Raw genomic sequence first — 56,611 nt, forward strand, 5'->3', positions numbered from 1 at the left:
GCCCGGCGGCAAGGCGACGTCGTTCCTGTTCGACCGGCTCGAGCCGGGCGACCCGGTGACGCTCGACGGCCCGTACGGCCACGCCTACCTGCGCCCCGACGATCCGGGACGGAAGATCGTCTGCGTCGGCGGGGGGTCGGGGCTCGGCGCGATGATCAGCGTGCTGCTGGGGGTCGCCGCCCTGCCCGACGCCGGCGGCTGGACGGTGCACCTGTTCTGCGCCGGGCGGGAGCCACGGGACATCCACATCCCGGAATCGGTCGGGCTCGTGCAGTACCGGCTCGGCCGGCTCCATGTGCACACCGCGGTGTCGGCCGCCTCGGCCGGGAACGAGCCGGTCGACGAAGCCGTGTTCCGCGGGTTCGCCCACGACGCCGTCCTGGACCGGCTGGCCGGGGAGATCACCGACTACACCTACTACGCCGCCGGACCGCTCGCGATGACCGACGCCCTCGCTCGCGCCCTCGTCATCGACAACGGGCTCGCGGCCGACCGGCTGCACTTCGACCGCTTCTGCTGAAAGGACACACGCGATGGGATTCGTTCGGGTGTGCGGCCTGGATGACGTCTGGGAAGGCGAGATGGAGTCGTTCGAGGTGGACGGCAGGGAGATCCTGGTCGCCCATCTCGACGGCGGCGAGGTCGTCGCGACGCAGGCCATCTGCCCGCACCAGCAGGTCGAGCTCGTCGAAGGCGAGCTGGACAAGACGACGCTGACCTGCAAGAGCCACCTGTGGACGTTCGACCTGACCAGCTGCAAGGGAATCAACCCGGGGCACGCCGAGCTGGCCCGGTACCCCGTCAAGCTCGACGGCGACGACATCTACATCGACCCCGACGGCGACACCCCGAAGGTCGCCCACTCCTGATTGGAACGAAGGACTGACGATGGTTGCGATCAACTGCGACATGGGCGAGGCCTACAGCATCTACCGGTGCGGTGACGACGAAGGCATCATGCCCTACATCACCATCGCGAACGTGGCCTGCGGCTTCCACGCGGCCGACCCGGTCGTGATGCGGAAGACGGTCGCGCTCGCCAAGGAGCACGGGGTCAAGGTCGGCGCCCACCCCTCGTTCCCCGACCGCGACGGCTTCGGCCGGCGCGAAATGAAGCTGGACCCGGCCGAGCTGACCGCCGCGGTCATCTACCAGGTCGCCGCGCTGACCGGTTTCCTGAAGGAACAGGGCATGCCGCTCAACCACATCAAGCCGCACGGCGCGCTCTACGGTCTCGCCTCGCGCGACGAGTCCGTGGCCGCCGCGATCGCCGCCGCCGCGGACGTCTTCGACGTGCCGCTGATGGGCATGGCGAACACCGTGCACGAGCAGGTGTGGGGCCAGCGCTCGCAGGGGTTCATCGCCGAGTACTACACCGATCTGGACTACCGGTCCGACGGCTCGCTGATCATCACCCGCGAGCACGCCGCGTACGACCCCGCGGAGGCCGCCCGCCGCTCGGTGCGCGCGGTGACCGACGGCGTCGCCACGGCCGTGGACGGCACCGACATCCCGATGCGCGCAGACTGCATCTGCGTGCACTCCGACACGCCCGGTGCCGTGGACCTGGCGAAGAGCGTGCACGAGGCGCTCGTGCCGTACCTGAACTAGCCCGACTTTTCCCGCAACCGCAACCAGCCGAGACAGCGAGGTGCCGTGATGACCCGTCACGAGGTGGTGTCGCCCATCCCGGGAGTCTTCTACCGCAGGCCCGAACCCGACAGCCCGGAGTACGTGACCGCCGGCCAGCAGGTCGCGGCCGGCGACACCGTCGGCCTGGTGGAAGTCATGAAATCCTTCCATCCGGTCGAAGCCGACGTGGCGGGCACGGTCGTCGAGTACGCCGTCGAAGCGGACGACCTCGTCGACGCCGGGCAGGCCGTGGTCATCCTCGAGGTCGGGTCATGAAGCGGCTGCTGATCGCCAACCGGGGCGAGATCGCGGTCCGGATCATCCGCGCGGCGAAGGACCTCGGCATCGAGACGGTCGCCGTGGCGAGCGATGCGGACACCACGGCCCGGCACGCCGTCCTCGCCGACGCCGTGGTGCACATCGGGCCCGCGCCGGCGACGAAGAGCTACCTCGTGCCGGAGCTGATCGTCGACGCGGCGAAGCAGTCCGGTGCGGACGCCGTCCACCCGGGCTACGGCTTCCTGTCCGAGCGGGCCGCGTTCGCCGCCGCGGTCGCCGGCGCCGGGCTGACGTTCGTCGGGCCGGACGCCGGGGTCATCGAGCAGATGGGCGACAAGGTCCGGGCGCGCCAGGTCGCGATGGCCGCGGGCGTGCCCACCGTCCCCGGCACGACCGATGGCGTCGACGACGTGGCCGCGGCGGTCGCCGCCGCCCGCGAGATCGGGTATCCCGTCATGCTCAAGGCCGCCGCGGGCGGCGGGGGCCGGGGTATCCGGGTCGTCGGCGACGAACCCGAGCTGCGCAAGGCCTTCCCGCAGGCTTCCGGGGAAGCGGCCAAAGCCTTCGGTGACGGCCGGATGTACCTGGAGCGGTTCGTCCGCCACGCCCGGCACGTCGAGGTGCAGGTGCTCGGGGACGGAGCGGACGCCATCCACGTCTTCGAGCGCGAGTGCTCGCTGCAGCGACGCCGGCAGAAGGTCGTCGAGGAGGCGCCTTCGCCGGGGATCGACGAGCGCATCCGCGCGGAGATGACCAGCGCGGCCGTCCGGTTGTGCAAGCAGGTCGGCTACCGCAGCGCCGGCACGTGCGAGTTCCTGGTGGACGACGAGACCGGAGAGTTCTTCTTCATCGAGATGAACACCCGCATCCAGGTCGAGCACCCCGTCTCCGAGTGGATCAGCGGGATCGACCTCGTCGCCTGGCAGCTGCGGATCGCGGCGGGCGAGCCGCTGGGCTTGCGGCAGGAGGACGTCCAGCCGCGCGGCCACGCCATCGAGTTCCGCGTGTGCGCCGAGGACCCGGACCGGAACTTCCTGCCGGGCCCCGGCAAGATCGGGCACGTCGAGCTGCCCGGTGGTCCCTGGGTGCGCACGGACACGTGGCTCACGCCCGGCAGCCAGGTCCCGCCGTACTACGACTCGCTCGTCGCGAAGGTCGTGGTGTGGGGCGACGACCGGGCCACGGCGCTGGCCCGGTCCCGGCGGGCGCTGGGCGAGCTCGTCATCGACGGCGTGCCCACCACCACGCGGTTGCTCCTCGAGCTGCTCGACCAGCCGTGGTTCGCCGAAGGCCGGTTCGACACCGGGACCCTCGAGGTGTGGCTGGCCGGGCGAGCGGCGGGAGGGAAGGCATGACCGGACAGGACACCGCCGCCCGTTACAGCTGGGGCGGTGACGAGCACATCTTCGTCGAGCTCGCCGAATCGATGAGCCTGCAGGCGAACTTCCGCGCGATGGCCATCACGACACTGCTCAAGCAGGAGCGGCCGGACGGAATACTGGAGATCTGCCCCGCGAACGCGTCGTACCAGGTTCGCTACGACCCGGACGTGCTCGAGCCGCGGACGCTGCTCGCTCAGCTGCAGGACATCGAGAAGCGGGTCGGCGACGCCTCGGACTTCCAGCTGTCCACCCGCGTCGTGGAGATCCCGGTCCTTTACCAGGACCCGTGGACCACCGAGACGCTGATGCGCTTCCGCGACCGCCACCAGGACCCGGACGCGACCGACATCGAGTACGCGGCCCGCATCAACGGCCTGTCCGGCGTGGACGAGTTCATCGAGACGCACTCGTCGTCACCCTGGTTCACCTCGATGGTGGGCTTCGTGGCCGGGCTGCCGTTCATGTTCCAGATGGTGCCCCGGGAACGGCAGCTGGTCGTGCCCAAGTACCTGCGCCCCCGCACCGACACCCCGAAACAGACAGTCGGGCACGGCGGGTGCTTCGGGTGCATCTACTCCGTGCGCGGCGCCGGCGGTTACCAGATGTTCGGCGTCACCCCCGCGCCGATCTACGACCCCTCGCAGGAACTGCCGGACTTCGGCGACTTCATGGTCTTCTGCCGCCCGGGCGACATCGTCAAGTTCGCCCCGATCACCCGGGAGCAGTACGACGACCACGTCAAGGAAGTCGAGGCAGGCACGTTCCGCATCCGGACCAGGGAAGTCGACTTCGGGCTGAAGTCCTACCTCGACGACTCCGACGCGTTCAACGCTCGTCTGCTGGAGGTGCTCCGTGCCGATTGAGGTGCGCAAGCCGGGTCTCGCGACCACGGTCCAGGACGCCGGCCGAAGCGGCTACTACGACGTCGGCATCCCGCCGTCGGGTGCGCTCGACCAGTTCTCCTTCCGGGTCGCCAATCGCCTGGTGGGCAACGACGCGGGCGCGGGCGTGCTGGAATGCGTCTACCTGGGTCCGGATCTCGTGTTCACCGAGGACGCCGTGATCGCCGTCGCGGGCGCCGACATGCAGCCGAAGGTCAACGGCGACCCGCGGCCGCTGTGGGAGTCGTTCGAGGTCGAGGCGGGTGACGTGCTGACGTTCGGCTTCTGCAAGAACGGGGCTCGGGCCTACATCGCGGTCGGCGGCGGCTTCGACGTTCCGGTCGTGCTGGGCAGCCGCGCGACCTACGCCCTGGGCGGGCTCGGTGGCGTCGGCGGCCGTCCGCTCGCGGCGGGCGACGTGCTCCAGGTCGGTCCCGGCCACGGCTCCGCGGGCCGTTCGCTCCCGGAGGATCTGCGGCCGACGCTGTCCAAAGAGGTCGAGGTCCGCGTGGTCATGGGCCTGTACGACCACGTCCTGACGTCCGGCGGCCGAGCGGATTTCCTGGCCACCACCTGGACGCTGACGCCGGTCGCGGACCGCGTCGGCTTCCGCTACAAGGGCGCGGAACTCGCGACCGTCGACCGCGAGCCGCCCTTCGGCGCCGGGCAGGACCCGTCGAACATCGTCGACGCGCCGTACCCGATCGGCTCCATCCAGGTCCCCGGCGGGGTCGAGCCGATCATCCTGCACCGCGACGCGGTGTCCGGCGGCGGTTACCTGATGATCGCCACGGTGATCAGCGGCGACCTGGACGTCGTCGCCCAGTCCGCGCCGAACACGCGCACCAGGTTCGTCGCGGTCGGCCTCGACGAAGCACTCGCGGCCCGGCGCGACTACCGCAACCGCGGCCACCGCGTCGCCGAACTCCTGTCCTAGAAGGGAATTCCCGTGCCCCACATCCGCATCGACTGGTTCCCCGGCCGCACCACCCAGCAGAAGCGGGAACTCGCCGAAGTCCTGACCCGCGAGATCTGCCGGATCGGCAAGTGCGCGCCCGAATCGGTCGGGATCGTCTTCGCCGACGTCGACACCGAGAACTGGGCTCGCGCCGGCAAGCTCTTCGCCGACGACTGAGCCGGCGCCCCCATGGAGAAACGATGACGGCTATGCGCGAAGATGTGCTCGCCGCGGCGCGGGCCCAGGTGCTCGAGAGCGGCGAGGGCCTCGGCGAGCAGCAGGTCCTGGACGTGCTCCGCCTGCCCGATTCCGAGCTGGACGCCCTGCTCGAACTCGCCCACGAAGTCCGGATGCGCTGGTGCGGACCGGAAGTCGAGGTCGAGGGCATCATCTCGCTGAAGACCGGCGGCTGTCCCGAGGACTGTCACTTCTGTTCGCAGTCCGGGTTGTTCGAGTCGCCGGTGCGCTCTGCTTGGCTGGACATCCCGATGCTGGTGGAGGCGGCCAAGCAGACGGCGAAGACCGGGGCGACCGAGTTCTGCATCGTCGCGGCGGTGCGCGGGCCCAACGAGCGGCTCATGGCCCAGGTCGCGGCGGGGATCAGGGCGATCAAGGACGAGGTGGACATCAACGTCGCCTGCTCCCTGGGGATGCTGACCGGGGAGCAGGCGGTGCGGCTCGCCGAAATGGGCGTGCACCGGTACAACCACAACCTCGAGACCGCCCGGTCGTACTTCCCCCACGTGGTCACCACGCACACCTGGGAGGAACGCTGGGACACCCTCGGCTACGTCCGCGAAGCGGGCATGGAGGTGTGCTGCGGCGGAATCGTCGGGATGGGGGAGACGCTGGAACAGCGCGCCGAATTCGCGGCGCAGCTCGCCCTGCTCGACCCGCACGAGGTGCCGCTGAACTTCCTCAACCCGCGTCCGGGCACCCCGTTCGGCCACCTGGAGCTGATGCCGGGCGCCGACGCGCTGCGGACCGTCGCCGCCTACCGGCTGGCCATGCCCCGCACGGTGCTGCGGTTCGCCGGCGGCCGCGAGCTCACGCTCGGCGACCTCGGCGCCCGCCGGGGCCTGCTGGGCGGGATCAACGCCGTGATCGTCGGCAACTACCTCACGACCCTGGGGCGCCCGGCCGAGACCGACATCGATCTGCTCGGAGAGCTCAAGATGCCGCTCAAGGCCCTCAACGAAACGCTCTGACCCCCTGAACGGAGGACGTCGTGGTCACCCACGCCCTCGACTGGCTCGACGCCGTGGCGCAGGAGCGCGAAGCGGCCGGCCTGCGTCGTGTCCTGACACCGCGATCGGCGCACGGCGAGTTGCTGGACCTGGCGAGCAACGACTACCTGGGCCTGGCCACGGATCCGCGGGTCGTGTCGGCCGGTGTCGAGGCACTGCGGACCTGGGGAGCGGGCGCGACGGGGTCGCGCCTGGTCACCGGCACCACCGAGCTGCACGCCGAGCTGGAGGCGGCGCTGGCGTCGTTCGCCGGCACGGAGTCGGCCCTGGTGTTCTCGTCCGGGTACGCGGCGAACCTCGCGGTCGTCACGGCGTTGTGCCCGGCAGGCTCGCTGGTGGTCTCCGACTCGGCCAACCACGCGTCGCTGATCGACGCGTGCCGCCTGGCTCGCGGCCGGGTGCAGGTCGTGCCGCACAACGACCTCGCGGCCTTCGAGACGGCGCTGGCACAGCGCACCGAGCGACGAGCCGTCGTCGTCACCGAGAGCGTCGATTCGATCGATGGGGACGGCGCACCGCTGGCACGCCTCCACGAGATATGCCGGCGTCAAGGTGCCGTCTTGGTCGTCGACGAGGCGCACGGGTTCGGGATCGTCGGCCCGGGTGGGCGAGGGGCACTGGCCGAAGCGGGCCTCGCCGGGCAGGACGACGTGATCGTCACCGTCACGCTCTCCAAGGCGCTGGGCAGCCAGGGCGGCGCCGTGCTCGGCCCGCGCCGGGTGATCGGCCACCTGATCGGCTCGGCCCGGACGATGATCTTCGACACCGGCCTGGCTCCGGCGGCCGCCGGAGCCGCGCTGGCCGCGCTGCGGGTCCTGGAGCAGGAGCCGGCGCTCGGGCGTGCGGCGATCCGGGTCGCCGGCGCGCTCGCCGCCGCGGCGGGCGTGCGGGCCCCGCACTCGGCCATCGTGCCGGTGCTCATCGGCGATCCGGGGGAAGCCGTCGCAGCGGCCCGGCGGTGTGCGGTGCTCGGGCTGCGGGTCGGTTGCTTCCGGCCGCCGTCGGTGCCGGAAGGCACCAGCCGCCTGCGGCTGACCGCGCGGGCGAACCTGTCGCGCAACCACCTCCTGCACGCCTGCGACGTGCTGCGCGTGGTGCTCGGCCGGACAGACAACCACGCCATCGACAGCAGGGACGAGGACTCATGGCGACTCTCCGTTCGCACACCGTGATAGACGCCGACGCGGACGTCGTGTGGCGCGTGCTCAGCGACGGGGCGAACGTCGCGGACTGGTTCCCGGCAATGGCGGAGTCGACGGGCGACGCCGAAGGCCGCACGGTCACGTTGCGCGACGGCTCCAAGCTGGAAGAGGCGGTGGTGACGAAAGATGCGTATCTGAGGCGGTTCCAGTACCGCGTCGTGGGCGGCGACCTGGCGGTCGAGCACCACCTCGGCACGGTGGACGTCATCGACCTGGGCAACGGTTCGTGCCTGGTGGTCTACGGAACCGAAATCGAGCCGGAGTCCACCGCCGCGGCTTTCGACGGAGCGATCGGGGAAGCCGTCGCGAACCTCCCGGCGTTCTTCGCCCGGCGGCACGGCATCGGCGCTGCACCGACCGCATGACCGAGCTGTGGAGGTGCACGATTCACCACTTCCGAGACTCGATGCTCGACGACGCGTGTGCTCCCCGCGGATACTCGTCGGCACGACGTCGGTCAGAGCCTGACCGGGCTGCAGGACTCGGTGCCGGGCATGACCGGCAACCTCGCGACGCTGCTGAACCCTGCACGGCTCCCGGTCGATCCGCGGGCTGCCGTCCGTCCACCTGCGCGAATACCTGGAGGTTCAACACCGTCCTCGAGGCCGGAGATCGTCGACGGTCGCTCGGGTACCGGCGTGCAGGTCTGTTCACCCCGGAGATCAACAGCACCGGCCCAGCCGGTACCGGCGATGGACCACCGACAACGCCGCGACCCAGCAGTACGACGGCTACCCACCCGAGCGCCCGACGCTCGCAATGAGGGTTGAGGTGGTGAAATACAAACAACTCTCCGACGGAGAGGCCGGTTCTCGACCGGAGTCAGGCGGCCGCTCCGCTCGGCAGTGGAGGCGTACACACATCCGACCTATTCGCGCCCGACGGTGCGGGCGGGCCCAGAATCGGCGGCTGGAGCCGGACCAGTGGGCCGCGGTCGTCCGATACTGGCCGGTGCGAAACCCCACCGCGAGAACGACGCGATCACCCGGCGTACGCCTTCGTCGTCGACTCGGCTCGGTCCCGGCCGCAGTTCCCGCAGGAACCACGTGCACTTGGCTCGTCTTCAGCTGGGCATGATCCGACGGCTCCGCATGGGGACCGCCCTGTTCATGCGGGTTGCCGCTGTCATCGGCGAGCGCGCCGCGATCCGGCTCCTCGACGCCCACATCGGCAGTGCATTCGAGCTCGAACGAACCACCGTCACCAACTCCACCGGCCCCGCTCTGCACGCCGACCGCCTCCGTATTGAAAGTAGCCTGTCCATGCGGCATGCTGCACCCGCCCGCTGCAGTCGCTGTCGCTGTGCTCGCCGGGGGTGCGGTAACCAGTCCGCGGGCCCGCAGCCGTCCGCGGTGTCGCTGCACCAGGCGCAGATCACCGTCACCGGCGGGCCGGGCACGACGTACCAGGTGATCAAGAACCGAGCGGCCGGCGCGCCCATCGTCGTGTCCGCCTGACCTCGCGCCGGTGCCTGCTCGTCCGGTGTGCGGCTGCGCGAGATCGCCGCTCGATCGCGGCGAGCGTGACCTCGGTGGTCGGTGACCGGGCCGAGGTGTCCGGCGTCCGGCAGGGAAGTGCGTATCCCGCTGACCCCGGCACCGCTGGGCTACCCGATGCCCGCCACCGCGACCAGTGGCCGCGGTGCTGAGCGAGCCGCGCGTGGCCGATGCCGAAGACACGTCGTCGCTTCTGTTCAGGCGCCGGCCGAGGCCGTCCCTCGTCATGGTGGTCGCGGTGCTCACGGCTCGAGGTCCTGGGTCACCGCGGACGGGACGCGGCCGAGGTTGCGCTCGTCGGCAGGCTCGCCGCGGCCCGATCCGTATCTCCTCGGCGGGCCCGAGCTCAGCCACGCATGCAGCAGCCGAGTGGAGTGGGGCCACGCGCTGGTCCGCGGCGCCCGGTTCGCACTCACCGCAGAGTTCCCGGTCCCACGCGATGAGTGCCGGCTCGCGTCCGGCGTGGAGCGGCCGCCGCCCCTCGAGTGAGCGGGCGACGGCGGCCCGGCCCGTCACACGCTTTGCGGTCAGTCCAGGCAGAACTCGTTGCCTTCGGGATCGGCCATCACGATGAACCCGGCGCTGAGCGGAGGCTCGGGCTCGAAGCGGCGCACCCGGGTGGCACCGAGTGCGATCAGCCGTTCGCACTCCGCTTCGAGCGCCGCCATCCGCTCGTCGCCCTGCAGGCCCGGTGCACTCCTGACGTCGAGATGGACGCGGTTTTTCGCGATCTTCTCCTCGGGCACCTGCTGGAAGAACAGACGGGGACCCCGACCATCGGGGTCTTCGACGGCGGAGCTGCTGTTGCGCTGGTCTTCCGGCACGCCGGCCCGCTCGAGGAACTCGTCCCAGGCGGCGAACGGATCGGCGCCCTCGGGCAGTTCGACACCGGGCGGTGCCGGGTGGACGTAATCCAGCACCTCACGCCAGAACGCGGAAAGCGCTCGCGGGTCGTGGGCGTCGAACGTGACCTGGACGTGTCGGCTCATCGAGGATTCTCCGTTGGTCGTCGGGGTTGGCGGTGCCCACCTTGCCATCGGAAGCGGACAGGAGCGGTCCTTGATTCCGTTGCGAACCGAACAAGTCGATCCAGCGCCGCATCCTCGGGCGGATGGTGGGAAGCCCGACGGAGCGGCCGCCAGCGTGCCGGCGAGCTTTGTTGGGTGCCGAGACTGTTCTGGGCAGACCCGCACTGAGGCTCCCTTCGCGCAACTCCGACAACGACCGGCTGCGCGCCGCCCCGCAGGTGACGCCGTGCGTGTCTGGCCGGTGTCAAACGGCCGATGCCCGGTAGAGGTCGAGGATGTCGGTCTCGCGGGACTCCCAGACGTCGTAGAGCGCTGTGGGGTCGTCGCCGTGTTCGCGCACAAACCGGAACTCGCTGAGGGTGCAGGGGAGCAGGGTGATGAAGCGTAGCGCGGGTTCGTTTCGATCGTCGTGGTATAGGTCGAACTCGTCGCCGGCGAACGGGTGTGGGGCGGCGAGCAGGAACGCGATGCCGGTGCCGGGAATCAGGGGCTCGGCGTTGACGTAGCCGCTGCCGTAGGCGTAGCCGCGTTGGCGTTCGATCGCTTGGGTGGCGATGACGTGCGCGAGGTATGCGGCTTCGTCCTCGTGCTCGGGCACGGCGGATACGACGAACTCTTGCGGCAACGAGGCGTCGATGTGTTGGAACCGCACCCCGGTGGTCACCGCGGAGACCATCCGCTGCTGCGGGTGCGTGTGGAAGCCGAGGGCGAATCCCCGGTTGCGCCCGTCTGGGCCCTGGGGGCTCTGTGCGTGAGTCACCGGCCCAAGATGGCGTTCGACGTGGGAGCGCAGCCCTTCGTACCGCGTCGGGTCAGCGTGTGGAAAGCTCATCGCCTGATCCTAGGGAAGACGACATTCTGGCGCGGCGAAGCGAGCAGGCGACGTCACTGGATGTCCACTGAACCGGCCACCGCATGCCGCTGCGGCCCGGGCGAGCACACGACCGAGCCGGGGGCCGGTGTCGGGCTCGATGTAAGGCCGCGCTTGTCGATCGGGCACAGCGACAGTTCGACCTGGCCGTGTGCTTTCTCCGATCTCGCCGGACCACCGGTGTACGACGGCGGCCCGTGCCCGCCTTCAGCAGGCGGGGCAGGCGGCCGGGGAGGCCGGCCAAGCCTTGGTGCAGGCGAGCTGGCGAGCCGGGTCAGGCTGATGCCCCGCTCGACCGACGTCGTACGTGTCGACCGAGCGGCTCCAGCTCGCGCCGCCCCCCTTGTCGTGCCAGCCGATGTCCTCGTGGCCTGTCGGAACGGCTCGGCGCCGTCGCGGGCGCGGGTCCGTGCCGAGCGGTTCAGTGGATCTGCAGGATGCGGACGCAGGGCTGATGGTCCTGCCACGGCTGGAGGCGGACGTAGCCGGTCACGGCGCGCTGGTGGGTGACGCCCGCGATGTCGACTTCGATCACCGGATCGCGGAATCGCGTCTCTCCGTGCGTGGGAATCGCGAGCTGGGTCGGTGCTTCCACGGCCAGCAGGGTGCCACCGAGTAGCGACTCGGAGCCAGGACATGCCATGGCTTTCGCGCCGTCCGGGCCGTCGATGGCGTCAGCGTTGAGGCGTTTCAAGAACTCCTCGGTCACCGCTCTCGCGGCCTGCAGCTGGCTCGGGCTGTTGCGGGAATACGACGATGTCGCCGGCGACGGTTCGGCCGAGGCGCTGCCCGCCGAGCGTGGTGAGGAGCCGGCCGACGGAGCGCGGTCGTGGTGCAGGAGGAACCCTGGGGTCACGAACCCGGTCAGCAGGCCGAAGACGAGCACTCCGACGAGCGCCAGGTTCACCCACAGTCCGGTGCGGCGCCGCCTCGGTGGTACCGGGCCGCCGCCGGGATACGGTGCATAGCCGAAGCTCGGGTTCGGTGGGCCAGACCAGCCAGCCGGCGGCCCGGACGGCGGCCTGACGGCGCCTCGATACGGGCGTTGCGGCGGTGGTGTGTGGTGTGGATTCGACATGACCGGCGTCTTCCCCCTGCTTGGCTGACTTCGAGGATACGGCGATCTCGCAGCGCGCCGCTGCACTGTTGAGCATGGTGTGTCGGGCCGAATCGGCCGCGGTGCGGGAACCGCGTCGGGCGACTGATCAGTACAGCTACGCGCAACTGTCGATGTTGCTCGGCTGGTCTCCGTTCCGAGCCCCTGATGGAGGATGTGGGATCGGGTGCTTTCGCCGGCGCAGAAGCCACTGATGACGACGCGGCGGAGGGGCGATGGCCTCGACCGCGGACGCGGTGTGTCGCCGACTTGGACTCCACCGGTGTTTTGTTGCCGCAGCGTCCGCTGTCGCGCTCGCAGCCGTGGCTGGCCGCCAGCGGAGCGGGCACGCGCGGCGGAGGCTGGGATCCGTGGAAGTTCGATAGTTGCCGGGCCGGACGCATGCGCACTGAGGACCTGTGCCAGGCCTGCGGAACGCCACGGACGGACACCGTCTACGTGCTGGCCCGGATCGGTCAGGTGAGAACGATGGTGGAGATGTACGGCGGTGCCGTGTGCTCGCTGCGGTGCGTGCGGCTGACCGCCGCCGTGTGCCCGCACTACACCGCCGCCGGCTCACCGATCGCCATCTACGCCGTGCCAAGGCACGATCGTGTCGACCTGGTCGGCTGCGACCCGAGGGCGAGCACGTAGCTTCTCGGGTCCTCCGTCGTCGCCTCCCCCTGCTGGCCTGATGCAGTTCTACTCCGCGGCGGTCCTCCGTGCGATCACGATTACGGGCGCCACTGAGAGGGCCGCCAGCACCGACTGCCCGATGAATCGCCATCGCGCCCTGGCCGATCGCGGTGTCGAGGCCGGCCCAGCAGTACGTCAGCAGGGTGCCCGCCGCGGGCACGAGCGACGGTGGGTGCAACGCCCGGATGACCGCCGCGGCCATCGCGGGTCTGCGCGGTCAGCCGATGAAGGTGCTGATCCGCGCGTCGAGGCGGCGACGGATCCGCCGCTCGACGTCACCGCCGACGGCCGGCACGCGAACAGCGGCGAATTTTCGAATCAGGCCGGCTACGCCGTTGGCTGCGGCCACCGGAGCCACGCGAGGGCCCGACCGCCATGGACAGGTCCAGGGCCTCGATCCGGTCGAAGACCAAGGTGACGGCGCCTTTCGGCGGGCTGGACCTGCCCGCGATGAGCGGCGTGGTGCTGGCGCGGAGGACGACCCGGTTGCGGTGCCACACTGATGACCTGGATCAAGCAGCGACGCGCCGTCCTGACGTCGCAAGGTCGCGAGGTAGGCGGCTTGAGACTGTGCGCGGCCAGCGATCGAACGGCTGCGAGGGCCTCCGGCAGTGCGGCCGGCGATTTCGGGCGGTCGCCGCTACGGCGGCGGTGGCGAGCAGAGCCAGAGAGCTCGTCTTCTGCGTCGCCGGTTACCTGGCCGGGTGAGCCCGGAAGCGTGGCGGGCTTGGCAGAGGCGTCCCCGGTCCACATTGCACCTGCCAGGCTGATGGCGATGGAGCCAGGTGACCAGGCGCTTCGAGGCCTCATGTGCAGGAAATCGCCGCTGTGTGCCGGGTGCGGCTGCCGGGCGGTGGATGGGAACCATGCGCAGCCCGGCAGCCGATCGGGAGTCAGCGCACGACGACGTAAAACCCGTCGCCGTCGAGCATGTGCTCTCTGCCGTACCAGCTGGCCAACAGGCGGCCGCCCGCCTCGTTGTGCGACGCGGCGATCGCTTTGGCGGCGAAACTCCAAACCGTGCTTTCGTCGACTCTGGCGGAGTTCTGGTAGGTGCTGGCGAACGGGTATTCGTCGCACTGCCGGGCGTTCCCGTTCGCGTCCTTGGTGTACCGCGCGCCGGAGTCCGCCTTGCAGACGCGCCGTACCTTGGACCGGGAACCGGTTTTGGTGTTCCCCACGTCGTAGCTCGGGTGCAGGTAGGTAAGGGTCTGCTCGCCAGAACGGCCGGGAACCTTCTTGCCGACGAGCCGGGGGTTGATCTGGGTCAGATCCTCCTGAGCGTCCTTGATGAACGCGGCCGACTCGTGGTAGGTCGGGTCGTTCAGGTCGAACACCAGCGTGGGCGTCACCGAGGTGAAGACGCAGCGGCTGCCGCGCGTGGCGTAGGACGCGGAGTCACAGCGGAAGAACTCCTGCGGTTGCCTGACCACATCGGGCGGTCCGACGAAGATGGACGACTCGACGAGGTCGAAAGAGAAGAAGCCGCGCGACTCGGTCTTGTACTTTTCCTCCGGCACGGTGGTTGTCGTCGTTGTGGCGTCCCAGTACAGGGGGTCTACGCCGGCATGCCATTCGGCGACGGTCCGATCCACCGGCTCGGCCGGATGATCGCAGACGCTCGTCCGCTGCGGATCGTTGTTGAAGCACTCGAGGCCGAACGTGAGGTGGCCGTCGGAAATCTCTTCGCCGTCAGTGGTCACGTACTTCACTCTGAGACCAAACCGGATCCGGCTCTCCTTGTCCTGGGCGATCCCGATGAGTGTGCTGCGGAAGTAGCCCCGGCCGACCTCTGTGGGCACCCCGTTTTCGAGCTTGCGATAGATGATCTGGAGGATGACGGTCCGGCAGATGTTGAACCTGTTCTTGAACCAGTACGGGCCGGGCGCGGTGTAGTTCTGTTCGCATTCGTCGAAGGTGACGGGGTCGGTCGGAAGATCGGCGTCGTTGAGCCGGGAGTCGGCGGTGTACTCGACGGCAGTCGGCTGCGCCAGGGTGCCCGTGGTGGTGCTGGCGGACACTGTCTGGGGTGACACCAGGAGCGCCACGGCCAGCGTCAGCACGCCGGCCAGCTTCAGGGGCCGTGCCCTCATGGCCGTCCTCATGAGATCAGGTCCATGCTGTTCCAGCCCTGGCCGACCACGACCGGGCTGCCGAGCACGGGGTCGTGGTTCCAGCCGAGGAACGGGTAGATCGCGAGCTGTCCATCGGGTAGCCGTTTGAGCACGTCGTCGGTCCCGCTCCCGTCGGCGTCGATGAGCGATAGCCATGACGTCGTCGGTTGCGCGAACGTCCCGACCGGGGCGAGTGTCTTGCAGTCGGTTTGGAAGGTGGCGAGGCCGTTGAACTTGTTGGTGTGCGCGCAGCCCACCATCTCACCGGTGGCCAGGGACGCGCCGACCATGTCCGCGTTTTCCCGGCTCCACGTCGGCATCAGCTCCCACAGCGGCCGTCCTTTCCGGACTTGGATGCGCGGCTTGAAGGTGGAGGTGCCGTTGAAGGTGCCGCTGTGCGGGTAGACCCACCAGTTGTCTTGGGCGTCGATGCTGATGATGTCGTCGAACCCGTCGGTGGTGACGTCCGCGAGGGTCATCCACACCATGCTGTTCCAGCCGGTGCCCACCTGGACTGCCGCCTTGAACGTGCTGCCGCCGTTGAAGGTCCCGCTGTGCGGGTAGACGAAGAGAGCGCCGTCGGACGCCCGCCGGCCGATCAGGTCGGCAGGTGGTTCGGCTGCCGTCTCGTATTCGTCGCTGTCGTTGTTGGGGGTGACTTCGGCGGTCCCGACCCAGTTGAAGCCGTTCATGCCGGTGCGTACCAGTGTTTTGGCGGTGAAGGTGCTCGTGCCCTGGAGTTTGCCGGAGCCGGTGTACACCCACAATGACCCGTTGTTCAAGTCGGGCTGTCGGGCGATCAGGTCCGGGATCCCGTCACCGGTGATGTCGTGGGAGTGGGTGCCCGACCGCTGCACCCCCGGTCGCCGGCGGTGGCGGGGGCTGCGGCGCCGGCTGAGCTGATGGCGACTGCGGACGACGGTGCCGCCACCACCAGCCCTGCTGCGATCACGGCGGCGGTGATCGCACTTGTTCGGAACGTCTTCGAGCGCGGGGTTCTTCGCGTGGATGGCGTCATAGCTCCTCGCATCCGGCCCCGGTAGATCCGGGGACTGTCGCTCGGCCACACGCCGCCCGCCGGTGTGCCGTTTAGCAGCACGAATCAGTTTCACTCGGTTGGCCGAGGGCCCGTTGCGTCGGCGCAGCCCCTCCATCTGCCCGGCGGGGCGTGTTGCAACTCGAGCGCGGACTGCGGCTGCCGAGGTGGTGCTGCGGCTCGGCCGGAACCTCACCTCCGTCGAGGACGCGGTGCCGGAGACCGCGGCGAGCGCGAGCGCCTGGACCGCGCTCTCCGATTTCCTGCTGGGCTAGTTGCCCGGCCCGGCGGGGGAGCGGTCGCGCGGCCGTTCGACCCGCCGTCGTTCCCGCCTCTTTGCCTACTCATGCAGGAGGGGGACGACACGCCTTGCTCGGTCCGGGGGCCAAGGAGCGGGTGATGGCGGCCGGGAGGCGGAATGACCGGGTGGCAGGCGCCCTCGGACGCCGGTCGCAGCTGGTTTACGTCACGGGTTGGTGAGCCTTCAGCGGTGCTTGCCGGCGACTGGCGGTCGACGGGCGAACGCGATACCAGGGCTGACGGACGAGTACCTGCGACGTGTGGCACGTTGTCGTCAGTTTGCGCAATCTAGACGACCCGTGTTGGCCGTCCATCCGCCGGACGCGTCCCTAACCTCACGGGTCAGTACACCTGGGGCGTGTTCGGGCCCGGCAGCGGCGGCCGCCGTGGTGCGTTCGCCGCCGAGCTCAGCGAGGATCGACGTCATCCCGTCGAGCGCGCGCCCAGCGAACCAGAGTTGGTCGTTGTCGCCGGCCGGCACGGGCATTCTCGTTCACGGGGACGAGCAGGCCGAAGATCCGGACGGTGACCTCGCCGTCCGGCACGGGCGCGGGGCCGGCGGCCGCCGCGGCCTCGCCGGCGGGCCAGGGTTCGTTGTCCAGCAGGACTTCCGTGGTCTGCACCTGGCCGTCTTGGTAGAGCAGGTAGACCCCGAGGCCGTGCACCTGCGGCGTGAGGGACTCGGCCCGCAGCGCGTCGAGCAGCCCGTCCACCGATGGCCACAGATCGGGTGCCGACCGGCCGCGGGGCAGCATCAGCTGGGTGCTCGACACCAGGTCGAACGGGCCGGTGGGGTGGTCGCAGCGGTCTTGGTCGACGCAGCCGTGGCCGGATCCCGGTTTGAGTAGGCCGTCGACGAGCGGGTGGAGCGCGCTCGTCGCGAATTTGTAGACGGCTTGGCCGATCGCCTCGCGCCAGGTGGCGCCGTTGCCGGGCAGCGTCGCGACCAGCGCGGGCACGGCGAGCGCCGGGTGTGCGAGGGAGAAGTCGACCTGCGCCAGCACAACCCCGGGCCGCGAGGGGTGGACGACGATCCGCGCATCGATCCGCGCGCCGCTTTTCGCCAGGCGGCCGGCCCGGACGCCGTGTTCGCGCAGAACCTCCTCGAACGCGGCTGCGGGTGAGGGCACACCGCCGTCGCCTCGCCTGACCGGCTCGAGGTCCTCGGTCAACGCGGTTTCGGTCAAGACGAGGGTTTCCGGTTTGGCGCCGCGGTCGACGAGCTTGGCGACCGCGGAGGCTTCGGAGCTGCGGAGAGCGATGCGCTCGAGCTCGTCCCCATCCGCCCGCTGCGCCCTGGTGAGCGCGGCGGCGAACACCGGTTCTGTCTCGAGCCGCACCCGCCGGCTGGGCGTCAGGAGCGTGTCCTTGAAGGCAATGTCCGGCAGCAGCCGCCGCACGTAGGCCATCGGCAGGAAGTACAGCAACCGATCGGCCAGCCAAGCCTCGACTCCGGCCCCGGTCAGCCGAGCGACGACTTCGTCGTCACTCGGCGAGTGCACGTCCTCACAGAACGCGGCAATCCCGATCTCGACAGCCGCGTCCCACCCTGGCGTTCCGTTCACGTAAGCACCTTATTTTGTATCAAGCTGGATTCGCCTGCTGACAGGCCTGCGCGCAGGCGTGTCGCGATGTCGGGATCCTCTGCAGGCGTTGCTGCTCACCCAGGGGCATAATGCTGGCAAGGTGTCGTCGGCCTGACCAGGTTCCGGCTGGTACAGGATTTCGTGGAGTGCCGAGCTTTCGCAGCCAGTCGGCTGCGGTTCTCGCCGACTGCCAACTCTGTGTGGGCTTAGACCTGGTCTCAAAACTTGAGGGTGTGTCACTGCGTAACCTGCCCGGTCCTGGTCGTCGATCGTGGGCAGTCGTGGCGAAGACGACGCAGCAGCGGCGGGTCGAAGACCGGCTCTGGGAGCTGATCGAACCTCTGATCCCGTCCCGACCAGCGCCGCGCGGCCCGGGTGGGCGGCCCGGATCGATGACCGTGCCGTGCTGGAGGGGATCTTGTTCGTGCTCGACACCGGCTGCCGCTGGCGAGACCTACCCGGGCAGCTCGGATGCGGTTCCGGGCACACCGCGTGGCGGCGGTGACGTGAGTGTCAGGACGCCGGCGTCTGGGACCGGCTGCACCAGCTCGTCCTCGACGAGCTGTCCGACATCGGTGCGGTCGAAAAGGGGGGGGCGAGCTGACCGGCCGCAGCTCCACTGACCGGGGTAAAGCCGGCTCCAAGTACCACGTTCTGTACGACGCGAACGGGCTACCGCTGCACATCATGTTGTCGGCGGCGAACACCCATGACAGCATGCTGTTCGAGCCGCTGCTGGACACGAACCCGACCGTGCGCGGCCACCACGGCCGGGCGGGCCAGCCACGATGCCGACCGGACAAGCTGCACGCCGACAAGGGCTACGACTACGCCGCTGCCTGACCCGCCGCGGTATCAAGGTCCGTATCGCCCGGCGCGGGATTGAGGGCACGTCCCGCCTCGGCCGGGTCCGCTGGGTCGTCGAACGCACCATCTCCTGGCTGCTGCGGTTCAAACGCCTCGGGCTGCGCTACGACCGGACCGAACGCACCACGCTGGCGCTACTCACGCTGGCCTGCACCGTGATCAACGTCCGCCGGCTCATAAAGATCGAGCTCTGCTACCAGGTCTAACGCATCCATTCACTCGTTTGGGATACATCGGTAGCTCGGTGTCGTCGGGTGGGGGTGACGGGTGAGCTTCTGAGCGCGGAGCAGGTCCTCGGGTCGGCACGGGGCCCCCGTCACCACGAGGGAGATCGATCTCCTGGAGGAGGCTGCCGCCGCGTAGCTGACGGCACCATCGACGGGGATGAACGAGCACTCTCGTCGGGAAGTGATCAGCCATCGGTGGGGCCGCCTCTTCAGAGGCGTTCGACGCGGTCGGCCTGCGGGCCCCGGTCGCTCTGACGCACCGCGTACCGGACCCGGTCACCCTTCTGCAGCGGCTCCGACCCCATGATCACGGACGCGTGGGCGAAGAGATCGTCGCCGCCTGCGTCCGGGGTGATGAAGCCGAAGCCGCGGTCGGCGTCGTAGCGCGCGACGACGCCCTCGCCGCCTCGTACGGGCACGTCCCGCGCCGCCGGCCCTGCGGCCGCGGCAGGTGCCGACCGCTGCGGCGCCGTCTGGGGCTCGGCGCCCCGGACCAGGTGCACGTCGCGGGCCTGCGGGCCCTTGTCTCCACTGGCCACCTCGTAGGCGACGCGGTCGCCCTCCGCGAGCCACGTCAGCCCCTCGGCCAGGGCCCGGGCGTGAACGAAGACGTCCCCGGCGCCGGAGTCGGGGTTGATGAAGCCGAAGCCCTTGTCCTCGTCGTACCAGGCCACCGTGCCGTCGGCACCGTCCGCGATACCAGCCGCAGCGGGTGAGCCGGCCCCTGCTCCCAGCGGGATCACGTGCCCGGCCTGCGGGCCGCGCTCGCCTTCGACGATCAGGAAGGCCACCCGCTGCCCCTCGGTGACCACGCCGCCGGTCACGATGGCGGAGCTGTGCACGAAGATGTCGGCGCCGCCGCCGTCCGGCGACGCGAAGCCGTACCCCTTGCCCGGCTCGTACCAGTTGATGGTGCCGAGCAGGCCCACGGCGCTGCCGGTGGCCGCATCGGCGGTGACGCGAACGCGCAGCGCCTGGGGCCCGCGGTCGTTCTCGCCGACCTCGAACACGACGGCCTGACCCTCGCGGAGCACTTTCGCGCCGCCGTCCCCGACGATCTCGGAGGCGTGCACGAACACGTCCGGCGAGCCGTCCTCGGGCGCGAGGAAGCCGAAACCACGTTCGGCGTCGAACCAACGGACGGTCCCTTGCGGCATCAAAAGCTCCAGGTCGAGAGGGCGGGCACTGGCCCCCAGTCTCCCTGACAGACCTCCGGCCCGTCGGGCCGGGCCCCACAGGCGGGCGGAACGGAGCCACGGGCGAACCGTTGGTTCACCTAGCGACACGCCGAGTTTTGAGACCAGGTCTTAAGTCCCGAACGGTGAGGCCACGCTGCCAAGTTGTGTGTCGCCGCTGCGGCGGAGGACGTGCTGGTGGCGCTGGTTCGTGGACGGCCGGATCGGCCGGCGGCGGGAGAACATCCTCGCCGCCGGCGGTGCCGATCCTTCCCTGTTCATCGCTTCACGTCTCAGCTTTGACGCAGCGGGCATCACATCTCTGAGGTTTCGGCCCAAGGTCGTCGACCCGATTTCCGCCGGACGTTCTTCGGGTTCAGCAGGACCATCCCACCTGGCCGTCGTCCGCAGCCGGCTCCCGCCTGCGGGCAGATTTCCGCGGACTCATCCAGTGTTCCGAGCCGGTTAGGCGATGGACGACGTCATCTCTGGGAGGCCGGACGGAAGCAGGTCGGTGGAGCAGTGGTATGCCGCTCTGAGGTGGTTACGCGCAGACCTGCGCCATTGCAGGGACGCGTGCCAGGTCGCGATCGGGGCCTCGTCGTCAGCGAAGCTGGGTGAGACGCCAAGTCGCACCCACGTCTGCTCCACCGGCGACGGTTCTCCACGCGGATCACATAATCCGGGAGTAGCGCAGCACCTCGCTCCCCGGCTCGACGGCGCGCGTCCGTGAGCACGGCGCGGGTTTCCGACGGTGTGGCGGCCCCTCGGCCGGGTCAGGCCGTGCCCTGATGTTCGTCGCCGGTGTCGAAGAAACGGTCCACGTACTCCTCCGGCGGCAATGCGCTGTCACGCAGCAGCGAAAACACCTCGCTGCCGGATACCAGCTCCTCGTTCCCCGTCGCATAGGCCTGCGCGAGCCCTACGTAAGTCGCCCCCATTTCCTTCGCGTACTCCCGCGCTTCCGTCTCGGCCAGCGCCAGCGCCGAGTCGACGTCGACCGCGTGCCACACCGTGACCCGTTCCTCGTACGACGGCTCCACAGCTTCGGTCCACCGGAAGACGCACCGCACCCCGTACCACTCCGTCATGACTGCGCTCCCTCTCGGCTTCGCGGCGACCCGAACGCCGGAACATACTGTTCTCGAAGCAAATCATGCCGCAGATCCGGTCACCGGCGACGGTGATCACGAACAAGCCCCGTCCCGTGGCGGATCCTGTCCGGACCACGCGGATTGACCACGAACGCCGGCTGGCCGTTGGCCCGGGTCGGCACGAGGTCGAATCGGCGGCCGGCGTCCAGGAGGGTCGCGCAGAAGGGCACCGCGGCGTCCCGGCCCTCGTATTCGAGTGGCATCGGCGGCATGGACACGAAGACGGCGTCGGTTGGCAGGGCCACCAGCGCGTCGACGTCGGCCGGTCGCGTAAGCGTCGGTTGCCGCTGCGACGCCTGGACGAAAAGGTGCCCGAGGTCCGCTACCAGGCAGCGGCCTGTTGGCCTGGGCGGCAGACCGCCACCGGCACGCTGCGAGGTGCGGCGGGCTGGCCGCCCAGCTCGGTGTCGACAACCGTTGCCGAACGGCGCTGCACCACGCCCGTTCCACAGTTGTGATCGCCGCCGCCGCAACGGCCGCCCAGCCCCGCTCGACGGCGTCACCACCACCCTCGACGACACCGGCGCGCTGCGAGCAGACCTGGCGCACGCCGTCGAACTCGGGTTCACCGGGAAACTCTGCATCCACCCTCGCCAGGTCGCACCGGTGAACGAGACTTTCACCCCCACTGAGACGGAGCTCCGGTGGGCCAAAGGAGTAGTGCCGCGGTCGGTGACGGGCCGGTCGGCGTCCACGATGGTCAGTGGGTCGACCGCCCCGTCGTCCTGCACGCTCGAGCCGTCTCGGCCCGGACAATCCTGGCCTGAGAAGAGAGTGCGGGCCGTCGGGTTCGTTCCGATTCGGCGTTTAGCGATCCGCACCGCCGCCACGTTGTCGCCTGGTGACCGATATCCCGCCTTGCTTTCTCCGGCCGGTAGGTGGTCTCAACCAGTTGGCGATCGAGGCCGGCCCCTTGCATCCCGCGATGCGAAGTTGTCGGCGCGTCCGTCATCGGATAGGCACAAGCGACCAGGTAGGTGGCGGTCTTCCGTGGTCAGGGAGTTCGCTTGGGACTCCTGCAGAAGTTCGCCGACGCGAATACGATCCGCGGCCTCGTGTGCCCGGTCGGCCGCGGCGCTCTTTCCGTATCGGCGCGCCATCTGCGGGGTCGTCCAGCCGTTGCGCAGCATGAGATCGCCCTCGCTGCCGCCGGCTTTCAGGAAGTGATGCGACTGAAAGTGGCGGCCAGGGTGCGCGTGCAGATCGCGGCCGAGTTTCTCCTTGCGCGCCGGCGGCGCGTCCTCGGCGCCGCAGCATGATTTTGATGCCGTTGTCCGAGAGCGGGGTGCGCCGTCGGTGCTCGCCGAGCCAAAGCCTTGCTGCCGAATCGGCGTGCGGATGGCGGGACCGGACGCGGATGTAGCGGGCGATGGCCTTGCCGGTAGCTGGTGTGAAGGGCAGGGCTCGCCACCTTCCGCCCGTGCCGAGAACGTTCACAACCCGCCGTTGCGGGTCTAGGTCACGTTCCATGTCGATGTTCGCGATCTCGGAGAGGCGGCCGCCGGTGTCCCGGATCAGCCGGATGATCGCCTCGTCGCGCCTGTTGATGAAATCTTTGCCTGCGCATCCGGCGAGTACCTTCTTAGTTGCTGTTGGCGTTACCGGGGCTGGTCGTGGCCAGCCGGTCGGCGATCGATGCCTTGACGTGCCCGTCGCGGTAGTCTTCGGGGCCTTCCGGTGGCGTGGGCAGGCGGTCGAGCCATGCACGAGGGTCGGCGGCCTCGAGCGGCGCGATGGGCTCGGCCGGCCAGGCGTGGAACTTCCGGGCGACGTGGGTGTAGCACCGGATCGTCTTGGGGCTCTTGTCCTCGGATTCCAGCGTCATCGACCACTCGTCGATGAGGGCGTTTGCCCAGGCTGGGGCGGGTGTAGTGGCTGGCTGCGTCCTCATGTGGTCACTCTCAAAGCGAAGTGTCACTGAGCGCTGTGCTAGCTCCCGGGCCGCGTCCGGCGGCACGAAAAAGGGCTGGACCCGCAGGTCCAGCCCGTCCGGTCGGGATGACAGGATTTGAACCTGCGACCCTCCGCTCCCAAAGCGGATGCGCTACCAAGCTGCGCCACATCCCGTGACACCCCGAGGGGGGTGTGTGGTCAGCCTAGCGGGTGCCGCTAAACTGGACACGCACCCGGTACCCCGGGGGCACGCGGGTGTAGCTCAATGGTAGAGCCCTAGTCTTCCAAACTAGCTACGCGGGTTCGATTCCCGTCACCCGCTCAACCAGCGGTATCGGCTGAGACGGCGGCGTCGCGGGTGGATGCGGCGTCCGCCTCCAGCTTGGCCGCGATCACGTCCAGCAGTTTGTCCGTGTCCACCGGTTTGGTGATGTACTCGTCGGCGCCGCTGGCCAGGGTGCGGGCTCGGTCTTCCGGGGTGGCTTTGGCAGTGACGGCGATCACGGGCAGGTCGGCGTTGGCGGCCTCGGCCCGGATGGCGGCGATGGTGGCGTTGCCGTCCAGCTCGGGCATCATCACGTCCATCAGGACCAGTGCCGTGTCTTCGTTGCGTTCCAGTGCGCGGATGCCGTCGACGCCCGTTTCGGCGTAGATCACCTCGAGGCCGGCCTGTTCCAGGACCGCGGCCAGGGCGAACACGTTGCGCAGGTCGTCGTCGACGATCAGGACTTTTTCGCCGTGGAAGCGCTTCGGGGCGACGTCGGGGGCCGCCACCGTCACTGTGCTCGGGACCGCCGGGAGGCGGGGTGCCGTCTGGCCCGTCACCGCCGGGTCGACGAGGTTGGCCGCCGCCACCGGGAGGTACAGGGTGAACGTGCTGCCCACGCCCGGCTCGCTGACCACGCGCAGCTCGCCGCCCAGGAGTTCGGTCAGCTGCTGGCTGATGTTCAGCCCGAGGCCGGTGCCGCCGTACTTGCGGCTCGTCGTGCCGTCCGCCTGGCGGAACGCCTCGAAGATGACCGCCAGTTTCTCCTCCGGGATGCCGATCCCGGTGTCCTCGACGGCGAACGCGATGATGCCCGGCGCGTTCTTGAGGGACTCCTGCTCGACCTCGGCCGGGTCGGCGGCCCGGATGTGCAGGCGGACGCCGCCTTCGTCGGTGAACTTGGCCGCGTTGGACAGCAGGTTCCGCAGGATCTGCTGGAGCCGGTGCTCGTCGGTGTGGACGCTGCCCGGCACCGGCGGGTCGATGTGGACCGCGAACTCGAGGCCCTTGTCCGCGGTCAGCGGCCGGCACAGGGACTCGACGTAGTCCACCAGCTCCGGCAGCGTGACGTCGGACATCTGCAGGTCGAGCCGGCCCGCTTCGACCTTCGCCAGGTCGAGGATGTCGTTGATCAGCTGCTGCAGGTCGGAGCCGGCCGCGTAGATCGTCTTCGCGAACTGGATCTGCTTCTCGGTCAGGTTGCCCTCGGGGTTCTCCGACAGCAGCTTCGCCAGGATCAGCGCGCTGTTCAGCGGGGTCCGCAGCTCGTGCGACATGTTGGCCATGAACTCGGTCTTGTACTGCGAGGCCACCGTCAGCTGCCCGGCGCGTTCCTCCAGCTCTTGGCGGGCCTGCTCGATCTCGCTGTTCTTGACCTCGATGTCGCGGTTCTGCTGGGCCAGCAGCGCGGCCTTCTCGGCCAGCTCGGTGTTGGACCGCCGCAGCTCGCCCTGCTGGGCCTGCAGCTGCTCCGACCGCGCCCGCAGCTCCTGCGCCAGGCGCTGCGACTCCGTCAGCAGCGCTTCGGTCCGCGAGTTCGACAGGATCGTGTTCACGTTGACGCCGATCGTGTGCCGCAGCTGCTCCAGCAGGTCCTGGTGGACCGTGCTGAACTCGTTGACCGAGGCCAGCTCCAGCACGCCGAGCACCTCGCCCTGGAACAGCACCGGCAGCACGATCAGGTTCACCGGCGCCGCCGAGCCGAGCCCGGACGAGATCAGCGCGTACTCCGGCGGCGCGTCCCGCACGAGGATCGTGCGCTGGTCGACGGCGGCCTGGCCGATCAGCGACTCGCCCATCGCGAACCGCAGCCCCGCGCGCGACTGCGCGAGCCCGTAGGCCGCGATGCACTCCAGCACCGTGCCGTCGCGGTCGTCGTCGCGGGCCAGGAAGAACGCGCCCTGCTGCGCGCGCACCAGCGGCGCCAGCTCGCTCAGGATCAGCGACGCCACCGACGTCAGGTCGCGGTGGCCCTGCATCCGGCCCGACAGCTGCGCGAGGTTCGTCTTCAGCCAGTCCTGCTCGCGGTTGGTCCTCGTCGTCTCCTTGAGGTTCGCGATCATCTGGTTGATGTTGTCCTTGAGGTCGGCCAGCTCGCCGTTCGCCTCGACGGTGATCTGCCGGGTCAGGTCGCCCGCGGTCACCGCCGTCGCGACCTGGCCGATCGCGCGCACCTGGGTGGTCAGGTTCCCGGCCAGCCGGTTCACGCTCTCGGTGAGCCGCTGCCAGGTGCCGGACACGCCGTCGACCTCGGCCTGGCCGCCCAGCTTGCCTTCGGTGCCGACCTCGCGCGCCACGCGCGTGACCTCCGAGGCGAACGCCGAGAGCTGGTCGACCATCGTGTTCATCGTGGTCTTGAGCTCGAGGATCTCGCCGCGCGCGTCGACGTCGATCTTCTTGGTCAGGTCGCCCTTCGCGACCGCGGTGGTGACCTGGGAGATGTTGCGCACCTGGCTGGTCAGGTTGTGCGCCATGAAGTTGACGTTCTCGGTCAGGTCCTTCCAGGTCCCGGCCACGCCGGGGACGCGGGCCTGGCCGCCGAGGATGCCTTCGGTGCCGACTTCGCGGGCGACGCGGGTGACCTCGTCGGCGAACGCGCGCAGCGTCTCGACCATGCCGTTGAGCGTCTCGGCCAGCGCCGCGACCTCGCCCTGGGCGTCGATGGAGATCTTCTTCGACAGGTCGCCGTTGGCCACCGCGCTCGCCACGGTGGCGATGTTGCGCACCTGGTCGGTCAGGTTGTCGGCCATGACGTTGACGTTGTCGGTGAGGTCCTTCCACGTGCCCGCCACGCCGCGGACGCGCGCCTGGCCGCCGAGGATGCCTTCGGTGCCGACTTCGCGGGCGACGCGGGTGACTTCGTCGGCGAACGCGGACAGCTGGTCGACCATCGTGTTCAGCGTCGTCTTGAGTTCCAGGATCTCGCCGCGCGCGTCGACGGTGATCTTCTGGGTCAGGTCGCCCTTCGCGACCGCCGACGTCACCTGGGCGATGTTCCGGACCTGGTCGGTCAGGTTGTTCGCCATGGAGTTGACGTTGTCGGTCAGGTCCTTCCAGGTCCCGGCGACCCCGGGCACGGTGGCCTGGCCGCCGAGCTTCCCTTCGGTGCCGACCTCGCGCGCCACCCGGGTGACTTCGTCCGCGAACGCGGACAGCTGATCCACCATCGTGTTCAGCGTGTTCTTGAGTTCCAGGATCTCGCCGCGCGCGTCGACCGCGATCTTCTGGGTCAGGTCACCCCGCGCGACGGCGGTCGCGACCTGGGCGATGTTGCGCACCTGGGTGGTCAGGTTGTTCGCCATGAAGTTCACCGAGCCGGTGAGGTCGCGCCAGGTGCCCGCGACGCCGGGAACCTGCGCCTGGCCGCCCAGCTGACCCTCGGTGCCCACCTCGCGCGCCACCCGGGTGACTTCGTCGGCGAACGCGGACAGCTGGTCCACCATGGTGTTCATGGTCGTCTTGAGCTCGAAGAACTCGCCGCGGGCATCGACGGTGATCTTCTGCGTCAGGTCGCCCTTCGCCACGGCCGTGGTCACGTGCGAGATGTTGCGGACCTGGTCGGTGAGGTTGTCGGCCATCTGGTTGACCGAGTCGGTGAGGCTGCGCCACGTCCCGGCGGCGCCGGGCACCTCGGCCTGCCCGCCCAGCTTGCCCTCGCTGCCGACCTCGCGCGCCACACGCGTGACTTCGCCGGCGAACGCCGAGAGCTGGTCGACCATCGTGTTCAGCGTGTTCTTCAGCTGCAGGATCTCGCCGCGGGCGTCGACGTCGATCTTCTTCGTCAGGTCGCCGCTGGCCACCGCGGTCGCCACCTGCGAGATCCCGCGGACCTGCTCGGTGAGGTTGTCGGCCATCAGGTTCACCGAGTCGGTCAGGTCGCGCCACGTCCCGGCGACGCCCGGCACCCGGGCCTGGCCGCCGAGCTTGCCGTCGGAGCCCACCTCGCGGGAGACCCGGGTGACCTCGTCGGCGAACGCCGAGAGCTGGTCGACCATCGTGTTGATGGTGTTCTTGAGCTCGAGGATCTCGCCGCGGGCGTCGACGTTGATCTTCTGGGTCAGGTCGCCGCGCGCGACGGCGGTGGTGACCTGGGCGATGTTGCGGACCTGCTCGGTGAGGTTGTCGGCCATGAAGTTGACCGAGTCGGTCAGGTCCCGCCAGGTGCCGGACACGCCCGGGACGACGGCCTGGCCACCGAGACGTCCCTCACCCGCGATCTCGCGGGAGAGCCTCGTCACTTCGGCGGCGAAGCGGGACAGCTGCGCGATGAGCCCGTTGACCGTCTTCGCCAGCGTGGCGTACGCGCCCTGCAGCGGGCGGCCGTCGAGGGTGAGGCTCATCGGCTGGGACAGATCGCCGTCGGCGACCGCGCCGAGCACCCGGTCCAGCTCGATCGCCGGCCGGGTGAGGTCCTCGACCAGGCCGTTCACGCAGTCGACGGCGGTGGCCCAGCCGCCCGGGCCGACCTGGCCTTCGAGCCGCTCGCCGAGCCTGCCTTCCTGGCCGACCGCGGCGCGCACCCGCAGCAGTTCGCTGACCAGCCGCTGGTTGCGTTCGGCGATGTCGTTGAACGCGACCGCGAGCTGCGCCGAGATGCCGTCGCCGTGCGGCACGAGCCGTCGGCGGAAGTTGCCGTCCCCGAGATCCCGCACCGCCACGAGCAGCCGCTCCAGCGCCGCCGCTTCGCTCTGGGATTCCGTTGTCATGTGTGCCGACCCTCTCCACCACGCATGCGCCAGCCATGGTCGTCGACCCAGCGTGCCATGATTCGCCCTACACTTCGAGCCAGTCCGCCCGCTCACGCGGTAGCCGTGCGACAGCAGTCCGGAGGCAGGAGGTCGGTGCATGGTGTCACGTCCGGCCCCGGCGTCCGCGGCCCTGCCGCCGATGACCGGTGACGGCGCGCCGCCCGGCTTCGACGCCTTCGGGCGGGCCGTCCTCGAAGACGTGCGCGACGCGGTGTTCCTGCAGGACGCCGACGGGGTGCTGCGCTGGGTGAACCCGGCGGGACGGGCGCTGGCCGGCGGCGCCGAGCCGCGGCTGCACCCGGCCGCCGAGAGCGTGACGTCCGGGCACGTCGAGGTGGCGGGGCACCGGCACCCGGCCCGGCTCCGCGCGCTGCCCGGCGGCTGGCACTCCTGGACCGTCACCGCCGGCGAAATCCCGCAGCGGCACGTCGGCGACTTCCTGGCCGAGGCCGGTCCCCGGCTGGCCGGCGCGCGCGGCCGGCACGGCACCGCCCGCGTGATCGCCGAGCTGGCCGCGTCGGCGCTGGCCGACACCGCCTTCGTGCTGCTGCCCACCACGCGCGGCCGGTGGGAGTGGTGGAGCAGCGAGCGCCCGTCCGCGCACGGTCACGGCCGGATCCGGCGGGTGCCGCCGCAGGTCGCGCCGGTGCTCGCGGCGGCGTTCGCGGCCACCGGGAAGCCACGCGCCGCGCCGGTCCCCGAGACCGAGGTCGCCACCCTGCCCTCGATCGTCGCCGACCGGTTCGCCGGCCACGCCGACGTGACGGTGGTCTCACTGGACCCCGGCGGCGGCGCCGGGGTCACCGGCGTCCTGCTGCTGGGCCGTCGCGGCGACCCCGACTTCGGCGCCGAGCAGGGCCGCGCGGTGGCGGAGTTCGCCAAGGCGGCCGGGACGGCGCTGGCCAACGCCCAGCGGTACGCCCGCCAGGAGGAGGCCACCCGCGGCCTGGAGACCACGCTGCGCCCGGCCGACCCGCCGGAGCTGGCGGGCGCCCGGTTCGAAACGTGGTACGAGCCGGCGGGCGGGGTCCTCGCGGTCGGCGGCGACTTCTTCGACGTGCTCCCGCATGAAGACGGCAGCGCGTTCCTCGTCCTCGGCGACATCTGCGGCAAGGGCGCCGAGGCCGCGGCGCTGACCGGGCGGGTGCGCCACGCGCTGACCGCGCTCGCCATGGTCGAGCGCGACGGCCGGACGCTGCTGCGGCTGCTCAACGAGCTGCTCATCGCCGGCGGCAGCAGCCGCTTCGCCACGCTCGTGCTCGGCACGGCCCGGCCCGTCGACGAGGGTGTCGAGCTGACGCTCGCCTCCGGTGGTCACCCGGCGCCGCTGATCGTCCGGCGCGCGGGCGTGGTCGAGGAGGTCACCGTGCCGGGCACGCTGGTCGGCATCTCGCCGCAGGCCCGGTTCGCCGAGGCGGCGGCCCGGCTGGAGCCGGGCGACGTCCTGGTCCTCTACACCGACGGCATCACCGAGGCCCGCAACCGGCACGACCAGACGGAGCTGTTCGGCGACGACCGGCTGCGCCGGGTGCTGGCGGCCGCGGCGGGCGAGCCGGCCCGCGAGGTGGTGCGGCAGCTGCGCCAGGCCGTGCGCGACTGGCTGGGCAACTCGGCCCACGACGACATCGCCGTGCTCGCCGTGGAATGCTCGAATTGACCTGTCTGTCCTTTGTGGACGTGGTTTGACCGTCGCCGGAGCGGGTAATTTCCCGACGCATTTGTTTCCGACGACAGGAGTCCCATGGCGAACGCACTGCAAGGGCGCCGGGTCGCGATCCTGGCCGCGGACGGCGTCGAACAGGTCGAGCTGGAGAAGCCGCGCGAGGCCGTCCTCGAGGAGGGCGCGACGGTGGAGCTGGTGTCGCTGGACACCGGCGAGATCCAGGCGATGAACGGCGACATCGACAAGGGTGACCGCTTCCCGGTCGACCGGAAGGTGGCCGACGTCGAGGTCGGCGACTTCGACGCGCTGCTGCTGCCCGGCGGCACGATGAATCCGGACAATCTGCGCACGAATCCCGACGCGGTCAAGTTCGTCGGCGATTTCGTGCGCGCCGGCAAGCCGGTCGGGGTGATCTGCCACGGTCCGTGGACGCTCGTCGAAGCGGGTGTCGTGCGTGGCAGGCGGCTGACGTCGTACCCGAGCATCCGGACCGACCTGCGCAACGCCGGCGCCGAGGTGGTCGACGAAGAGGTCGTGGTCGACAACGGCCTGGTGTCCAGCCGCAATCCGGACGACCTGCCGGCGTTCTGCCGCACGGTCGTGCGCGAGTTCGCGGGCTGACGCCGTCCTCTGTGGACGACCACCCGTCCGTGTGTTAAGTCCGGCTTAAATTTGTTGGCATCCGGTACCCCGGCGGAGGACTCTGTGGGAATGACCCGGATCGCCCGTGGAGAGGAGGTGGACGCGATGACTGTGCACGCAAGGCGCTACGGCCGCTGGTGCCGTGAACACTTCGACGCGATCGCCGCCGAGGGCGTTCCGGCACCCCGCGCCGGCCAGCCGGCCGAGCCGGCCCGGCCCGAGCCCGAACCGGAGCCGGTCCAGCCCGTGGCCGAACAGCCGCAGGGCTGACCCGAGCACGAAGAAGGCCTCCCCGAGACGTCGGTTTCGGGGAGGCCTTCGTGCGTGGTCAGCGGTAGCTGCGGCGGTACCAGACGCGCTTGGGGCCCGGCACGCCGATCCGGGTGATGACGTCGGTCAGCAGCGCGCCGATGAACAGCCAGATCACCGCGGCGAGACCGTCGTTGAGGAAGGTCCGCAGCTTCTCGGAATCGGGCGTGAAGAGGTTGCGCAGGCCGAGCGAGACGCCGGACGACCATTCGGTGATGAGGTGCGCGAAGCCGTTCGCCGAGTTCGCTTCGCCCAGCACCAGCACGATGTGCACGGCCAGGACCAGGGCGAACAACGCGCACACGAGGTGGATGATGGCGTTGAGCGTGCGCACGAACCGGATGCGCGGGTGGGTGCGCTCCACGACTTCTTCGGCGGGCGCGGGCTCGTACGGCGGTTCGTACGGTTCCTGGGGTGGGGGATACGGCATCGTCGTGGCCGTCCTTTCGGCTGTCCGATGTGGGCGTATCGGCTGCGGGACCAACACCCGGGAATACCCGTCGCTCGGGCAAGCGAACCGCAACTTCCGGAAAATGCTCTCTGATTCGCCGTGATAGGGTATTTTGCGGTATCAGAGGAGGAATATGGCGCAGGAGGTGTTCTCGGTCGAGCAGGTGGCCGCGAAGCTGGGCCTGCACGTCCGGACGGTCCGCAACTACGTGCGCGACGGGCGGCTGAAGGCGGTCCGGATCGGCAAGCAGTACCGCATCACGGCCGAGGACCTCGAAGCGTTCACGGGGTTGCCGGTATCCGACCCGCGCCCGGCCCGGTCCGCGGCGGAGCTGTCGGGCGTGGTCGAGATCGGCGGCGTGGACCGCGCGACGGCGGACCGGATCGCCACGCTGGTGATGGCGTCGGTGCAGGGCCCGCGCGGCGACCGGCATCTGCGCGTGGAGACGGTCCACGACAAGGAGCGGTCGACGATGAAGATCATCGTGCTGGGCGACCTGGCAGCGGGCGCCGATCTCCTGCGGCTGCTGGCGAGCTACGCGGAGGGGCTTCCGTGACCGCGCGTGGCGCGGGATCGCCGGGCTGGTCGCGGCGGGCTGATCCGCGTGGCGGAACCTGCCGCCCGCCGGGCAACCCGTTCCCGCCCGGCACGTCCCCGTGACCATGAGAACCGCGCTGCTGGTCTCCCTCCTCACCCTCCTCACCGGCTTCGCCGCCCCCGCCGCCGCAGACCCCGCTGTCCCTCCCGGGTTCCGGCCCGCCTCCACGAGCTGGACCGGTCCCGCCGCCGGCTACGTCCTCGGCTACGTGCCCTGCGCGAACTCCTGGTGCCCCGCGCTGCTGGCCACCGCCGACGGTGGCCGCCACTGGCGGCGGCTCGGCGCGCCGCCGATGGCCCTGCCCGACAACCACAACCACGTCGCGCTCACCGTCATCAGCGATCGCGTCGCCTACGTCAGCGACGGCGTCCACCTCCTCGCCACGCGCGACAGCGGCGTCAGCTGGCACCCGCTCGGCCTGCTCGGTGCCCGCGAGCCGTACTACCTCGCGAAGGTCGCCGAAGCCGGGGGCCGGGTGTTCGCCGTCCTGACCACCTTCGGTGACGGCCGTGGCTCGACGCTGCTGTACTCGGCCGCCGCCGGGGTGCCGGTGCTCGCGCCCGTGCCCGGGTTCGCCGTCACCGGCGGCATCACCTACGGCGACGTCGCCACCGGGGGCGGGGTGCAGGTCTCGCTCGGCGCCGACTACGGCACCGAGCGGTACTGGACCTCGCGTGACGGCGTCCGCTTCACCCCCGCCGATCCGCCCTGCCCGCCCGGCACCGTCGCCTCGCTCGCCGGCGTCCGCGACCGGCAGGTCGTCGCGCTCTGCGGCAGCAGTCCCGGGTCACCGCAGCCCGGGTCGACCGCGCGGAGCCTGCGGCACGCGCCGTCGCTCGGCGGGGTGTTCAGCGGCGGTGACGCTGCTCCGGCCGCCGGGATCACGCAGGGCTTCGCCGCGGCCTCGCCGTCCTCGGCCACGGTCGCCGCCGAGGGGGGCGGCTCCGGGTTCCTGCACCGCACCGCCGACGGCGGGCGCACCTGGACCACGACCGTGCTGTCCGACCGCGGGCTCAGCCTCACCGATCTGGACTTTCCCGGCGGCGGCACCGGGGTGGTCGTCGACGGCAGGCCGGACGCCGACGGCGGCTCCGCCGTCTACCGCACGACCGATGACGGGCGCACCTGGCGGGAGGTCCGGTTCGGGGCGTAATCGCAGGCAGGCAAGGCCCTTGTGCCCGGTTCACTTGGTGAACGGCATGTCGTAGTCTGTGCACTGTCCGTTGCCGGACACGGTGGCCGGGCCCGGGGCAGGGGCCGGCGCCACAGACGAGGGAGAACAGTCGATGACGCCTGGCGACCTGAGGTCCGGAACCGAGGGCGGCTCCGCGTCCCTCGATTTCTCCAAGGCGAGCCTGGCCCGGCTGTCCGACGCGCTGCTGGGCGGGCACGACAACTACGAAGCCGACCGCGAAGCGATGCGGCGGCTGCTGGCCATCGCGCCCGGGGCGCGCGCGATGGCGAAGGAGCACCGCGACTGGCTGGTCCGCGCGGTCCGGTTCCTCGCCGGGAAACGCGGCATCGACCAGTTCCTCGACCTCGGCTCCGGCATGCCGACCGCCGAGAACACCCACGAGGTGGCCCAGCGGTACAACCCGGACGCGCAGGTGGTGTACGTCGACAACGACCCGCTGGTGCAGGTGCACGGCCGGGCGCTGCTCGAAGAGAACTACCTGACCCACGTGACGGGCGCGGACCTGACCCGGCCGGCGGAGACGCTGGCCGACGACGTCGTCAAGGAGTACCTGGACTTCACCCGGCCGGTCGCGCTCATCCTGACGTCGATCATCCACCACATCGACGACTACGAGCGCGCGAAGTCGATCGTCGGGGAGTACGTGGCCGCGCTCGCGCCCGGGTCGTACCTGCTGCTCACGCACCACTTCGACCCGGAAGAGGACTCGCCGCGCCAGGAGCTGGCGCGGCTGCTGGAGACCAGCTTCCAGGGCACCGGCCTGGGCAGCGTCCACCGCACGCGGGAGCAGATCGCGGGGTTCTTCGAGGGGACGGATCTGCTCCGGCCGGGGCTGGTCTACCTGCACGAATGGTGGCCCGACGGCCCGCGGCTGCACCCGCTGAGCGAGCTGAACTTCCTGACACTGGGCGGAGTGGGCCGCAAGCCGTGAATGCCATGTTCACGGACACTGCGTCCGTGAACATGGCGGCACGACGGGTCAGGCGGCGTTGAAGGTGTCCGGGTCCGGGCCGGTGCGCTCGCCGCGGTCGAGCGGCGTCAGCGACTCCATCTCCTCCTCCGAAAGAGTGAAATCGAAGAGGTCGAAGTTCTCTTCGATCCGCGACGGCGTCACCGACTTCGGGATCACGACGTTGCCCAGCTGCAGGTGCCAGCGCAGCACGATCTGCGCCGGCGTGCGGCTGTGCTTCACCGCCAGGTCCGCGACCACCGGGTCGCCCAGGAGGCTGCCGCCCTTGGCCAGCGGGCTCCACGCCTCCGTCGCGATGCCGTGCTTCGCGTCGAACTCCCGGACCTCCTGCTGCTGCAGGTACGGGTGCAGCTCGATCTGGTTGACCGCCGGGACGACGTCCGAGGCGTCCATCAGGCGGGTGAGGTGCGCGGGCTGGAAGTTGGACACGCCGATCGCGCGGACCCGGCCGTCGGCGTACAGCTTCTCGAACGCCTTCCACGTGTCGAGGTAGCGGTCGCGCTCCGGGGTCGGCCAGTGGATCAGGTACAGGTCCAGCTGCTCCAGGCCGAGCTTCGCCATGCTGGCGTCGAAAGCCTTCAGCGCCGAGTCGTAGCCCTGCGCCGAGTTCCACAGCTTGGTGGTGACGAACAGCTCGTCGCGGGCGATCCCGGACTCGGCGATCGCCTGGCCGACGCCCTTTTCGTTGCCGTAGAGGGCGGCGGTGTCGATGCTGCGGTAGCCCGCGTCGAGGGCGGCCTTCACGGCGGTGGCGGTCTCGTCGTCCGGGATCTGGAACACGCCATAGCCGAGTTGCGGCATCCGCACGCCGTTGTTGAGTTCGATCACGGGCACGCTGGTCACGAGGGTTCCTTTCGGTGGGTGGTTCATCGGGCGAGTACCCGTTCCCCGGCGTCGAAACTAGCCGGGGTCCTGCGGTCGAGCAGACCGGAGACGACCGCCACGGCGAGGCCCGCCGCGGCGAGCACGGCGCCGATCCAGCTGGGGGCGGTGTAGCCGAGGCCGGCGTCGACGGCCTGGCCGCCGAGCCACGCGCCGCCGGCGTTGCCGAGGTTGAACGCGGCGATGTTGGCTGCCGACGCCAGCGCCGGCGCGCCCTCGGCCTTGGCCATGACACGCGCCTGCAGCGGCGGCACGGTCGCGAAACCCGCGGCGCCGAACAGCGCGATGGTGATCGCCGCCGGCACCTTCGCGTGCGCGGTGAACACGAACGCCACCAGCACGATCGCGAGCGCGGCGAGGATGACGTAGAGGCTCGGCATGAGCTTGCGGTCCGCGGCCTTCCCGCCGAGCAGGTTGCCCACGAACAGGCCACCGCCGAACAGCACGAGCAGCCACGTGACGGCGCCGCCGGAGAAGCCCGCGACCTCGGTCATCATCGGGGCGATGTAGGTGAAGGACGCGAACACGCCGGCGAAGCCCAGCGCCGTCATGGCCAGCGCGAGCCACACCTGCGGGCGGCGGAACACGGCGAGCTCGCCGCGCAGGCCCGCGCCCGGGGCCGGCTCCTGGTGCGGCACGAGCGCGAGGATGCCGATCGCGCCCGCGACGCCGAGCGCGCTGACCACCCAGAACGTCGAGCGCCAGCCGAAGGCCTGGCCGAGCGCGGTGCCGGCGGGCACGCCGAGCACGTTGGCCACGGTCAGGCCGGTGAACATGAGCGCGATCGCGCCGGCCTGCTTGGCCGGGGCGACCAGGGCCGCGGCGACGACCGAGCCGACGCCGAAGAACGCGCCGTGGCTGAGCGCCGCGACGACCCGGCCGGTCATCAGCAGGCCGTAACCCGGGGCCACCGCGGAGAGCACGTTGCCCGCGATGAACAGGCCCATGAGGGCGACCAGCACGGTCTTGCGCGGCACCCGCGAGGCCAGCGCGGTGAGCAGGGGAGCACCGACGACGACGCCGAGCGCGTAGCCCGAGATGAGCAGGCCTGCGGACGGGATCGAGACACCGAAGCCGTCAGCGATCTCGGGCAGCAGGCCCATGATCACGAACTCGGTGGTGCCGATCCCGAAAGCGCTGATCGCCAGTGCGAGCAGAGCGGCGGGCATGGGCTTCCTTCTTCCGGAGGTAGACTTAGAGCGTCGGCAATTACAAGCGTCCAAGATAGTTGCAGACGCCGTATATTGCACAAGCTTGATGGTGCAGCGTGCAAGGGAGTGCGCGCAAGCCGGGGAGAGGTGAACCGTGTCACTGGACGACGACGCCGTCGAAGCCCGCGCTCAGGGCTGGCGCACGCTGGCCGCGTTGCACGCGCGGATCGAGGACAAGCTGCAGCGCGCGCTCGAACGCGACCACGAGCTGTCGGTGAGCGAGTACACCGTGCTCGACGCGCTGGCCCGCCAGGACGGCTTCCACCTGCGGATGAACCAGCTCGCCAACGCGGTGGTGCTCAGCCAGTCGGCGACCACCCGCCTGGTCACGCGGCTGGAGGGCCGCGGGCTGCTGGCCCGCTACCTCTGCGCGGACGACCGCCGCGGCATCTACACGGAGGTGACGCCGGCGGGCCAGGCGCTGCTCACCGCGGCACGGCCGACCCACGACACGGCGCTGGCGGAGGCGCTGAAGGAAGCGGAGGCGCTGCCGGAACTCGCGCCGCTCGTCGCCGCGCTCGGCACGTTGACGTTCCCAGCCGTGCCCTCGGCCTGACGCTCGCTCCGGCGTTAGCCTGACGCCATGTCGACGTCCTCAGCGGTCCTGGTGTTCTCGAAAACCACGGGCTACCGGCACGAGTCGATCCCGGCCGGAATCCGGGCCATCCGGGAGCTGGGGGCGGCGAACGGCTTCGCTGTCACGGCGACGGAGGACGCGTCGGTGTTCACGGCCGAGTCGCTGGCCGCGTACCGGGTGGTGGTGTTCCTGTCGACGAGCGGTGACGTCTTCGACGCGGCGCAGCGGACGGCGTTCGAGTCCTATGTGGAGAGTGGTGGTGGCTACGCCGGCATCCACGCGGCCGCGGCCACGGAGTACGGCTGGCCCTGGTACGGCGAGCTGGTCGGGGCCCGGTTCAGGAGCCACCCGGAGATCCAGGCGGCGAACGTCGTGACGGAAGACCGGACGCACCCGGCCACCGCGCACCTGCCGGAAGTGTGGCCGCGCACCGACGAGCTGTACGACTTCCGCACCAACCCGCGGGGCAGCGTCCGGGTGCTGCAGACGGTGGACGAGTCCGGCTACGCCGGCGGCGAGATGGGCGCCGACCACCCGATCACGTGGTGCCACCCGCAGGGCGACGGCCGGGCGTTCTACACCGGGCTCGGCCACCCGGCGGAGTCCTACGCGGATCCGGCGTTCCGCGCGCTGTTGCTCGGCGGAATCCGTTACGCCGCAACGACACCGGGGCAGTGAAGGCCACCTCGGCGACGTCGAGGTGGCCTTCACGCCCGGTCAGCGGACGCCGAGCAGGTGCTCCAGCGCCAGCTGGTTGAGCCGGGTGAAGTGGTACCCGCGCCGGGCCGCCGCGTCGAGGTCGAACTCGTCCGCGAGCAGGTCGTCGAACGACTCGCCCGGGGCCAGCGTCGGCGTCGAGAGGTCCGGGACCCGCGACGCCGCCAGCGCCTCCGCGACCTCCGGGTCCGAACGGAACTTCGCCGACTTCTCCTTGAGGATCAGGTACGTCCGCATGTTCGCCGCCGCCGAGACCCACACGTCCTCGGGGTCCTCGGTGCGCAGCGGCTTGTAGTCGAAGTGCCGCGGGCCGTCGTAGCCGCCGTTCTCCAGCAAGTCGACCAGGAAGAACGCGCTCTTCACGTCGCCGTGGCCGAAGATCAGGTCCTGGTCGTACTTCGGGCCGTGCTGGCCGTTGAGGTCGATGTGGAACAGCTTGCCCTGCCACAGCGCCTGCGCGATGCCGTGCACGAAGTTGAGCCCGGCCATCTGCTCGTGCCCGACCTCCGGGTTCAGCCCGAACATCTCCGGCCGCGCGAGCTGGGAGATGAAGCCGAGCGCGTGCCCGATCGTCGGCAGCAGGATGTCGCCGCGCGGCTCGTTCGGCTTCGGCTCCAGGGCGAACCGCAGCGAGTAGCCCTTCTCGACGACGTAGTCGGCCAGGAGGTCGAGGCCCTCCTTGTAGCGGGCCAGTGCCGCCCGGACGTCCTTGGCGGCGTCGGACTCGGCGCCTTCGCGGCCGCCCCAGACGACGTACGTCTCCGCGCCCAGCTCGGCCGCCAGGTCCAGGTTGCGGCGCACCTTCCGCAGCGCGTACCGCCGGATGTCGCGGTCGTTGCTGGTCAGGCCGCCGTCCTTGAACACCGGATGGGCGAACAGGTTCGTGGTCGCCATCGGGACGCGCAGCCCCGTCTCGGCCAGCGCCTTCTTGAACCGCTCGATCGCCTTGTCGCGGTCGGGCTCGGTGACGAGCAGGTCGTCGTCGTGGAAGGTCACGCCGTAGGCGCCCAGCTCCGCGAGCCGGTGGACGGTCTCCACCGGGTCGAGCGGCGGCCGCGTCGCGACCCCGAACGGGTCGTTGGCCGGCCAGCCCACGGTCCAGAGGCCGAAGGTGAACTTGTCGGCCGGCTGGGGAGCGTAGTCGCTCATGACTGTCCCTTCATTTAGTTCACGTTGTAGACTAAATATGCGCCGCGGCGGTCCCGGGCGTCAAGAGGCCGGTTAGAGTGCGTCCGAGGAGGAACCGATGACGCAGGCCGTGCGGCACGACGTGATGCGCGCCCGCAACCTCGAGGTCGTGCTGGGTGCCGTCAGCCGCGGCGGCCCGCTGACCCGCGCCGCGCTCGCCGAAGTCACCGGGCTGACGAAGTCCACGGTGAGCAAGCTCGTCGGCGACCTGGTGGACGCGGGACTGCTCGCCGAGACCGGGCCGGCGCGCGTCGGCGAGCGGGGGCGGCCGGGGGTGGAGGTCGTGCTCAGCGGCGCGCGGGTGGCGTCGCTGGGGCTGGAGATCAACGTCGACTACCTCGCCGCCCGCGTGCTCGACCTCACCGGCGGCGTCCGGTTCGCCGCGCGCCGCGAACGCGACAACCGCGGTTCACGGCCGAAGAAGGTGCTGACCGAGCTGCAGGCGCTGGCGACCGAGGCCCTCGCCGAGACCCACCGGGTCGGGCTGGAGGTGGCGGGCGCGGTGCTCGCGGTGTCCGGCCCGGTCGGCGACGGCGTCCTGTTCAGCGCCCCCAACCTCGGCTGGCACGACGTCCGCCCGGCCGAACTGCTCCGCCTGCCCGTCCCGGTCGAGCTGGACAACGAGGCGAACCTCGCGGCGCTGGGCGAATTCTGGTACGGCGGCGGCGAGCGCGACTTCCTCTACGTCTCCGGCGAAATCGGCATCGGCGCGGGCCTGGTCGTGAACGGGACGCTGTTCTCCGGCGCGACCGGGCTGGCCGGCGAGCTGGGCCACGTCGTCGTGGCGCCGCAGGGCCCGGTGTGCCGGTGCGGTGGCCACGGCTGCCTGGAAACCTTTGCCGGACAGGAAGCCCTGCTGGCCGCGGGCGGAGTCCCGGCGCTGCCCGACTTGGTGACGGCGCTGGAGCGCGGTGACGCGGCGGCCCTGGCGGCGTGCAAGGCGGCGGGGCAGGCCCTCGGCGTCGCGCTGACGTCGGCGGTGAACCTGCTGGACCTCGACCGCATCGTGCTGGGCGGGGTGTTCACGCAGCTGTACCCGTGGCTGTCCGGGCCGGTGGCCGAAGTGCTGAACGCGCGGCTGGGCCTGCTCCGCGGTGCGCCCCCGGTGCTGACGGCGTCCCGCCTCGGCGGCGACGCGGCGACCCTGGGCGCGGCGGGCCGGGTGGTGCACCGCGTGCTGGCCGACCCGGCATCGTTCGTCACCCGGGCCCAGGAAGCCTGAACGCCGGGAATGCCACATTGCCGGGTACCGGCCCGGCAATGTGGCATTCCCGGACTTTCGCTAGCTCACCGCGTTGATCTGCACCAGCGAGGTGCCGACCGTGACGCCGGTGTCGGTCCGCACGGTCAGCTGACCGCGCAGGGTCCGGCCCGCGGCGGGCGCGGCCGTGGCGGTCACCGTCGCCGGCACCGTCCACGAGCTGCCCGACGCGCGTGCCGCGTTCGCGTCGGTCACCGCGACCGAGCCGAACGCCGGGTTCGTGAACACGTCGAGGTAGTCGTAGTCGGTGGTGCCGCCGGGCACGGCGTACCCGTCGACGAGCGCGACCCACACCCCGGCGGCCGGGTTCGGCACGGTCACCGACTCCTCCGAGTCACCGTCCGCGCTGATCCCCGCCTGGACGCAGGAACCCGTCGTGCAGTTGTAGAGCACCAGGTCGAGGTCGGTGCCGCCGACCGAGGGGTTCCCGATCGTCACGGTCAGCGCCGTGGAACCCGGTGTCACCGCGATCTGGTACTGCTGCTGCTTGCCTTCGGCGATCGACGGCCGCTGCGTCTTCGCGCTGCCCAGCGTGGTGCCGGTCAGCTTGCCGGTGAACCCGCTCAGCGTGTTCTGCACCGTGTAGGACCGCGCGATCGGCGTGTTCGGCGTGGCCGACGCGATCGTGTCCGGGTTCGGCGAAATCGTCGTCCCCAGCACCGAAGCCGACAGCTTGAACGCCGCTTCGTCCACATCGGACGTCCGGCGCGCTTCCACGACGATCTCCCACACACCCGGCAGCGGGTTGGCGAAGGTGCGGCTGGTCGGCGTGCCGCCGGGGCAGCCCGCGCCCGCGTCGGGCAGGTAGCAGTACGTCGTCGACGTGCTCGCCTCGGCCGGGACACCGGTCGGGTCGTAGCGCAGGAACCGGACCTGGCCCTTGCCCGGGGCGCCGCCGCCGGCGTCCAGGTCCACCTTCAGCGCGCTGGCGCCCTGCGGCACCCGCACGAAGTAGCTGGTCGCCTGGTTGCGGGCGATCTTGCCGGCCACGTCGATCCGGTACCCCCGGTCCGCGGTGAACTCCTGCGGCGCGAAGACCGTGTTGAGGGTCTGCACGTCGATACCCACGGTCAGCGGGTTGTCCAGGTACAGCAGTGCCGAGTGGACACCGGCGTTCTTCGGGTTCACCTTGACGTCGAACTTCACCGGGGTGTTCAGCGGCAGGACCACCGTGGACCCCGAGGAGAACGTCCCGTCGTCGCCGATCCACCGCGCGAAGTACGGCACCGGGTGCGCCGAACCCGTGGTCCGGGTGATCGTGTACGTGCGGGTGTAGGCCTTGCCGGTGGTCACGCCCTCGCGGTCGTGGATGCCCACGCCCGTGTTCGGGGTGGCCAGCTGTCCGGATTGGACGGTGTGCACCTCGACCGACGTCGAGACGGTGTCCGGCTTCGGGTTGAGCGAGAGCGCGACGAACGCGGCGGGGACGTTGAACAGGCCGGCACCCTGGGCGTACGCGCCGATGCCCGGCACGAACCGCGCGGTGGACTTGATCGCCGCGCGCAGCTGCGCCACCGGCGGCCGCTGCCCGTTGTGCGTCGCCTTGTACGCGCTCACCAGCAGTGCCGCCGCGCCGGTCGCCTGCGGCGCCGCCATGGACGTGCCCTGCAGCATCGCGTAGCCGGCGGGCAGGGCGTACGTGCCCGCCACCGGGCCCGGCGCCTCCCAGCGCGGGGTGGTGGAGATCGCCGCGCCGGGCGCGATGATGTCCGGCTTGAAGCCGCCGTCCTCACGCGGGCCGCGCGAGGAGAACGGGTGCAGCGACTCGGCGTTCCGCGTGACCGAGCCGTAGTTCGACAGCCAGGTCTCCTTGGTGATGTACGAGCCGACCGAGATCGCGTCCGACGCCACCGACGGGTCGCCGACGGTGTTCGCCCCGGCGCCGCTGTTGCCGGCCGAGATGAAGATCTGGACGTTGTACTCGGCGATGGTGCGGTTGTAGAGCTCCGCGCGGGCGTTGTTGCCGTCGTTGAGCGCCGGCAGGCCGCCGATCGAGATGTTGATGACGTCGGCGCCGTGGCTCGCGGCGTACACGACACCGTCGATCAGGCCGCTGGACGTGCACGAGCTGCTGGTGAGGCAGACCTTGACGGCCAGCACCTTCGCGCCCGGAGCAGCGCCGTCCATCTTGCCGCCGAACAGGTCGTTGCCGGTCGCGATGCCGGCGACGTGCGAGCCGTGCTCGGCGCCGGCGATGCCGATCCCGACGTAGCCCGGCTTGTCGGTCTGGACCACGAAGGCCATCCGCTCGGCGATGTCGGTCGCCGGGTTGTCCGTGCCGAAGTAGCCGACGTCGTAGCGCTTGTTGTAGTCGGTCATCGGCTTTTCGTCGGTGAAGTCGCCGTTGCCGTTGAGGTCGACCCGGACCTCCTTGGTCGCCGGGTCGAGCAGGACGCCCCACGAGTCGGCGCGGTCGCCGTCGCGGTTGATGTCGCCGCCGGTCTCGCTGTCCGCGGCGCCCAGGTCGCCCGCGGTCTCGCCGAACACGCCGAAGGTGTACGGGCCGCCGGTCACCGGGGCCTTCCAGGTCTTGCCGTTGGCGGTGAACTCGCCGGTGTAGGTCTGGGTGGACTGCTTGACCCAGGTGCCGTCACCGGAGTTGGTGGCGTTGGCGTTGTACCAGTCGACGATCTTGCGTTCGCCGTGGCTGGTGGTCGCCAGCGCGGGGGAGTCGAGGTCGACGCCGGAGTCGAGCACCGCGACCGTCGTGTCCTTGCCGTCCCAGTTCGGCAGGACCTGCCCGAACTGCGCGGCGTAGGTGTCGCCGGTGGGCAGGTACGGGTTGACGCGCGGGGTGTCCTTGCCCGGGGCCGGCTGCGGCAGCGGAGTGGCCGCGCCGTCGGGCTTCGGGTCGTCGCGCACGACGAGGCCGTCGACGTCGACGGCGTTGACCGACTTGAGCTTCGCGGCCTTCTCGGCCTGGCCGGTGGGGACGCTGACCTTGACGTAGTCGAGCTTGGTGTCGGTGGACTCGACGACCCCGCCGAGGGCCTTGAGCTCGTTCACCGCGGCGCCGGTCTGGCCCTTTTCCGCCGCGATCAGCAGGGTGACGTCGGGCTTCCCGGCCTTCTCGGCTTCGGCGACGAGCGCGCGGTCGTGCTCGTCGAGGGTCTTGCCGTCGGCCGCGCCGGTGGTCGGCGGCGCCTGCTGGGCCGAAGCCACGGGGACGGCGACGCCGAGGACCGAGGCGCCGAGCGCGGTGGCGAGGACGGTGATCCCGGCCCGCCGTCTCCAGCGAGATCTGTGCTCTGTCATCCGAGCAGTACACAGGGTGGGATCTTCCTCAGCAATAAGACGATTAGCCCATCGACCGCAATTGGTCGCGAGCCGAACGGCCTAACCCGTTAGCCCGTCACACAGTATGGAACTTCCTCGTGAAAGTGCCGCCTTGCTATACGTATGTGTAGCTAACTATATTCACGTGTAGTCGACTACACCGACGTATAGGAACGTCATGAACGACGAAGACCTCACCGCCCGGGCGCGGATCCGCGACGCCGCCATCCGGCTGTTCACCGAACGCGGCACGGAGAAGACCTCGATCCTGGACATCGCCAGGGAAGCCGGGGTTTCCGGCGGCCTGATCCGCCACCACTTCGGGAGCAAGGACGGCCTGCGCGAGGCCTGCGACACCTACGTCTTCGCCGAGCTGCTGAAGTTCAAGGAGGAGGTACTGGCGAAAGGCGCCGCGAACCCCGGGTTCCTCCCGACGTTCGACGCCCGCCAGCTGCTGTTCCGCCGGTACCTGGGCCGCGCGATGATCGACGGCTCCGAAGCCGCCGCCACGCAGTTCACCGGGATCGTCGACGGCACCGAGCGCTACTTCCGCGAGCAGGGCATCGACCTGCCCGACCCGCGGGCCTGTGCCGCCGCGCTCGCCGCGATGACCGGCGGGCTGATGATCCTGCAGGACCACATCGCCCGCGCACTCGGCGAAGAGCCAGGCACCCACGAGGCGATGCTGCGCATGTCGCTGGCCGCCGGGCACCTCTTCACGCACCCGCTCGGCACCCCCGAAGTCCTCGAGAAGGCCCGCGAAGCGCTGGCCGCCCACCAACGGAAGGAATGACGATGGCCGAAGCGATCACCGCGCGCGGCCTCACCAAGGCGTTCGGCCGGACGACAGCCCTCGACGGGCTCGACCTGACCGTCCACACCGGCGAGGTGCACGGCTTCCTCGGGCCCAACGGCGCCGGCAAGACCACCACGATCCGCGTCCTGCTCGGGCTGATGCGGGCCGACAGCGGCCGCGCCACCCTCCTCGGCGGCGACCCCTGGACCGACGCGACCGAGCTGCACAAGCGGCTCGCGTACGTACCCGGCGACGTCACGCTCTGGCCCAACCTCACCGGCGGCGAGGTCGTCGACCTGCTCGGCAGGCTGCGCGGCGGCCTCGACCGCCGGCGGCGGGACGAGCTGATCGAGCGCTTCGACTTCGACCCGCGCAAGAAGGGCCGGACGTACTCGAAGGGCAACCGGCAGAAGGTCGCGCTCGTCGCGGCGCTCGCGTCCGATGTGGAGCTGCTGGTCTTCGACGAGCCGACGTCCGGCCTCGACCCGCTGATGGAGGAGGTCTTCCGGCAGGTCGTCGCGGAGGAGCGGCGGCGCGGCGACCGGACCGTGCTGCTGTCCTCGCACATCCTGTCCGAGGTCGAGGCGCTGTGCGACCGCGTCACGATCGTCCGGGCGGGGCGGACCGTCGAGTCCGGGACGCTGGACGAGCTGCGTCACCTGGGCCGGATCACGATCGACGCGTCGCTCGCGCACGTCCCCGCGGACCTGGGCGCACTGCCGGGCGTTCACGACCTCAGCTCGTACGGGCAGCACGTCCGCCTGTCCGTCGACCAGTCTTCGCTCGACGACGTGATGCGGCACCTCGCCGAAGCCGGGCTGCGCAGTCTGGTCAGCCGGCCGCCGACGCTCGAAGAGCTGTTCCTGCGCCACTACCGGCACGACGAGCGGGCCGGAGCGGCGCGATGACCGGCACCGGGGCGCTGCTGCGGCTGGTGCTGCGCCGCGACCGGCTGCTCATGCCGCTGTGGATCGCCTGCCTCGCCGTCGCGCCGCTGGGCTACCTTTCGTCGATCGAGGCCGCCTACCCGGACGCCGCGGCCCGGCAGCGCTTCTACGACCTCAACGCGACGAGTGCGACGTTCGTCGTCCGCAACGGACCGCTGTACGGGTCGTCCGTGGGGAACCTGCTGGCGTGGCAGTGCGGGTTCGTCCCGGTCGTCGTCGGGCTGATCGCACTGCTGACCGTGGTCCGGCACACGCGGGCCGAGGAGGAGGCCGGCCGCCGGGAGCTGACCGGCGCGACGGTCGTCGGGCGGCACGCGGGACTGGCGGCCGCCGTTCTCGCGGCCTGCGGCGCGTGCACCGTGTACGGCCTGGTGGTCGCGGTCGGTGTCGCCGCGCAGGGGGCGCCCGCGGCAGGAGCGTTCGCGCTCGGGGCCGGATTCGCGTTGGCGGGCTGGGTGTTCGCCGGGGTGGGAGCCGTCGCCGCGCAGCTCACCTGGGGCGCGGGCGCGGCGCGCGGGCTCGGCATCGGCGTGCTGGTCCTGGCGTTCCTGCTGCGCGCGGCCGGAGACAGCGGTCCGGCGGGCTGGCTCGCGTGGCTGTCGCCGATCGGCTGGGCGCACCGGATGCGGCCGTTCGCGGGCGAGCAGTGGTGGGTTCTGGTGCCGGCGCTGGCCTGCACCGGCTTGCTGACCGCGGTGGCGGTCGCGCTGTCCGGGCGCCGTGACCTCGGCGCGGCACTGCTGCCCGCCCGGCTCGGGCGGGCGAGCGCGAAGGCTTCGCTGCGTTCGCCGCTGGCGCTGGCCTGGCGGCTGCAACGGGGAACGCTGGTGGTCTGGACCGTCTGCCTGGCGCTGGTCGGGCTGCTGATGGGCGGGGTGGCGCGGAACGTCGCGGAAATAATGCGGAACAACAAGACGGTCGCCGACGTCTTCTCCCGCATGGGCGGCGGAGGCACGATGACGGACGCTTATCTGGCCGGGACCATGACGTTGTTCGGCCTCGCGGCGGCGGGATACGCGGTGCAGGCGACGCTGAAGCTGCGTGCCGAAGAGACGGCGGGCCGCGCGGAACCGGTGCTGGCGACGGCGGTCGGCCGGGTGGGCTGGACGCTCGGGCACCTCGTGTTCGCGCCGCTGGGCTCGGCGTTCGTGCTGGCGCTGACGGGATTGGCGACGGGCTTGGCGTACGGGAACGGCGCTTCGCTCGTCCCGGCGGCATTGGCGCAGCTGCCGGCGGTGTGGGTGCCGGCGGGGCTGGCGGCGGCGCTGATCGGGTTCCTCCCGCGCTTCGCCGCGGCGGCTTGGGGGCTGCTCGGCGCGTTCTTGCTGCTGTCGCTCGTGGGGTCGGCGTTGCGGTGGAACGCGGCGGTGCTGGGGATCTCGCCGTTCCAGCACCTGGCGCGGCTGCCGGGCGGCACGTTTTCGGTGACGCCGGTGATCTGGCTCGTGCTGATCGCCCTCGCCGCCGGCGCCGGCGGCCTGGCGGCAGTGCGCCGCCGTGACCTGCCGGCCGGCTGAACTTCGAGCGGCAACCGAGGGAGTCGAACCCTGCGCGGCTTGTGAAGGCGGCGCCCATGGACCGGCCCTGACCCTTCGGCGGGCGACGGCTGCCAGTGGTGTGAACGCTACGCAAGTACCCAGAAATTCCGCATCTCATGCCATGCTTCACCCGGACGGGTCGGCCTGGCAAGGTGGTCCGCATGGATGATCTGCTGCTGCGCCGCGTGCGGCCGGGGCTCGGCGGGAAGCTGTCGGACGTCCGGGTGAACGACGGCCGCGTCACCGCGATCACCGAGCCGGGTTCGCCCGGGTTCGCCGCGCGGGTCGTCGACGGGCACGGCGGCACGCTGCTGCCGGGGTTGGTGGACGCGCACGTCCACCTCGTGCAGTGGGCGACTTCGCGCCGCCGGATCCCGCTGGACGCGGCGCGGTCGGCGGGCGAGGCGATCGAGCTGCTGCTGGCGCACCTGCTGGCGACGCCGGCGCCGCAGTCGGAACTGGTGGTGGGCGCGGGGTTCCGTGACGCGCTCTGGCCGGACAAGCCGCACAAGGGCCTGCTGCAGCGGGCGTTGCCGGGCCGCGCGGTGGCGCTGTTCAGCGCGGACCTGCACACGCTGTGGCTGAGCCCGGCGGCGCTGAAGCTGATCGGCCGCGACCACCCGACGGGTGTGCTGCTGGAAAACGACTGCATGAGCGCGACGGCCCAGCTGCCGACGGCCGCGATCGACGTCCAGGACCGCTGGGTGGCGGAAGCGGTGTCCGCGGCGGCCGCGCGGGGCGTCACGCAGATCGTCGACTACGAGTACGCGGACACGGTGGCGGACTGGACGCGCCGGGGAGCACCGGCGGCCCGGATCTCGTGCGTGATCGCGAAGCACCTGCTGGACCAGACCATCGAGCGCGGCCACCGCACGGGCGACGTGCTGCCGGACTCGGGCGGGCGGCTGACGGTCGGGCCGTACAAGCTGTTCGTGGACGGTTCGCTCAACACGCGCACGGCGTACTGCCACGATCCGTACCCGGGCAGCGATTCGGCGGGATCGCTGGAGCTCCCGCCGGATTCGCTGGTCCCGTTGCTGCGGCGCGCGTTCGACCACGGGCTGATCCCGGCGGTCCACGCGATCGGCGACCGGGCGAACACGATCGCGCTGGACGCGTTCGAGGAGGTCGGCTGCCCGGGCCGGATCGAGCACGCGCAGCTGCTGGCGCCGTCCGACGTGCCGCGGTTCGCCGAGCTGGGCGTGATCGCGTCGGTCCAGCCCGCCCACCAGCCGGACGACCGCGACGTCGCGGACCGCCACTGGCACGGCCGCACGGCGCGGGCGTTCCCGTACCGGTCGCTGCTGGAGTCGGGAGCCCGCCTGGAGTTCGGCTCGGACGCCCCGGTGGCGCCGCTTGACCCGTGGGACGGAATAGCGTCGGCGATCGCCCGCACGGACGACGACCGCCCACCGTGGCACCCGGAGCAGGCGATTTCCCTGCCGGACGCCTTGGCGGCATCGTCGGGCGGCCGCCGGGGAGTGGCGGTGGGCGACGTGGCGGACCTGATGGTGACGGCGGCGGACCCCTCAGCGCTGTCGCCATCGGACCTGCGCGGCCTCCCGGTGACGGCCACCATCCTGGCGGGCCACGTCACCCACCAGATCTGACCCGCTCCGGTGCGCGCGAACGGTGGATTTCGGTCGGAAATGGGCCGGATTCGACCGTTCGCGGCCGGCTTCGCGCGGTTTTTGTCGGGACGTCGTGATCATTCTCGGGGCATGTACCGAGCAACCTGGACCATCCTGCCGCACCCTTCGGAACCCAGCGACGAGCAACGGCTGAGAGCCGGCCTCCTCCGCGGTGGCGGGCGTTCCATGGTCACCGGACTGTGGGCGCTGCGTCGCCACGGCCTCTGTCAGACGCCGGACCCGCACCAGGTTCACCTCCTGGTACCGCACCAACGCGAGGTCGGCAGTGCGGGCTTCGCGCTCGTGGAGCGAACCACCCGGCTGCCGAACGCCGTGATCCGGGACGGCCTGCCGATCGCTCCCGTGCATCGGGCGGTCTTGGACGGTGCCCGGCGGATTCGTGACTTCGACGTCGTGCAGGGAATGCTGGCGGAGGCCGTGCAGCGGAGACGTTGCACGCCCGAGCAGCTCGATCGCGAGCTGAGCCGGGGCAGCCAGCGGGGTTCCGCCATCCCGCGACGAGCCCTACAGGCGCTTCTCCAGGGTGCGGAGTCGGTGGCCGAGGCCGACGCCTGGGAGGTCTGGAAGCACTCGGGCCTGCCCGCGGCCGAATGGAACGTCAGCGTTTTCGACCGGCATGGCGGCTTCATCGCGAAGCCGGACGCCTGGTGTGAAGACGTCGCGTTCGCCTGGGAGATCGACTCGCGCAACTACCACGAGGGTGGTGACCACTACGCGACGACGTTGGCCCGCAACGCGCGATACTCCGCAGCGGGGATCGTCTGCCTGCAGACGCTCCCGAGCCGTCTGCGGACCGAGCCCGCCGTGGTGATCACCGAGCTCCGCGACACCTATGCCGCGGCTTGCGCCCGCCCTCGTCCTCCGGTCACCTGCCGGCGCTGACGGGGCAAGCGCCCCAAGGCGGCCTTGGTTGCGTCACACGCACCGAAGGCCGCCTTGGGTGCGTCCGACGCACCGAAGGCCACATTGGGGCGCTTGGGGCCTGGGGGTTGATTTGTCCGGTGGACAACGGAAAAGATCCCACCGTGTATGTGACAACGTTGTCAGGAGGAGACGGATGAGAGCGCGGACGCGCGTCCTTGCCACCCTGCTCGCCGGGGCCACCTCGGTGGCCCTCGCGAATCCCGCCCAGGCCGCCGGGCCGAGGTTCGCCGATGATCCCACCGCTCTCGTCGACACGTCGATCGGGAACAACGGGGACGGCACCACCTTCCCCGGCGCCACCACGCCCTTCGGGATGGTGCAGCTCAGCCCCGACACCCAGCTCAAGAAGTACGCGTCCTACGACTACGCCCAGGACGCCGTCCTCGGGTTCAGCCACACCCACCTTTCCGGCGTCGGCTGCCAGACCATGGGCAACTTCCGGTTCATGCCCACCACCGGCGCCGTCACCAGCAGCGATCCCGCCCAGTACGGGGCCAAGTTCAGTCACGCCGACGAAACCCGCCAACCGGGGTACTACGGCGTCAAGCTCGGCAACGGCATCGACGCCGAGCTGACCGCCACCCAGCGCACCGGGCAGCACCGCTACACCTTCCCCGGCGACGCCACCAGCGAGAACGTCCTCATCGAGGTCGGTGAGAGCAACGGCTACACCTACGCCGGCGACGTCCACGTCGTCGGCGACGACACCGTCGAGGGCTGGCTGCAGGGCGGCAACTTCTGCTGGGAAACCCAGAAAGAGCGCTACAAGGTCTTCTTCAGCGCCAAGTTCGACCGCAAGTTCACCGGTTTCGGCACCTGGACCGACGACAAGCTGACCGCGAACCGGCGCGACGCCGAGCTCGGCAGCCGGCGCACCGGTGCGTGGCTGACCTTCGACACGAGCAAGAACCAGGTCGGCGCCTCCGTCGGCCTCTCCTACACCTCGATCGACGGCGCCCGGCTCAACCGCGGCGCCGAGCAGCCCGAGTCCTTCGGCAAAGCGCGGAAAGCGGCCCACGACACCTGGGAAGACGAGCTGAACCGCATGCGCGTCGCCGGTGGCACCACCGCCGACCAGCGGACCTACTACAGCGCGCTCTACCGGTCGCTGCTGCACCCGTCCGTCGGGTCCGATGTGGACGGTTCATACCGCGGCTTCGACGACCGCGTCCACCGCAGCCGGGACACCTACTACCAGATGTTCTCGCTCTGGGACACCTATCGCTCGCAGAACCAGCTCGTCGCGCTGCTGCACCCGGACAAGGCCGCGGACATGACCAAGTCGATCCTCAAGATCTACCAGGACGGCGGCTGGGTCCCGCGCTGGGCGCTGGCGAGCGGCGAGACGAACGTGATGAGCGGCGACCCGGTCACGCCGTGGGTGGTCGACAACTACCGCCGCGGCCTGCTCGACGACCGCACCGCGCGTCAGCTGTTCGACGCCTTGTGGCGCAACGCCAACGAAGTCCCTGTGGACCAGTCGATCTTCCGCGGCCGTGACGGCAACCCGACCTACGTGAAGAACGGCTGGATCGGCTACCGGGACCTGCCGGGCTACACCTACGGCGACACCCGCCAGGCGGGCTCGGCCACCCTCGAGTACGCGCTCGCCGACTGCGCACTGTCCACAATGGCGCAAGGGCTCGGCTACGGGGACAAGGCGAAGACGCTGCGCGACCGCTGCGGCAACTTCGCGAAGCTGTGGGACACGAGCGTCGAATCCCACGGCTTCACCGGGTTCCCGCGCACGAAGGCCGCGGACGGCACCGGCGTCGGCGATCCCGACCCGGCGAAGTCGACCGGTTTCCACGAGGGCACGCCGTGGCAGTACCAGTGGCTCGCCCAGCAGGACACCGCGAAGCTGTTCGGCTTGATGGGCGGCGCGGCGAAGGCGGAGCAGCGGCTCGACACGTTCTTCGACATGCCGCTGCTGCTCACCGACCCGGCGAAGGCGGCCAAGGACTCCTGGGTCCACGGCGCGTACGACTACCACAACAACTTCGCCTTCAACCCGAACAACGAGCCAGACCTGCACGCGCCCTGGATGTACAGCTGGACCGGCGCGCCGTGGAAGACGTCGGCGGTGCTGCGCGCGGCGCGGACGCTGTTCACCGACACGCCGTACGGCATGCCGGGCAACGACGACCTCGGCACCATCTCGTCGTGGCTGGTCTTCGGCATGACCGGCGTCTTCGAGGCCCAGCCCGGATCCGGGACGTACCTGCTCAGCACGCCGATGTTCGAGAAGGTCGAGATCCGGCCGTCCGGCGGGCACAAGATCGAGATCGAGGCGCCCGGCGCGAGCGCGTCGAAGCTGCAGTACACGAAGGACGTCCAGATCGGGCACCGCGGCTACGCCCGCAGCTGGATTTCGCACGACGATCTATTGCGTGCGGGCAAGATCCAGTTCCGCCTGAGCGACACCCCGGCCGACTGGGGCACGCAGGCGGCGCCGCCCGGCGTGTGACACCGGCCGTGACGGCCTCCTCGCGGCGAGGAGGCCGTCACGGCTTTCAGGCGCGGCGCAGGGACGGGAGCATCGCGGCCACCCCCAGCACGGCCACGACCAGCGGAACCACCAGTGCGACGCGCAGGTCGGCGCCGGTGGCCAGGACCGCCGACACCACTCCCAGCGTGAGCGCCGGCCCGACCTGGAACGCCGTGTTCACGAGCCCGCCGGCCAGTCCCTGGTCGGCCGCCGGGACGCTGTCCGCGGCCGCCATGGTCAGCGGGCCGTAGGTGAGCGTGAAGGCGACGCCCACCAGCAGCATCGCGGGCAGCATCAGCGTCGCGTAGCCGATCGAGCCGTCCAGGAACTGCAGCAGCGCGTACGCCGCCACCGACGAGACCAGGCCCGCGAGGGCGACGCGGCCCGAGCCGTACCGGCCGACCAGCGGCGCGGCGATCCGCGGCGCGAGGATCGCCACGACGACCCCGCTCGGGCACACGGCCAGCCCGGTCTCCCACGCCGACCAGCCGCGGAAGTCCTGCAGGTACAGCGTGATGACGAACAACGCGCTGACCCAGCCGCCGAGCAGCGACATCGCCGCGACGTTCGCCCGCACCAGCGCGCCGGAGCGCAGGATGCCCAGCCGCACCAGCGGGCTCGCCACCCGCCGTTCGAGCACGGCGAACGCGGTCAGCAGCACCGCCACGGCCGCGAGCGAGCCGAGGGTCCGCACCGACGCCCAGCCCGCGTTCGGGGCCTCGACCAGCGTGAACACCAGGAGCAGCATCGCCGTGGTGATCAGCGCGGAGCCGGCGATGTCGAAGCCGCGTCCGCCGGCCGCGGGCGAGCGCGGGACGACGGCCAGCGCGCCGAGCAGCGTGGCCAGCGCGACGAGGACCGGCGCGTGGAACACCCAGCGCCAGCTGACCTCGGTGAGCAGGCCGCCCGCGACGAGCCCGAGCGAGAACCCGGTCGCGCCGGTCGCGGTGTAGATCGAGAGCGCCTTGTTGCGGACCGGGCCCTCGGCGAAGCTCGTCGTGATGATCGAGAAGCCGGCGGGCGCGCTGAACGCGGCGCTGACGCCGGTGAGGAACCGCGCCGCGATGAGCAGCGGCCCGCTGGTGGCGAAGCCGCCGAGCGCGGTGGCGACGGCGAAGACGACCAGCGCGCCGATCAGCATCCGGCGGCGGCCCAGCAGGTCGGCGGCACGGCCGCCGAGCAGCAGGAACCCGCCGAAGCCGAGGACGTAGCCGCTGACGACCCACTGCAGGGCGCCGGTGGACATGCCGAGCTCGCCGCCGATGGAGGGCAGCGCGACACCCTTCATCGAGACGTCGAGCGCGTCGAGGAACATCGCGCCGCACAGCACGAGGAGCAGCCCGCGGGCGCGCGGGGTGAGGCGGTCGTGGACCGCGGCCGGAGAGGCGGAAACAGTCAAGGGAACCCCCGGGATGAGTCGGACCGATCGGTCCGGGACCGAACGGTCCGAATCATGGCCGCGCGTCCAGGGTGCTGTCAACCGGGAATCCAGGATGTGGACCATTCGGTCCGGTACGATGGCGGACATGCCGCGCAAGCCGACGCCGGATGCTCGTGAGCGCATCCTCGAAACCGCCACCCGGCTGTTCAACCAGTACGGGGTGCACGCCGTGGGGCTGCAGCAGATCATCGACGAATGCGGCTGCGGCAAGAATCTGCTCTACAGCCAGTTCGCGAGCAAGGACGAACTGGTGGTGGCCTACCTGGCGCGCTGCAGCGGCGACTGGGACACGATCGTCGCGTCCGCGGAAGCCGCCGCGGACGGTCCGGAGCGGCAGCTGGTGGAGCTGGTGCGCGAGGTCGGGGTGCGGATCAACGTGCCGGGGTCGCGGGGCTGCCCGCTGCGCAACACGTTCGCCGAGTTCCCGGAGCGCGAGCACCCGGCCCACCGCCTGTCGATGGACCACTTCGTCCGCGTGCGCACGCAGCTGCGCCGGCTGGCGGCCCGGACCCCGGCCCCCGACCCGGAACGGCTCGCGGACCGCATCATGTTCATCATCGACGGCCTGTACACGAACGGCCCGATCTTCGGCGACGAAGGCGCGAAGGCGGCGATCGCGTTCGCGGAAGACGTGGTGCGGGTGGAGACCGCCGTGGGCTGAGCCTGGCGCGGGGCCCGGCAGCACGGCACGAATGGGGCGAAAGGTGCCTCCACGTGCACGGACCAGCCGTTCGTGCTGAGGTGGTGGCATGTCCGACACGAAGACGACGGCGACCGAGCGGTTCTTCCGGATCGCGATCGCGATCAAGGGCCTCGACGGCGCCCTGCAGGTCGCCGGGGCGCTGATCCTGGCGCTGGTCCCCGCGTCGACCGTCAGCGGGTTCACCCACGCCGTGGTCACGCGCGACCTGCTCGGCGACCCCGCAGGCACACTCGCGCGGCACCTCCAGTCGGCGACGGAGAACTTCCTCCACGGCGACACGAAGACCTTCGCCGTCGCCTACCTGCTCGCGCACGGCCTGATCAAGCTCGCCCTGGTCTGGGCGCTGGCGCGCAAGATCGTGCGGGCCTACCCGGTCGCCGCGCTGGTCCTCGCCGCCTTCGTCGTCTACGAGATCATCCGCGCGTTCCACACGCACTCGATCGCGCTGCCGTTCTTCGCCGCGCTCGACGTGGTGATCATCGTCCTCGTGCTGCGCGAATACCGGCAGCTGAAGCGGTCACGAAGTGCAGGACGGTGAGGTGTCCAGCGGCCGCCCCTGCGACCAGACGAGGTCGACCGGGGCGGTCGTCCCGTCGGCCTGGATCCGCAGGATCGGCAGCACCTTGTCGATCTGGTTGCCACCGTCCTGGCGGAACGCGATGAAGCCGGTGGCCCCGGGCACGGCGGAGTTGCAGTCGATCTCCGCGACGAAGTTCGTCACCGACCGCGAGCTGGACGACGGATCCCGCTCGGCCGCCGCGACCGCGGTGGCCACGGCGTCGTGCTCGATCATCGCCGCGCCGTCGGAGAGGTCCTCCCGGGTGAACTCGTGCGTGCCCGTGAACGCGTTGATGAAGTCCGTGTAGTTCTGCTGGTAGGTCAGCGCGGCCTCGTTGCCGGTGAACATCTTCCACTGGTCGGGGTAGGCGAGCGCGGTGTACAGCGGCGTGACGGCGATGTCGCCGTCCAGCGGCAGCTTCGAGCCCACGAGCGTCGCCGTGTCGTCGCCGGAGATCACCGTGACCGAGCGGAGGCCCTGGCAGGCGCCGTCGTCGGACAGCGCGTGGACGAACGAGCGCAGGTCGACGCCGCGGCCGGCGAAGTAGATGACGTCCGGCTGGGCGTTGCAGATGTCGGAATGCATGCCGCGGAACAGTTTCTGCAGGTAGCCGTCGCGGCTGGTGCCGGTGAGCTGACCCTCCAGCGAGTCGTACTTCTTCGAGAACGCGATCGGCACCAGCCGCTGGCCGGTGAACGCCTTCGCCAGTGTTCCGGCGTAGGTGTCGGCCTCGTTGACGTCCGCCACGAGCATCGTGCGCTGCTTCGGCAGCTTCGCGATGTAGTTGACCGCGGCGTGGGCCTCGTCGCTGTTCGTCGGCCCGACGCGGAAGAAGTTCTTGATCGGCTTGCCGTCGGCGTCGGTGTTCAGGTCGTCCGCGGTCACCGTCGCGCCGATCGTGACGATCCCGTGGCGGGACAGCTCGGCGATCGCGTCGCGGGTGTTCTGCAGGCTGATGCCGATCCCGGTCACGGCCGCGATGTGCTGGCTGTCAGCGTTTTCGACGATCCGGTCGACCGCTTCGCGCCAGTGCTCGGCGCTGCCACCGAAGTTCGCCAGGAGCAGCTTGACGCCCGCGGAGTCCGGGCGCGGCCAGGCCGCGGCGATCGCGCCCTGGATCTCGTGCCTGATGAACTCGATCGGCGTGCTGTCGGTGTCCGGGTCGGGCGTCAGGTTCTCCAGCACCACGATGGTCTTGAACGTGTCGCCGGCGCGGGCGTTGCGGTCGGCGATCAGGGCCTCGACGTCGGCGAGGGGATCGTCGTCGCGCAGCGGCCCCGACTCGAGGGCCAGGCCGACGCAGACGTCGCCGGTCGCGGTCAGGCCGGCGCCGCACCGCTCCCACGGGCGGGTCCACGCGAGCAGGGCGGCCAGCACGAGCACGCCGACGACCGTGACCGCGATCCAGTGCCGGTGCAGCAGGCTCCGCGGCCGGACGGGCGGCAGGGCGGGCCGGCTGCCCGGGGCGAGGCGGTCGAACAACGCGGTGCGGGGCATCGGGATTCCGTTTCGGCGCGTCAGGGCCAGAGGCCGCGGAAGGCGAGGGTGGCGGTGTCGTCGAGGGCCTTGGTGTCCGCCCGCTGGGACTTCGACGACAGCGCCGTCAGCGCCGTGCCGATGTCCTGGTTCTGGTCCGGGCCGCGCACCGCGAACGGGTTCGCGCTCAGCCAGCTCGCGGCGAGCAGGCGGGCGAGGTTGTTGCGGATTTCCGTGCGGCCCTCCGGTTTCCGCGTGACGTCGGCGTCGACGAGCTTGCCGTAGAGCCGCTCGTAATCCTCGTCGAGCGGCTGGGCGTCCGGGGCGTGCACCACGACGGTGAGCCGGTCGACCCACTCGCGGTGCGGCAGCTTCGGGAAGTCCCGTTCGAACAGGTCCACCACGTCCGCGAACTCGCCGAGGGCGAGCAGGCAGTACGCGCGCCGGACGTCGTCGGAGCCCGGGGCGTCGCGCAGCGCGGCGAACTGGGCCGCGTAGGTCGGCCCGGCGCCTTCGCCGCGCCGCGCCAGCGCGGACACGAGGTTGCCGGCCGGCCACGGGTGCAGCGTGACGTGGTCGGGGGTGCCGCCGCCGGTGCCCGGCGCGCTGACCCACAGCGACGCCCGCAGTTCGGTGAGGATCGGCCCGACGTGCGGCTGGCCGACCAGGCCGTGCTCGGGCAGCGGCACCAGCCACGGCGCGGTGGCGAACGGCGCGGCCGTGACCAGCGCGTCGGTGTCCACAGTGGACAACTTCAGCTCGGACAGCCAGGTGCGCCACGGATCCGGCCCGGCGGTGCCGAGGACGTCACGGGCGCCGTCGCGGACCGGGGCGTCGCCGAGCGTCCGCGCGAGCTGCTTCACCGCCTTCGGCAGGCCGCCACTGGCCCGGTGGACGAATGCGGCCGTCGCGCGCGGGACGTGCTCGCCGAGCAGCCCCGCCACCTCGTGGACGTCGAGGGGTTCGAGCAGCACGGGGTAGTAGCCGGACGGACGCGCGTGCTCCGGGTGCTCG

The 56,611-nt window shown here is 70.7% G+C and carries 50 protein-coding genes, 2 tRNA genes and 1 pseudogene (2 of these 53 only partly in view); 32 read left to right on the forward strand and 21 right to left on the reverse strand.

Features of this window, described 5'->3' with window-relative positions:
* The 12 genes from BT341_RS17655 to BT341_RS17710 form a co-directional block, all read left to right on the forward strand.
* Positions 1–520, forward strand: the 3' portion of a protein-coding gene (locus BT341_RS17655) for a 2Fe-2S iron-sulfur cluster-binding protein (RefSeq protein WP_072477346.1). It extends 515 nt beyond the left edge of the window; the window shows 520 of its 1,035 coding nt (coding positions 516–1,035); its start codon lies off the left edge, out of view; the stop codon is at positions 518–520.
* 13 nt (positions 521–533) lie between these two features.
* On the forward strand, positions 534–869 hold the full coding sequence (locus BT341_RS17660) for a monooxygenase system ferredoxin subunit (RefSeq protein ID WP_072477347.1): 336 nt from the start codon (positions 534–536) through the stop codon (positions 867–869).
* Positions 870–888: 19 nt separating this feature from the next.
* Positions 889–1,611: a 5-oxoprolinase subunit PxpA gene (gene pxpA, locus BT341_RS17665; protein WP_072477348.1), complete on the forward strand. Its 723-nt coding sequence runs from the start codon at positions 889–891 to the stop codon at positions 1,609–1,611.
* A 48-nt stretch (positions 1,612–1,659) separates the two neighbouring features.
* Complete coding sequence (locus BT341_RS17670) at positions 1,660–1,908, forward strand: acetyl-CoA carboxylase (protein WP_072477349.1); 249 nt, start codon at positions 1,660–1,662, stop codon at positions 1,906–1,908.
* On the forward strand, positions 1,905–3,266 hold the full coding sequence (locus tag BT341_RS17675; protein WP_072477350.1) for an acetyl-CoA carboxylase biotin carboxylase subunit: 1,362 nt from the start codon (positions 1,905–1,907) through the stop codon (positions 3,264–3,266). The genes BT341_RS17670 and BT341_RS17675 overlap by 4 nt, the downstream gene beginning before the upstream one ends.
* On the forward strand, positions 3,263–4,156 hold the full coding sequence (locus BT341_RS17680; protein ID WP_072477351.1) for a 5-oxoprolinase subunit B family protein: 894 nt from the start codon (positions 3,263–3,265) through the stop codon (positions 4,154–4,156). The genes BT341_RS17675 and BT341_RS17680 overlap by 4 nt, the downstream gene beginning before the upstream one ends.
* Positions 4,146–5,111 carry a 5-oxoprolinase subunit C family protein gene (locus tag BT341_RS17685; protein WP_072477352.1) on the forward strand — a complete coding sequence of 322 codons (966 nt, stop codon included), beginning with the start codon at positions 4,146–4,148 and terminating at the stop codon, positions 5,109–5,111. The genes BT341_RS17680 and BT341_RS17685 overlap by 11 nt, the downstream gene beginning before the upstream one ends.
* Positions 5,112–5,123: 12 nt before the next feature.
* A complete protein-coding gene (locus BT341_RS17690; protein WP_072477353.1) occupies positions 5,124–5,309 on the forward strand; it encodes a tautomerase family protein in 186 nt (61 codons plus the stop codon).
* 23 nt (positions 5,310–5,332) lie between these two features.
* Positions 5,333–6,340 carry a biotin synthase BioB gene (gene bioB / locus BT341_RS17695; RefSeq protein WP_072477354.1) on the forward strand — a complete coding sequence of 336 codons (1,008 nt, stop codon included), beginning with the start codon at positions 5,333–5,335 and terminating at the stop codon, positions 6,338–6,340.
* Between the two features lie 20 nt (positions 6,341–6,360).
* Positions 6,361–7,551: an 8-amino-7-oxononanoate synthase gene (locus tag BT341_RS17700; protein WP_084742899.1), complete on the forward strand. Its 1,191-nt coding sequence runs from the start codon at positions 6,361–6,363 to the stop codon at positions 7,549–7,551.
* Positions 7,524–7,946: an SRPBCC family protein gene (locus tag BT341_RS17705; protein ID WP_072477355.1), complete on the forward strand. Its 423-nt coding sequence runs from the start codon at positions 7,524–7,526 to the stop codon at positions 7,944–7,946. Before BT341_RS17700 ends, BT341_RS17705 begins: the two co-directional genes overlap by 28 nt.
* Before the next feature lie 726 nt (positions 7,947–8,672).
* On the forward strand, positions 8,673–9,038 hold the full coding sequence (locus BT341_RS17710) for a hypothetical protein (RefSeq protein ID WP_143168582.1): 366 nt from the start codon (positions 8,673–8,675) through the stop codon (positions 9,036–9,038).
* A gap of 566 nt (positions 9,039–9,604) precedes the next feature.
* Here BT341_RS17710 and BT341_RS17715 read toward each other — a convergent pair.
* From BT341_RS17715 to BT341_RS17725, 3 genes are all read right to left on the reverse strand, one after another.
* Positions 9,605–10,066, reverse strand: coding sequence for a VOC family protein (locus BT341_RS17715; protein ID WP_072477357.1), 462 nt, complete (start codon positions 10,064–10,066; stop codon positions 9,605–9,607).
* A gap of 283 nt (positions 10,067–10,349) precedes the next feature.
* Positions 10,350–10,937, reverse strand: coding sequence for a suppressor of fused domain protein (locus BT341_RS17720; protein ID WP_072477358.1), 588 nt, complete (start codon positions 10,935–10,937; stop codon positions 10,350–10,352).
* A gap of 460 nt (positions 10,938–11,397) precedes the next feature.
* Positions 11,398–11,883, reverse strand: a complete 486-nt coding sequence (locus BT341_RS17725; protein WP_072477359.1) for a hypothetical protein — start codon at positions 11,881–11,883, stop codon at positions 11,398–11,400.
* 591 nt (positions 11,884–12,474) lie between these two features.
* On the opposite strand from BT341_RS17725, the gene BT341_RS17730 reads away from it, so the two are divergent.
* On the forward strand, positions 12,475–12,726 hold the full coding sequence (locus tag BT341_RS17730) for a hypothetical protein (protein WP_072477360.1): 252 nt from the start codon (positions 12,475–12,477) through the stop codon (positions 12,724–12,726).
* Between the two features lie 259 nt (positions 12,727–12,985).
* On the opposite strand, the gene BT341_RS47310 is transcribed toward BT341_RS17730, so the two are convergent.
* From BT341_RS47310 to BT341_RS17750, 4 genes are all read right to left on the reverse strand, one after another.
* Positions 12,986–13,117, reverse strand: a complete 132-nt coding sequence (locus tag BT341_RS47310; RefSeq protein WP_281255987.1) for a hypothetical protein — start codon at positions 13,115–13,117, stop codon at positions 12,986–12,988.
* Between the two features lie 544 nt (positions 13,118–13,661).
* Positions 13,662–14,831 (reverse strand): NucA/NucB deoxyribonuclease domain-containing protein, encoded by a 1,170-nt coding sequence (locus BT341_RS17740; RefSeq protein ID WP_177328833.1) that lies wholly within the window; start codon positions 14,829–14,831, stop codon positions 13,662–13,664.
* Positions 14,832–14,869: 38 nt separating this feature from the next.
* A complete protein-coding gene (locus BT341_RS45345) occupies positions 14,870–16,036 on the reverse strand; it encodes a hypothetical protein (protein WP_218177740.1) in 1,167 nt (388 codons plus the stop codon).
* A 589-nt stretch (positions 16,037–16,625) separates the two neighbouring features.
* Positions 16,626–17,783, reverse strand: a complete 1,158-nt coding sequence (locus BT341_RS17750; RefSeq protein ID WP_177328835.1) for a DUF6348 family protein — start codon at positions 17,781–17,783, stop codon at positions 16,626–16,628.
* A gap of 302 nt (positions 17,784–18,085) precedes the next feature.
* Between BT341_RS17750 and BT341_RS43555 the strand changes: the two are divergent.
* Positions 18,086–18,877 (forward strand): annotated as a pseudogene (locus tag BT341_RS43555) (IS5 family transposase).
* 230 nt (positions 18,878–19,107) lie between these two features.
* Here the strand turns inward: BT341_RS43555 and BT341_RS47315 are convergent.
* From BT341_RS47315 to BT341_RS17790, 5 genes are all read right to left on the reverse strand, one after another.
* Entirely contained in the window at positions 19,108–20,055 is a 948-nt protein-coding gene (locus tag BT341_RS47315; protein WP_072477365.1) for a cold-shock protein, read from the reverse strand.
* 794 nt (positions 20,056–20,849) lie between these two features.
* Positions 20,850–21,164 carry a hypothetical protein gene (locus BT341_RS17775; protein WP_072477367.1) on the reverse strand — a complete coding sequence of 105 codons (315 nt, stop codon included), beginning with the start codon at positions 21,162–21,164 and terminating at the stop codon, positions 20,850–20,852.
* Between the two features lie 1,011 nt (positions 21,165–22,175).
* Complete coding sequence (locus BT341_RS47875) at positions 22,176–22,775, reverse strand: tyrosine-type recombinase/integrase (RefSeq protein WP_425426480.1); 600 nt, start codon at positions 22,773–22,775, stop codon at positions 22,176–22,178.
* Positions 22,776–22,809: 34 nt separating this feature from the next.
* Positions 22,810–23,052, reverse strand: coding sequence for a hypothetical protein (locus BT341_RS46480; protein WP_245805006.1), 243 nt, complete (start codon positions 23,050–23,052; stop codon positions 22,810–22,812).
* 168 nt (positions 23,053–23,220) lie between these two features.
* A tRNA-Pro gene (locus tag BT341_RS17790) sits at positions 23,221–23,294 on the reverse strand.
* A 77-nt stretch (positions 23,295–23,371) separates the two neighbouring features.
* On the opposite strand from BT341_RS17790, the gene BT341_RS17795 reads away from it, so the two are divergent.
* Positions 23,372–23,442 (forward strand) — tRNA-Gly (locus BT341_RS17795).
* Here the strand turns inward: BT341_RS17795 and BT341_RS17800 are convergent.
* Positions 23,442–28,091, reverse strand: coding sequence for a HAMP domain-containing protein (locus BT341_RS17800; protein WP_072477370.1), 4,650 nt, complete (start codon positions 28,089–28,091; stop codon positions 23,442–23,444). The two genes, BT341_RS17795 and BT341_RS17800, sit on opposite strands and share 1 nt — an antisense overlap.
* A 139-nt stretch (positions 28,092–28,230) precedes the next feature.
* On the opposite strand from BT341_RS17800, the gene BT341_RS17805 reads away from it, so the two are divergent.
* The 3 genes from BT341_RS17805 to BT341_RS45350 all read left to right on the forward strand — a co-directional run bounded on the left by BT341_RS17805 (position 28,231) and on the right by BT341_RS45350 (position 30,708).
* Positions 28,231–29,790, forward strand: a complete 1,560-nt coding sequence (locus BT341_RS17805) for a SpoIIE family protein phosphatase (protein ID WP_072477371.1) — start codon at positions 28,231–28,233, stop codon at positions 29,788–29,790.
* An 84-nt stretch (positions 29,791–29,874) separates the two neighbouring features.
* On the forward strand, positions 29,875–30,417 hold the full coding sequence (locus BT341_RS17810; protein WP_072477372.1) for a type 1 glutamine amidotransferase domain-containing protein: 543 nt from the start codon (positions 29,875–29,877) through the stop codon (positions 30,415–30,417).
* Between the two features lie 126 nt (positions 30,418–30,543).
* On the forward strand, positions 30,544–30,708 hold the full coding sequence (locus BT341_RS45350) for a hypothetical protein (protein WP_177328836.1): 165 nt from the start codon (positions 30,544–30,546) through the stop codon (positions 30,706–30,708).
* A 58-nt stretch (positions 30,709–30,766) separates the two neighbouring features.
* Here the strand turns inward: BT341_RS45350 and BT341_RS17820 are convergent, their stop codons facing one another.
* Entirely contained in the window at positions 30,767–31,177 is a 411-nt protein-coding gene (locus tag BT341_RS17820) for a hypothetical protein (protein ID WP_072477374.1), read from the reverse strand.
* Between the two features lie 154 nt (positions 31,178–31,331).
* Here BT341_RS17820 and BT341_RS17825 point away from each other — a divergent pair, with 154 nt between their 5' ends.
* The 3 genes from BT341_RS17825 to BT341_RS17835 all read left to right on the forward strand — a co-directional run bounded on the left by BT341_RS17825 (position 31,332) and on the right by BT341_RS17835 (position 33,922).
* The gene (locus BT341_RS17825; protein ID WP_072477375.1) at positions 31,332–31,754 is read left to right on the forward strand and encodes a helix-turn-helix domain-containing protein; all 423 of its coding nucleotides are present in this window, start codon (positions 31,332–31,334) and stop codon (positions 31,752–31,754) included.
* A 106-nt stretch (positions 31,755–31,860) separates the two neighbouring features.
* Complete coding sequence (locus tag BT341_RS17830; RefSeq protein ID WP_072477376.1) at positions 31,861–32,949, forward strand: sialidase family protein; 1,089 nt, start codon at positions 31,861–31,863, stop codon at positions 32,947–32,949.
* 133 nt (positions 32,950–33,082) lie between these two features.
* Positions 33,083–33,922 (forward strand): SAM-dependent methyltransferase, encoded by an 840-nt coding sequence (locus BT341_RS17835; protein WP_072477377.1) that lies wholly within the window; start codon positions 33,083–33,085, stop codon positions 33,920–33,922.
* 48 nt (positions 33,923–33,970) lie between these two features.
* Here BT341_RS17835 and BT341_RS17840 read toward each other — a convergent pair whose 3' ends face one another.
* Together BT341_RS17840 and BT341_RS17845 are read right to left on the reverse strand one after the other, a co-directional pair.
* A complete protein-coding gene (locus BT341_RS17840; RefSeq protein ID WP_072477378.1) occupies positions 33,971–34,804 on the reverse strand; it encodes an aldo/keto reductase in 834 nt (277 codons plus the stop codon).
* Between the two features lie 23 nt (positions 34,805–34,827).
* Positions 34,828–36,012 carry an MFS transporter gene (locus BT341_RS17845; RefSeq protein ID WP_072477379.1) on the reverse strand — a complete coding sequence of 395 codons (1,185 nt, stop codon included), beginning with the start codon at positions 36,010–36,012 and terminating at the stop codon, positions 34,828–34,830.
* A gap of 136 nt (positions 36,013–36,148) precedes the next feature.
* Between BT341_RS17845 and BT341_RS17850 the strand changes: the two genes are divergently transcribed.
* Entirely contained in the window at positions 36,149–36,610 is a 462-nt protein-coding gene (locus tag BT341_RS17850; RefSeq protein ID WP_072477380.1) for a MarR family winged helix-turn-helix transcriptional regulator, read from the forward strand.
* A 27-nt stretch (positions 36,611–36,637) separates the two neighbouring features.
* The gene (locus BT341_RS17855) at positions 36,638–37,309 is read left to right on the forward strand and encodes a ThuA domain-containing protein (protein ID WP_072477381.1); all 672 of its coding nucleotides are present in this window, start codon (positions 36,638–36,640) and stop codon (positions 37,307–37,309) included.
* Between the two features lie 39 nt (positions 37,310–37,348).
* Here BT341_RS17855 and xylA read toward each other — a convergent pair whose 3' ends face one another.
* Complete coding sequence (gene xylA, locus BT341_RS17860; protein ID WP_072477382.1) at positions 37,349–38,497, reverse strand: xylose isomerase; 1,149 nt, start codon at positions 38,495–38,497, stop codon at positions 37,349–37,351.
* A 97-nt stretch (positions 38,498–38,594) separates the two neighbouring features.
* Here xylA and BT341_RS17865 point away from each other — a divergent pair, with 97 nt between their 5' ends.
* On the forward strand, positions 38,595–39,758 hold the full coding sequence (locus tag BT341_RS17865; protein WP_072477383.1) for an ROK family transcriptional regulator: 1,164 nt from the start codon (positions 38,595–38,597) through the stop codon (positions 39,756–39,758).
* 60 nt (positions 39,759–39,818) lie between these two features.
* On the opposite strand, the gene BT341_RS17870 is transcribed toward BT341_RS17865, so the two are convergent.
* Positions 39,819–43,052 carry a S8 family serine peptidase gene (locus tag BT341_RS17870; protein ID WP_072477384.1) on the reverse strand — a complete coding sequence of 1,078 codons (3,234 nt, stop codon included), beginning with the start codon at positions 43,050–43,052 and terminating at the stop codon, positions 39,819–39,821.
* Between the two features lie 199 nt (positions 43,053–43,251).
* Here BT341_RS17870 and BT341_RS17875 point away from each other — a divergent pair, with 199 nt between their 5' ends.
* The 6 genes from BT341_RS17875 to BT341_RS17900 all read left to right on the forward strand — a co-directional run bounded on the left by BT341_RS17875 (position 43,252) and on the right by BT341_RS17900 (position 51,397).
* Positions 43,252–43,866, forward strand: coding sequence for a TetR/AcrR family transcriptional regulator (locus BT341_RS17875; protein ID WP_072477385.1), 615 nt, complete (start codon positions 43,252–43,254; stop codon positions 43,864–43,866).
* 2 nt (positions 43,867–43,868) lie between these two features.
* Positions 43,869–44,777 (forward strand): ABC transporter ATP-binding protein, encoded by a 909-nt coding sequence (locus BT341_RS17880; protein ID WP_177328838.1) that lies wholly within the window; start codon positions 43,869–43,871, stop codon positions 44,775–44,777.
* On the forward strand, positions 44,774–46,333 hold the full coding sequence (locus tag BT341_RS17885) for an ABC transporter permease (protein WP_072477387.1): 1,560 nt from the start codon (positions 44,774–44,776) through the stop codon (positions 46,331–46,333). The genes BT341_RS17880 and BT341_RS17885 overlap by 4 nt, the downstream gene beginning before the upstream one ends.
* Before the next feature lie 182 nt (positions 46,334–46,515).
* Positions 46,516–47,964 carry an amidohydrolase gene (locus BT341_RS17890; protein ID WP_072477388.1) on the forward strand — a complete coding sequence of 483 codons (1,449 nt, stop codon included), beginning with the start codon at positions 46,516–46,518 and terminating at the stop codon, positions 47,962–47,964.
* Between the two features lie 207 nt (positions 47,965–48,171).
* Positions 48,172–48,888, forward strand: coding sequence for a hypothetical protein (locus BT341_RS17895; RefSeq protein WP_245805007.1), 717 nt, complete (start codon positions 48,172–48,174; stop codon positions 48,886–48,888).
* A 175-nt stretch (positions 48,889–49,063) separates the two neighbouring features.
* Positions 49,064–51,397: a GH92 family glycosyl hydrolase gene (locus tag BT341_RS17900; RefSeq protein ID WP_245805008.1), complete on the forward strand. Its 2,334-nt coding sequence runs from the start codon at positions 49,064–49,066 to the stop codon at positions 51,395–51,397.
* 46 nt (positions 51,398–51,443) lie between these two features.
* Here the strand turns inward: BT341_RS17900 and BT341_RS17905 are convergent, their stop codons facing one another.
* A complete protein-coding gene (locus BT341_RS17905; protein ID WP_072477390.1) occupies positions 51,444–52,817 on the reverse strand; it encodes an MFS transporter in 1,374 nt (457 codons plus the stop codon).
* 127 nt (positions 52,818–52,944) lie between these two features.
* Here BT341_RS17905 and BT341_RS17910 point away from each other — a divergent pair, with 127 nt between their 5' ends.
* Positions 52,945–53,520, forward strand: coding sequence for a TetR/AcrR family transcriptional regulator (locus BT341_RS17910; RefSeq protein WP_177328839.1), 576 nt, complete (start codon positions 52,945–52,947; stop codon positions 53,518–53,520).
* A gap of 88 nt (positions 53,521–53,608) precedes the next feature.
* Positions 53,609–54,100: a DUF2127 domain-containing protein gene (locus BT341_RS17915; protein WP_072477392.1), complete on the forward strand. Its 492-nt coding sequence runs from the start codon at positions 53,609–53,611 to the stop codon at positions 54,098–54,100.
* On the opposite strand, the gene BT341_RS17920 is transcribed toward BT341_RS17915, so the two are convergent.
* Together BT341_RS17920 and BT341_RS17925 are read right to left on the reverse strand one after the other, a co-directional pair.
* Positions 54,080–55,618, reverse strand: coding sequence for an ABC transporter substrate-binding protein (locus tag BT341_RS17920; RefSeq protein WP_072477393.1), 1,539 nt, complete (start codon positions 55,616–55,618; stop codon positions 54,080–54,082). The two genes, BT341_RS17915 and BT341_RS17920, sit on opposite strands and share 21 nt — an antisense overlap.
* A gap of 20 nt (positions 55,619–55,638) precedes the next feature.
* Positions 55,639–56,611, reverse strand: the end of a protein-coding gene (locus BT341_RS17925) for a hypothetical protein (protein ID WP_072482020.1). It continues 1,022 nt past the right edge of the window; the window shows 973 of its 1,995 coding nt (coding positions 1,023–1,995); its start codon lies beyond the right edge, outside the window; its stop codon occupies positions 55,639–55,641.

It is taken from the genome of Amycolatopsis australiensis, assembly GCF_900119165.1.
GTDB classification, from domain to species: Bacteria; Actinomycetota; Actinomycetes; order Mycobacteriales; family Pseudonocardiaceae; genus Amycolatopsis; species Amycolatopsis australiensis.

What these genes read in the sequence shown, in the direction of transcription:
- BT341_RS17660 (WP_072477347.1), top strand. Translation starts at nt 534, where the DNA reads ATGGGATTCGTTCGGGTGTGCGGCCTGGATGACGTCTGGGAAGGCGAG.
- pxpA (WP_072477348.1), top strand. Translation starts at nt 889, where the DNA reads ATGGTTGCGATCAACTGCGACATGGGCGAGGCCTACAGCATCTACCGG.
- BT341_RS17670 (WP_072477349.1), top strand. Translation starts at nt 1,660, where the DNA reads ATGACCCGTCACGAGGTGGTGTCGCCCATCCCGGGAGTCTTCTACCGC.
- BT341_RS17675 (WP_072477350.1), top strand. Translation starts at nt 1,905, where the DNA reads ATGAAGCGGCTGCTGATCGCCAACCGGGGCGAGATCGCGGTCCGGATC.
- BT341_RS17680 (WP_072477351.1), top strand. Translation starts at nt 3,263, where the DNA reads ATGACCGGACAGGACACCGCCGCCCGTTACAGCTGGGGCGGTGACGAG.
- bioB (WP_072477354.1), top strand. Translation starts at nt 5,333, where the DNA reads ATGACGGCTATGCGCGAAGATGTGCTCGCCGCGGCGCGGGCCCAGGTG.
- BT341_RS17705 (WP_072477355.1), top strand. Translation starts at nt 7,524, where the DNA reads ATGGCGACTCTCCGTTCGCACACCGTGATAGACGCCGACGCGGACGTC.
- BT341_RS17710 (WP_143168582.1), top strand. Translation starts at nt 8,673, where the DNA reads ATGGGGACCGCCCTGTTCATGCGGGTTGCCGCTGTCATCGGCGAGCGC.
- BT341_RS17715 (WP_072477357.1), bottom strand. Translation starts at nt 10,066, where the DNA reads ATGAGCCGACACGTCCAGGTCACGTTCGACGCCCACGACCCGCGAGCG.
- BT341_RS17720 (WP_072477358.1), bottom strand. Translation starts at nt 10,937, where the DNA reads ATGAGCTTTCCACACGCTGACCCGACGCGGTACGAAGGGCTGCGCTCC.
- BT341_RS17730 (WP_072477360.1), top strand. Translation starts at nt 12,475, where the DNA reads ATGCGCACTGAGGACCTGTGCCAGGCCTGCGGAACGCCACGGACGGAC.
- BT341_RS45345 (WP_218177740.1), bottom strand. Translation starts at nt 16,036, where the DNA reads ATGGAGGGGCTGCGCCGACGCAACGGGCCCTCGGCCAACCGAGTGAAA.
- BT341_RS47315 (WP_072477365.1), bottom strand. Translation starts at nt 20,055, where the DNA reads ATGCCGCAAGGGACCGTCCGTTGGTTCGACGCCGAACGTGGTTTCGGC.
- BT341_RS17775 (WP_072477367.1), bottom strand. Translation starts at nt 21,164, where the DNA reads ATGACGGAGTGGTACGGGGTGCGGTGCGTCTTCCGGTGGACCGAAGCT.
- BT341_RS46480 (WP_245805006.1), bottom strand. Translation starts at nt 23,052, where the DNA reads ATGACGCTGGAATCCGAGGACAAGAGCCCCAAGACGATCCGGTGCTAC.
- BT341_RS17800 (WP_072477370.1), bottom strand. Translation starts at nt 28,091, where the DNA reads ATGACAACGGAATCCCAGAGCGAAGCGGCGGCGCTGGAGCGGCTGCTC.
- BT341_RS17805 (WP_072477371.1), top strand. Translation starts at nt 28,231, where the DNA reads ATGGTGTCACGTCCGGCCCCGGCGTCCGCGGCCCTGCCGCCGATGACC.
- BT341_RS17810 (WP_072477372.1), top strand. Translation starts at nt 29,875, where the DNA reads ATGGCGAACGCACTGCAAGGGCGCCGGGTCGCGATCCTGGCCGCGGAC.
- BT341_RS45350 (WP_177328836.1), top strand. Translation starts at nt 30,544, where the DNA reads ATGACTGTGCACGCAAGGCGCTACGGCCGCTGGTGCCGTGAACACTTC.
- BT341_RS17820 (WP_072477374.1), bottom strand. Translation starts at nt 31,177, where the DNA reads ATGCCGTATCCCCCACCCCAGGAACCGTACGAACCGCCGTACGAGCCC.
- BT341_RS17825 (WP_072477375.1), top strand. Translation starts at nt 31,332, where the DNA reads ATGGCGCAGGAGGTGTTCTCGGTCGAGCAGGTGGCCGCGAAGCTGGGC.
- BT341_RS17830 (WP_072477376.1), top strand. Translation starts at nt 31,861, where the DNA reads ATGAGAACCGCGCTGCTGGTCTCCCTCCTCACCCTCCTCACCGGCTTC.
- BT341_RS17835 (WP_072477377.1), top strand. Translation starts at nt 33,083, where the DNA reads ATGACGCCTGGCGACCTGAGGTCCGGAACCGAGGGCGGCTCCGCGTCC.
- BT341_RS17845 (WP_072477379.1), bottom strand. Translation starts at nt 36,012, where the DNA reads ATGCCCGCCGCTCTGCTCGCACTGGCGATCAGCGCTTTCGGGATCGGC.
- BT341_RS17855 (WP_072477381.1), top strand. Translation starts at nt 36,638, where the DNA reads ATGTCGACGTCCTCAGCGGTCCTGGTGTTCTCGAAAACCACGGGCTAC.
- xylA (WP_072477382.1), bottom strand. Translation starts at nt 38,497, where the DNA reads ATGAGCGACTACGCTCCCCAGCCGGCCGACAAGTTCACCTTCGGCCTC.
- BT341_RS17865 (WP_072477383.1), top strand. Translation starts at nt 38,595, where the DNA reads ATGACGCAGGCCGTGCGGCACGACGTGATGCGCGCCCGCAACCTCGAG.
- BT341_RS17870 (WP_072477384.1), bottom strand. Translation starts at nt 43,052, where the DNA reads ATGACAGAGCACAGATCTCGCTGGAGACGGCGGGCCGGGATCACCGTC.
- BT341_RS17875 (WP_072477385.1), top strand. Translation starts at nt 43,252, where the DNA reads ATGAACGACGAAGACCTCACCGCCCGGGCGCGGATCCGCGACGCCGCC.
- BT341_RS17880 (WP_177328838.1), top strand. Translation starts at nt 43,869, where the DNA reads ATGGCCGAAGCGATCACCGCGCGCGGCCTCACCAAGGCGTTCGGCCGG.
- BT341_RS17885 (WP_072477387.1), top strand. Translation starts at nt 44,774, where the DNA reads ATGACCGGCACCGGGGCGCTGCTGCGGCTGGTGCTGCGCCGCGACCGG.
- BT341_RS17890 (WP_072477388.1), top strand. Translation starts at nt 46,516, where the DNA reads ATGGATGATCTGCTGCTGCGCCGCGTGCGGCCGGGGCTCGGCGGGAAG.
- BT341_RS17895 (WP_245805007.1), top strand. Translation starts at nt 48,172, where the DNA reads ATGGTCACCGGACTGTGGGCGCTGCGTCGCCACGGCCTCTGTCAGACG.
- BT341_RS17900 (WP_245805008.1), top strand. Translation starts at nt 49,064, where the DNA reads ATGAGAGCGCGGACGCGCGTCCTTGCCACCCTGCTCGCCGGGGCCACC.
- BT341_RS17910 (WP_177328839.1), top strand. Translation starts at nt 52,945, where the DNA reads ATGCCGCGCAAGCCGACGCCGGATGCTCGTGAGCGCATCCTCGAAACC.
- BT341_RS17915 (WP_072477392.1), top strand. Translation starts at nt 53,609, where the DNA reads ATGTCCGACACGAAGACGACGGCGACCGAGCGGTTCTTCCGGATCGCG.
- BT341_RS17920 (WP_072477393.1), bottom strand. Translation starts at nt 55,618, where the DNA reads ATGCCCCGCACCGCGTTGTTCGACCGCCTCGCCCCGGGCAGCCGGCCC.